General features: G+C 65.5%; 53 protein-coding genes and 1 tRNA gene. 28 read left to right on the top strand and 26 right to left on the bottom strand.

Going from position 1 to position 56,774, the window contains the following annotated elements:
- Window positions 1-36: 36 nt before the first annotated feature.
- Window positions 37-222, bottom strand: a complete 186-nt coding sequence (locus J7024_RS00270) for a helix-turn-helix transcriptional regulator (protein ID WP_089454832.1) — start codon at window positions 220-222, stop codon at window positions 37-39.
- A gap of 294 nt (window positions 223-516) precedes the next feature.
- Between J7024_RS00270 and J7024_RS00265 the strand changes: the two genes are divergently transcribed.
- Entirely contained in the window at window positions 517-1,371 is an 855-nt protein-coding gene (locus J7024_RS00265; protein WP_234744702.1) for a hypothetical protein, read from the top strand.
- Between the two features lie 242 nt (window positions 1,372-1,613).
- On the opposite strand, the gene J7024_RS00260 is transcribed toward J7024_RS00265, so the two are convergent.
- From J7024_RS00260 to J7024_RS00250, 3 genes are all read right to left on the bottom strand, one after another.
- Window positions 1,614-2,705, bottom strand: coding sequence for an IS5 family transposase (locus J7024_RS00260; RefSeq protein WP_108064617.1), 1,092 nt, complete (start codon window positions 2,703-2,705; stop codon window positions 1,614-1,616).
- A gap of 1,120 nt (window positions 2,706-3,825) precedes the next feature.
- A complete protein-coding gene (locus J7024_RS00255) occupies window positions 3,826-5,055 on the bottom strand; it encodes a tyrosine-type recombinase/integrase (protein ID WP_175751308.1) in 1,230 nt (409 codons plus the stop codon).
- Between the two features lie 182 nt (window positions 5,056-5,237).
- Window positions 5,238-5,324: transfer RNA gene (locus J7024_RS00250), tRNA-Leu, on the bottom strand.
- Window positions 5,325-5,573: 249 nt separating this feature from the next.
- On the opposite strand from J7024_RS00250, the gene hpnD reads away from it, so the two are divergent.
- The gene (gene hpnD / locus J7024_RS00245; RefSeq protein WP_124830085.1) at window positions 5,574-6,407 is read left to right on the top strand and encodes a presqualene diphosphate synthase HpnD; all 834 of its coding nucleotides are present in this window, start codon (window positions 5,574-5,576) and stop codon (window positions 6,405-6,407) included.
- Between the two features lie 30 nt (window positions 6,408-6,437).
- Here the strand turns inward: hpnD and J7024_RS00240 are convergent, their stop codons facing one another.
- From J7024_RS00240 to J7024_RS00230, 3 genes are all read right to left on the bottom strand, one after another.
- On the bottom strand, window positions 6,438-7,640 hold the full coding sequence (locus J7024_RS00240) for a DUF1501 domain-containing protein (RefSeq protein WP_175787640.1): 1,203 nt from the start codon (window positions 7,638-7,640) through the stop codon (window positions 6,438-6,440).
- Between the two features lie 67 nt (window positions 7,641-7,707).
- Window positions 7,708-9,207: a DUF1800 domain-containing protein gene (locus J7024_RS00235; protein ID WP_175751310.1), complete on the bottom strand. Its 1,500-nt coding sequence runs from the start codon at window positions 9,205-9,207 to the stop codon at window positions 7,708-7,710.
- 118 nt (window positions 9,208-9,325) lie between these two features.
- A complete protein-coding gene (locus tag J7024_RS00230) occupies window positions 9,326-9,604 on the bottom strand; it encodes a hypothetical protein (protein WP_124830088.1) in 279 nt (92 codons plus the stop codon).
- A 258-nt stretch (window positions 9,605-9,862) separates the two neighbouring features.
- Between J7024_RS00230 and ompR the strand changes: the two genes are divergently transcribed.
- The 4 genes from ompR to J7024_RS00210 all read left to right on the top strand — a co-directional run bounded on the left by ompR (window position 9,863) and on the right by J7024_RS00210 (window position 13,341).
- On the top strand, window positions 9,863-10,597 hold the full coding sequence (ompR, locus tag J7024_RS00225; protein WP_370542727.1) for an osmolarity response regulator transcription factor OmpR: 735 nt from the start codon (window positions 9,863-9,865) through the stop codon (window positions 10,595-10,597).
- 40 nt (window positions 10,598-10,637) lie between these two features.
- Window positions 10,638-11,999, top strand: coding sequence for an ATP-binding protein (locus J7024_RS00220; protein ID WP_124830089.1), 1,362 nt, complete (start codon window positions 10,638-10,640; stop codon window positions 11,997-11,999).
- Window positions 12,000-12,188: 189 nt separating this feature from the next.
- Window positions 12,189-12,737 (top strand): peroxiredoxin, encoded by a 549-nt coding sequence (locus J7024_RS00215; protein ID WP_031399305.1) that lies wholly within the window; start codon window positions 12,189-12,191, stop codon window positions 12,735-12,737.
- Between the two features lie 76 nt (window positions 12,738-12,813).
- Complete coding sequence (locus tag J7024_RS00210) at window positions 12,814-13,341, top strand: carboxymuconolactone decarboxylase family protein (RefSeq protein WP_044843722.1); 528 nt, start codon at window positions 12,814-12,816, stop codon at window positions 13,339-13,341.
- A gap of 129 nt (window positions 13,342-13,470) precedes the next feature.
- On the opposite strand, the gene ispF is transcribed toward J7024_RS00210, so the two are convergent.
- Both ispF and ispD read right to left on the bottom strand, forming a co-directional pair.
- On the bottom strand, window positions 13,471-13,956 hold the full coding sequence (gene ispF / locus J7024_RS00205; RefSeq protein ID WP_124830090.1) for a 2-C-methyl-D-erythritol 2,4-cyclodiphosphate synthase: 486 nt from the start codon (window positions 13,954-13,956) through the stop codon (window positions 13,471-13,473).
- 28 nt (window positions 13,957-13,984) lie between these two features.
- The gene (ispD, locus tag J7024_RS00200) at window positions 13,985-14,695 is read right to left on the bottom strand and encodes a 2-C-methyl-D-erythritol 4-phosphate cytidylyltransferase (protein ID WP_124830091.1); all 711 of its coding nucleotides are present in this window, start codon (window positions 14,693-14,695) and stop codon (window positions 13,985-13,987) included.
- Window positions 14,696-14,803: 108 nt separating this feature from the next.
- Here ispD and mfd point away from each other — a divergent pair, with 108 nt between their 5' ends.
- The 4 genes from mfd to J7024_RS00180 all read left to right on the top strand — a co-directional run bounded on the left by mfd (window position 14,804) and on the right by J7024_RS00180 (window position 21,276).
- Window positions 14,804-18,274: a transcription-repair coupling factor gene (mfd, locus tag J7024_RS00195; RefSeq protein WP_175796044.1), complete on the top strand. Its 3,471-nt coding sequence runs from the start codon at window positions 14,804-14,806 to the stop codon at window positions 18,272-18,274.
- A 95-nt stretch (window positions 18,275-18,369) separates the two neighbouring features.
- Entirely contained in the window at window positions 18,370-19,590 is a 1,221-nt protein-coding gene (gene argE, locus J7024_RS00190) for an acetylornithine deacetylase (RefSeq protein WP_175796045.1), read from the top strand.
- A 62-nt stretch (window positions 19,591-19,652) separates the two neighbouring features.
- A complete protein-coding gene (locus J7024_RS00185) occupies window positions 19,653-20,672 on the top strand; it encodes a threonine/serine dehydratase (protein WP_124830094.1) in 1,020 nt (339 codons plus the stop codon).
- A 76-nt stretch (window positions 20,673-20,748) separates the two neighbouring features.
- On the top strand, window positions 20,749-21,276 hold the full coding sequence (locus tag J7024_RS00180; protein WP_233409976.1) for a DUF3574 domain-containing protein: 528 nt from the start codon (window positions 20,749-20,751) through the stop codon (window positions 21,274-21,276).
- A gap of 89 nt (window positions 21,277-21,365) precedes the next feature.
- Here the strand turns inward: J7024_RS00180 and J7024_RS00175 are convergent, their stop codons facing one another.
- Window positions 21,366-23,879 carry a penicillin-binding protein 1A gene (locus J7024_RS00175; RefSeq protein ID WP_175751311.1) on the bottom strand — a complete coding sequence of 838 codons (2,514 nt, stop codon included), beginning with the start codon at window positions 23,877-23,879 and terminating at the stop codon, window positions 21,366-21,368.
- 440 nt (window positions 23,880-24,319) lie between these two features.
- Here J7024_RS00175 and J7024_RS00170 point away from each other — a divergent pair, with 440 nt between their 5' ends.
- From J7024_RS00170 to J7024_RS00155, 4 genes are all read left to right on the top strand, one after another.
- Window positions 24,320-25,000, top strand: a complete 681-nt coding sequence (locus tag J7024_RS00170; protein WP_124830097.1) for a PspA/IM30 family protein — start codon at window positions 24,320-24,322, stop codon at window positions 24,998-25,000.
- 79 nt (window positions 25,001-25,079) lie between these two features.
- On the top strand, window positions 25,080-26,234 hold the full coding sequence (locus J7024_RS00165; RefSeq protein ID WP_175751312.1) for a tetratricopeptide repeat protein: 1,155 nt from the start codon (window positions 25,080-25,082) through the stop codon (window positions 26,232-26,234).
- 237 nt (window positions 26,235-26,471) lie between these two features.
- Window positions 26,472-26,903, top strand: a complete 432-nt coding sequence (gene mscL, locus J7024_RS00160; protein WP_014896780.1) for a large conductance mechanosensitive channel protein MscL — start codon at window positions 26,472-26,474, stop codon at window positions 26,901-26,903.
- Between the two features lie 343 nt (window positions 26,904-27,246).
- Window positions 27,247-27,693 carry a hypothetical protein gene (locus tag J7024_RS00155; RefSeq protein ID WP_027784713.1) on the top strand — a complete coding sequence of 149 codons (447 nt, stop codon included), beginning with the start codon at window positions 27,247-27,249 and terminating at the stop codon, window positions 27,691-27,693.
- A gap of 66 nt (window positions 27,694-27,759) precedes the next feature.
- Here the strand turns inward: J7024_RS00155 and J7024_RS00150 are convergent, their stop codons facing one another.
- On the bottom strand, window positions 27,760-28,653 hold the full coding sequence (locus J7024_RS00150; protein ID WP_124830099.1) for an NAD(P)-dependent oxidoreductase: 894 nt from the start codon (window positions 28,651-28,653) through the stop codon (window positions 27,760-27,762).
- Between the two features lie 135 nt (window positions 28,654-28,788).
- On the opposite strand from J7024_RS00150, the gene J7024_RS00145 reads away from it, so the two are divergent.
- A complete protein-coding gene (locus tag J7024_RS00145) occupies window positions 28,789-28,998 on the top strand; it encodes a dodecin (protein WP_096503207.1) in 210 nt (69 codons plus the stop codon).
- A 223-nt stretch (window positions 28,999-29,221) separates the two neighbouring features.
- Window positions 29,222-30,151, top strand: coding sequence for a LysR substrate-binding domain-containing protein (locus J7024_RS00140; RefSeq protein WP_034188792.1), 930 nt, complete (start codon window positions 29,222-29,224; stop codon window positions 30,149-30,151).
- Window positions 30,152-30,270: 119 nt separating this feature from the next.
- Here J7024_RS00140 and J7024_RS00135 read toward each other — a convergent pair whose 3' ends face one another.
- Window positions 30,271-31,683 carry an 8-oxoguanine deaminase gene (locus J7024_RS00135; protein WP_124830100.1) on the bottom strand — a complete coding sequence of 471 codons (1,413 nt, stop codon included), beginning with the start codon at window positions 31,681-31,683 and terminating at the stop codon, window positions 30,271-30,273.
- 510 nt (window positions 31,684-32,193) lie between these two features.
- Between J7024_RS00135 and uraH the strand changes: the two genes are divergently transcribed.
- Complete coding sequence (gene uraH / locus J7024_RS00130) at window positions 32,194-32,547, top strand: hydroxyisourate hydrolase (RefSeq protein WP_012364099.1); 354 nt, start codon at window positions 32,194-32,196, stop codon at window positions 32,545-32,547.
- Window positions 32,548-32,601: 54 nt separating this feature from the next.
- Window positions 32,602-33,795, top strand: coding sequence for a urate hydroxylase PuuD (locus J7024_RS00125; RefSeq protein ID WP_124830101.1), 1,194 nt, complete (start codon window positions 32,602-32,604; stop codon window positions 33,793-33,795).
- A gap of 98 nt (window positions 33,796-33,893) precedes the next feature.
- Here the strand turns inward: J7024_RS00125 and J7024_RS00120 are convergent, their stop codons facing one another.
- The 12 genes from J7024_RS00120 to J7024_RS00065 form a co-directional block, all read right to left on the bottom strand.
- Window positions 33,894-34,304: an ACT domain-containing protein gene (locus tag J7024_RS00120; RefSeq protein ID WP_124830102.1), complete on the bottom strand. Its 411-nt coding sequence runs from the start codon at window positions 34,302-34,304 to the stop codon at window positions 33,894-33,896.
- A gap of 266 nt (window positions 34,305-34,570) precedes the next feature.
- Window positions 34,571-35,083, bottom strand: a complete 513-nt coding sequence (locus J7024_RS00115; protein ID WP_124830103.1) for an ureidoglycolate lyase — start codon at window positions 35,081-35,083, stop codon at window positions 34,571-34,573.
- Window positions 35,080-36,093, bottom strand: coding sequence for an allantoicase (gene alc, locus J7024_RS00110; protein WP_124830104.1), 1,014 nt, complete (start codon window positions 36,091-36,093; stop codon window positions 35,080-35,082). Before alc ends, J7024_RS00115 begins: the two co-directional genes overlap by 4 nt.
- 62 nt (window positions 36,094-36,155) lie before the next feature.
- Window positions 36,156-36,677, bottom strand: coding sequence for a 2-oxo-4-hydroxy-4-carboxy-5-ureidoimidazoline decarboxylase (gene uraD / locus J7024_RS00105; RefSeq protein WP_124830105.1), 522 nt, complete (start codon window positions 36,675-36,677; stop codon window positions 36,156-36,158).
- The gene (puuE, locus tag J7024_RS00100) at window positions 36,674-37,627 is read right to left on the bottom strand and encodes an allantoinase PuuE (protein WP_034181156.1); all 954 of its coding nucleotides are present in this window, start codon (window positions 37,625-37,627) and stop codon (window positions 36,674-36,676) included. Before puuE ends, uraD begins: the two co-directional genes overlap by 4 nt.
- A 149-nt stretch (window positions 37,628-37,776) precedes the next feature.
- Window positions 37,777-38,613, bottom strand: coding sequence for an aspartate/glutamate racemase family protein (locus J7024_RS00095; RefSeq protein ID WP_124830107.1), 837 nt, complete (start codon window positions 38,611-38,613; stop codon window positions 37,777-37,779).
- Window positions 38,614-38,623: 10 nt separating this feature from the next.
- Window positions 38,624-40,108, bottom strand: coding sequence for an NCS1 family nucleobase:cation symporter-1 (locus tag J7024_RS00090; protein ID WP_234744701.1), 1,485 nt, complete (start codon window positions 40,106-40,108; stop codon window positions 38,624-38,626).
- A 149-nt stretch (window positions 40,109-40,257) separates the two neighbouring features.
- Entirely contained in the window at window positions 40,258-40,962 is a 705-nt protein-coding gene (locus J7024_RS00085; RefSeq protein ID WP_124830109.1) for a GntR family transcriptional regulator, read from the bottom strand.
- Between the two features lie 321 nt (window positions 40,963-41,283).
- Entirely contained in the window at window positions 41,284-42,222 is a 939-nt protein-coding gene (gene ldcA, locus J7024_RS00080; RefSeq protein ID WP_234744727.1) for a muramoyltetrapeptide carboxypeptidase, read from the bottom strand.
- Between the two features lie 113 nt (window positions 42,223-42,335).
- Window positions 42,336-42,911: a tRNA adenosine(34) deaminase TadA gene (gene tadA / locus J7024_RS00075; protein WP_124830111.1), complete on the bottom strand. Its 576-nt coding sequence runs from the start codon at window positions 42,909-42,911 to the stop codon at window positions 42,336-42,338.
- A complete protein-coding gene (locus tag J7024_RS00070) occupies window positions 42,908-43,306 on the bottom strand; it encodes a DnaJ family domain-containing protein (RefSeq protein WP_175718023.1) in 399 nt (132 codons plus the stop codon). Before J7024_RS00070 ends, tadA begins: the two co-directional genes overlap by 4 nt.
- Window positions 43,307-43,580: 274 nt before the next feature.
- Window positions 43,581-44,792, bottom strand: coding sequence for an MFS transporter (locus tag J7024_RS00065; RefSeq protein WP_175751315.1), 1,212 nt, complete (start codon window positions 44,790-44,792; stop codon window positions 43,581-43,583).
- Between the two features lie 341 nt (window positions 44,793-45,133).
- Here J7024_RS00065 and J7024_RS00060 point away from each other — a divergent pair, with 341 nt between their 5' ends.
- The 10 genes from J7024_RS00060 to J7024_RS00015 all read left to right on the top strand — a co-directional run bounded on the left by J7024_RS00060 (window position 45,134) and on the right by J7024_RS00015 (window position 54,014).
- Window positions 45,134-45,904, top strand: coding sequence for a GntR family transcriptional regulator (locus tag J7024_RS00060; protein ID WP_124830113.1), 771 nt, complete (start codon window positions 45,134-45,136; stop codon window positions 45,902-45,904).
- Entirely contained in the window at window positions 45,901-47,640 is a 1,740-nt protein-coding gene (locus J7024_RS00055) for a fumarate reductase/succinate dehydrogenase flavoprotein subunit (protein WP_124830114.1), read from the top strand. Before J7024_RS00060 ends, J7024_RS00055 begins: the two co-directional genes overlap by 4 nt.
- A 17-nt stretch (window positions 47,641-47,657) precedes the next feature.
- Entirely contained in the window at window positions 47,658-47,903 is a 246-nt protein-coding gene (locus J7024_RS00050) for a 4Fe-4S dicluster domain-containing protein (protein ID WP_006755644.1), read from the top strand.
- Window positions 47,904-47,941: 38 nt separating this feature from the next.
- Window positions 47,942-49,366: an ABC transporter substrate-binding protein gene (locus J7024_RS00045; RefSeq protein WP_124830115.1), complete on the top strand. Its 1,425-nt coding sequence runs from the start codon at window positions 47,942-47,944 to the stop codon at window positions 49,364-49,366.
- Between the two features lie 37 nt (window positions 49,367-49,403).
- The gene (locus J7024_RS00040) at window positions 49,404-50,279 is read left to right on the top strand and encodes an ABC transporter permease (protein ID WP_175751317.1); all 876 of its coding nucleotides are present in this window, start codon (window positions 49,404-49,406) and stop codon (window positions 50,277-50,279) included.
- Window positions 50,276-51,064: an ABC transporter ATP-binding protein gene (locus J7024_RS00035; protein WP_124830117.1), complete on the top strand. Its 789-nt coding sequence runs from the start codon at window positions 50,276-50,278 to the stop codon at window positions 51,062-51,064. The genes J7024_RS00040 and J7024_RS00035 overlap by 4 nt, the downstream gene beginning before the upstream one ends.
- Before the next feature lie 32 nt (window positions 51,065-51,096).
- A complete protein-coding gene (locus J7024_RS00030) occupies window positions 51,097-52,092 on the top strand; it encodes a HEAT repeat domain-containing protein (RefSeq protein WP_124830118.1) in 996 nt (331 codons plus the stop codon).
- Window positions 52,089-52,415, top strand: a complete 327-nt coding sequence (locus J7024_RS00025; RefSeq protein ID WP_124830119.1) for a gamma-butyrobetaine hydroxylase-like domain-containing protein — start codon at window positions 52,089-52,091, stop codon at window positions 52,413-52,415. Before J7024_RS00030 ends, J7024_RS00025 begins: the two co-directional genes overlap by 4 nt.
- A 182-nt stretch (window positions 52,416-52,597) precedes the next feature.
- Window positions 52,598-53,482, top strand: a complete 885-nt coding sequence (locus J7024_RS00020; RefSeq protein WP_124830120.1) for an NAD(P)-dependent oxidoreductase — start codon at window positions 52,598-52,600, stop codon at window positions 53,480-53,482.
- A 49-nt stretch (window positions 53,483-53,531) separates the two neighbouring features.
- A complete protein-coding gene (locus J7024_RS00015; RefSeq protein ID WP_124830121.1) occupies window positions 53,532-54,014 on the top strand; it encodes an NUDIX hydrolase in 483 nt (160 codons plus the stop codon).
- A 10-nt stretch (window positions 54,015-54,024) separates the two neighbouring features.
- Here J7024_RS00015 and J7024_RS00010 read toward each other — a convergent pair whose 3' ends face one another.
- The gene (locus J7024_RS00010) at window positions 54,025-54,612 is read right to left on the bottom strand and encodes a 2'-5' RNA ligase family protein (protein ID WP_124830122.1); all 588 of its coding nucleotides are present in this window, start codon (window positions 54,610-54,612) and stop codon (window positions 54,025-54,027) included.
- A gap of 156 nt (window positions 54,613-54,768) precedes the next feature.
- The gene (gene guaA / locus J7024_RS00005) at window positions 54,769-56,388 is read right to left on the bottom strand and encodes a glutamine-hydrolyzing GMP synthase (protein ID WP_124830123.1); all 1,620 of its coding nucleotides are present in this window, start codon (window positions 56,386-56,388) and stop codon (window positions 54,769-54,771) included.
- Between the last annotated feature and the right edge of the window lie 386 nt (window positions 56,389-56,774).

The following is a 56,774-nucleotide window of genomic DNA, read 5'->3' as shown; positions in this document are numbered from 1 at the left end:
GGAAAGAACTCTTTCCAGTGGCATCCTCATCACCAACTACGCTGCATCACGCGCTTCGATCCGTTCAGTAATCCAATCCTGCACTTCCTGCTCAACCCAAGCCACTCGCCCACCGCCCAGCGGGACGGGTTTCGGGAAAGTGCCTTCGGCAATGTACTTGTAGATGGTCGACCGGCGCAGGCCCGTGGCTTGGCTAACGTCGGCGAGTCGGATGAGGCGCATGGTGTCACTCCAGTCTGGTTGGTCCAGATCATCCGGGGCCTCGATAATTTTTTAGGCTTGCCGCTTGACGAGCACAACAACAGGGAAGATGCTTCATACCTAGGCTTTCAAGGGCCTCCAGCCCAGAACCAGCATGAAAAAATCACTTCTATAGATAAGTATTTTCAATATATTTCCTACTGACATCCAACGCATTCCCAATGACGTTCTCAGGGTTTTCTAGTTATATTTCTAATCTAGAAGCAGATCAAAAATACACCAGAAACACTATCGAATACACATTCACCATAGACCATGACCATCCATCACGACGATCCTCTCCGGGCCATCTTTGGCAAGAATCCAAGTCGACGAGAAGTCTTCTGGCTGTGGCAGACACTTCGAGATGAGAGAGAGGTGCCCCCACCAGAACTGATTAACGGAAAGCACGCACAAGCCTGGATGGCGCAGTGCGTTTTGAATAGCGGCTTGCAGCCTGAACTAGACGAGCGTCGGAAATTGGCCATGCCTGACGAACGTGAACTGGCATGGATCGGCAATGATCAACGCCAGATCAATTGGCTGTCTCACCAAATAAATGATTATTACGGGCCACTCTCGCTCGACCTCCCAGCACAAACAGACCCAAGAGACTCATTTTTCTTGCACATTGACTTTTGGAACGAATCCATTGATCACAAAATTAAATACATAAGCAAGCTTAAAAACGACTGGGTACAACTACAAACTGAAGATAAATATTTCTCTTGGTTCAAGAAAGATAGAAAGGAAAAATTAAGGTGCAGCGTTGCATGGGACTGGTATCAAACAGAACACCCTGGAATTCTTTACGACGCACCTAGATTTAAGAATATCGATGAAATTTTTTTGTTCTTGGATATCTCCAAATTCAGATTAGACGAGAAACGCTATCACCTCGAGCAGATCAAGAAAGAACTAAAGCGACGAGAGTCACTAGACCGACTCAAAGACAAAGCTCAAACGAATTTCGCACTATCCAAAGACGTTCGTCGGCAACTGGATAATCTGGTGGAGGAGCAGCGACAAACAATGGTTGCCGTGATAGAACGATTAATCCGACATGCCTCTGAACACGGCATGCCGGACGAGTCGATTCGTGAGAGATTTACAGACTCGAACAAGCGATAGTCATCGCGGCGTTCTCTGAATATAGAAAACGACAGAGGTCAACACCTGCACATCCGACCATCTGCTTTAATCAACCTGAATAATCAAGAACCTAGCAGGCCGTTGAAATACCCATCGACCGGATTCAGACCACTCTCGCAAATGACATGAATTCGCTCAACGGCTCGGCAATTTTGTTGCGTCACGCCGGGTTCAGCGGTAGAGCCCGGCCGGCGAAGGTATTTCCCGCCAGATTTCCTGCATTACGCGCCCTGCGGACGCACGAATCCCAACGTTCTCAGCCGCGTCAGGTTGTAGGCCGCCATCGTCAGCGTGAGCAACTGATCAACTTTCTCCAAGCCTCTCACCATCACCTGCCGGATCGGCCCGATCCGTTTGCCCCAGCCGAAGCACTGTTCGATGCATTTCCGTTTGCGCTGGCTCAGTGCGTAACCGAGATGCCGCGTCGTCCGACCATCGATTGCACTTCCGCCGGTGCGCTTCGTGTTGCGTGCGACGTGCGGCGTCACGTTGTATTCGCGGCAGGCCTTCACAAATCCACGCGTGTCGTACGCCTTGTCTGCGCCCACCGTAATACGCACGTCCGAACCCGACACATCGCGCAGCATGTCCGTCGCCACTTTGCGTTCCGCTCGGCCATTCGCCTCGCTGGCCTGAACGTTCACGACCAGACCGTGCCGGTTATCCGTCAGCACATGGCCCAGGTAACTCGGCAAGGCTGGCGCGGCATTGCTCTTGCGATAGAGCCGGCTCTCACCGTCGCTCTTCGATTCGTGCGTTTCATTACTGCGCGATTCGCCATGCCAATTGTCAGGCGGACGATCATCGTCCCCGCCATCCTTGCGCCGGATGCTCTTGTGGCTGGCCCACGCATGGATCAAGGTGCCGTCCACACTGAAGTGCTCGCCCGACAGCAAGCCGCGTTTATGCGCCGTTTCCACCGTCGCGTTGAACAGGTCAGTCACTGCGTCGAACTCGATCAGTCGATCCCGGTTCTTGCTGAACACCGAGTGATTCCACACCGCGTCTTCGATCGACAGGCCGACGAACCAACGGAACAAAAGGTTGTACGAGATCTGCTCGACCAGTTGCCGCTCGCTGCGAATGCTGTATAGCACCTGAAGTAGCATCGCCCGCATCAGCTTCTCCGGCGCAATGCTCGGCCGACCGCCTTTGATGTCCGCTTCGTACATCGCCGAGAACTTGGCATCCATATTCGACAGCGCCTCGTTCATCCAAGTCCGGATCGGGCGCAGCGGATGCGTTTGCGGTACGAACTCCTCCAGTCTGACTGTACTGAACAGGGATTCGTTGTAGCTGTCGGTGCCTCGCATGCTGCCTTCGTGCCTTGGGATCGGGTTCGCTACATCGTGACGGATCGGCGGGGGGATTTCAACGGCCTGCTAGGTCAAGATGGGATACGAGATTGCCAACCGCTGCAGAAACCCTACAAGCCGCTCGCCCGACTTTGGCGTTCGTAGTATGTTGATCTACATGCAGACGATATCGCGATCGATAGACGAAAAGCTACGATCATGACTGAGCCCGCTCGCTCCGGCCGACTCACGAGCAGCGTATCGAACTCACCATGTTGCGTGACCTCGACGACAATTGCACCATCCAAGCCACCCAAACTAGAAGCCACATTCGTGTTCTACTCGACACACGGCGGTCATTGACAATCCCCCCCACGCACTCATGCGAAACTTCCTTTTGCTTTTAGTCTTGGCAGTACCATGCCTTGACGCAACCGCACAACGCACCTCCAATCCTTTCCTTTTCCATTCCAGTCTTGTCGAAAGGGACCCTAGGGGGTTCGCCATCCGAGGAGATGACCCAGTTGTTTCCCCGGACGCATCGCCCAAAGCCATACGCGAAGTTTGCATGCAAGTGGCGGTGTCGCAATTGATTGGGTTCGACGATCGTCTTGTCGACAAGACAGCGTCCATTCTTCCAGTGTCGCCGATTCCGGTACTGAGGTTGCAACACGTGCCTCCCACCCTTTCTCCCAAAAGTCAAAAACCAGTTTACGACCTGCGCAGGAACTCGTGTGTACGAGGATATAAATCCTATTACACCACCCCCTCTGTACTGCTCGCAGTGAAAGAAGTTCATTTTCGTGAAGTGGCGGTCGCCATGCCTTTGTTTGAACACCTCTATCGCGGCTTGACAACGTGCGAGCAAATATATGGCTCTGACGAAATTGACTACCATACGCAGTGCATCAGAACAATTGCAGAACACCTTGAACGATAGCCAAGCAGTCGACCGTATGTAGCAGCATGATCTCCGGGGCTCGAAGCGGAAGGTTTTCGTAGTGACCTGCCGTCTGCAATGGATTCAAGGTGCCCCCACAAGCACTTCGCCCTGAGTCGACGCCTACCATCGACTGAGGATCGCATTCGATCACCCAATATGGAATGACGTCGATATTCCACTGGAGCCGAATCCGAATTACTCGTCGAGTACGATTTTCTCTAAAGGCGAATAACCTCCAGCTTTGAGCTCGTCAAGCAAATCCGCCCATTGCTGCATCATTTTTGTGCGCTGACGAATGAACCTGGTTCGATTATAGGCACGCCCATTTGCGTCGGGTACAGCGTGAGCAAGCTGCTGCTCAATGTACTCGGGTTTCTCTTCTAGCTCCTCATGGATCAATGTGCGGGCCATCGCGCGAAATCCATGACCAGTGATTTCCTGCTGCGTGTCAAATCCTAAGCGCTTCAGCGCGGCATTGACTGCACCGTCGCTCATCGGACGAGCTTTCGTGCGAGCACTTGGAAAAACGTATTTACCGTCACCAGTCAAGGCGCGTAACTCACGAAGTATTACAAGAGCCTGGCGAGACAATGGGACGAGGTGTTCCGTCTTGGTCTTCGTAACCAAATACCGCCACTCAGCACGATCCAGGTCGAATTGCGCCCATTCCGCCTTCCGAATTTCGCCTGGCCTCTGGAACAACAGGGGAGATAAACGGAGAGCGCACTGCACAACGAAAGTGCCCTTGAATCCATCAAATGCTCGCAGCAACTCGCCAACCTGGCGCCAGTCCGTGATCGACGCAAAGTGCTTGGCTCGAGGCACCGGAACGGCTCCAACCAGATCCCTGGCCGGGTCGGCCTTGCAATAACCTTCTCTAATTCCATACCGAAAAACCATGCTCAGCTCGGAGCGCACACGGTCAGCCGTATATCGAGCCCCCCTCCCTGCAATCCGCTTCATCACAGATAGAATTTTAGGCGCATCGATTTGATCGATGGGGCGCTTCCCCAACCACGGGAACACATCGCTGACGAAACGAGCCAATGTTTTGTCGTATTGTTTCGGCTCGACTCGGGAGCGGCGCTCTTCCATCCACGCGCGCGCTACAGCCTCCAGACTGTTGGAAGCAGCAAGCACCGCCGCTTGCTTCGCTGCCTTTTTGGCTTCACTCGGGTCAACGCCCTCAGCTATCTGGGCGCGCGCTTCGTCGCGCTTCTTTCGAGCAGTTTGTAGTCCAACTGCCGGATAAGCGCCGATAGACAACGTTTTCTGTTTCTTGAACCCATCGCGGTACAAATACCGCCAGAGCTTGCTGCCAGTAGGCATCAGGAACAAGAAGAGGCTATCGCCGTCGGCAAGCTTGTTGCCCGGACCGCTGGGGTTGTACTTGGCGTTCTTGCACTGGAGGTCTGAGAGTGCCATCGGATATCCTGTTGGTATCGCCACGCGCCGCAAGCGTGCCGGCATTGCGATACCAACAAAAATACCATCAAACCAATCGGATCGTGTTGGATTCCGGCGAACGATGCCGGACTTTAGAATCAGCGAAACCCTTATCTGTAGCGGGTTTCACGGACATTCCCGGACTCCCCCGGAACATCAGTTGGTGCGTGAGGCCGGACTCGAACCGGCACACCCTTGCGGGCGTCAGGACCTAAACCTGGTGCGTCTACCAATTTCGCCACTCACGCGCATGTCCGTTGCCTGATCGCGCGGCACGCAAGATACGTCCTCCGCGCGCCCGAAATACCCGGGACACTTCGCGCCGACCCGAAAAGCCGGCACACCCGATCAGGCGAGCGCGAAATTCTACCCGATCTTCGCCGCATTGTCTCGCCCCGCCGGCGCCGCTCGAGGAGCGGTGCTAGAATGCCGCGCCCGACGTATCGGCCACGCGCCGGCACGCGTCCCCCGAACCCGCCTTCGCCACGATCCCGCCCGTGAACTTCGACGACTACTGTCAGCAAAAGGCTGCTCCCGCCGGTTCCAGCGTCTACTACGCGCTGCGCCAGGCACCGCTCGCCGCCGCGCCGCGCCTGACGGCCCTGTTCGCGCTGCGCCGCGAACTCGAGGAAACCGTCAAGGAAACCAGCGACCCGACCGTCGGACACACGAAGCTCGCGTGGTGGCACAAGGAACTCGCGGCGCTCGCCGCCGGCGAGCCGACGCACCCGGCCACGAAAGCACTGGCGCAACATCATCCGTCGATCGCGGCTGAGGCCGACGCGCTGCGCACGCTCGTCAACGGTTACGGGATGGATCTCGAACAGGCGCGCTACCTGGATTTCGCGAACCTGCAGCGTTACATCGCGCAGGTCGGCAGCACGTTCGCGTCGGTGGTCGCGCGCGCGAGCGCCGCGAATCCGGCCGACCCGCAGCCGTGGGCCGCGGACGTCGGCCGCGCGCTGATGCTCGCGCAGTTCGTGCAGGAACTCGGCAACGATGCGCGTCATGGCCGCATCTACCTGCCGATCGACGAACTGCAACGCTACAACGTGACCGCGGCCGATCTGCTGAACCGCCGCTACAGCCCGGCCTTCACCGAGTTGCTGCAGTTCCAGACGGCCCGCGCGCGCGAAGCGCTCGCCGCGGCCGACGCGGCGATCCCCGCATCCGAACGCCGTGCGCAGCGCACGCTGCGTGCGCAGATCGCGCTGGCCTGCGCGCTGCTCAACGAAATCGAGCGCGACGGCTTCCAGGTGCTGCACCAGCGTATCGCGCTGACGCCGATCCGCAAGCTGTGGATCGCGTGGCGCGCCGCACGCCGCCGCTGACCCATAGCGCAACGCGACGCACCCGCACCCTCACGCCTTGAGCAGCGGCAACGTATCGAAGCGCTGCTGCAGCACGCGCGTCGCATCGAGCCCCCACCACGGCCCGAGCACGGTCGCGTAGAGCTGGCGGAAATCGACCGCGACCGGCAGGTTGCCGTTGCCGTCGAGGTGCGCGAGCGCGGGCGGCGCACCATACAGGCCGCCCGCCACGCGGCCGCCCATCACGAAATGCGGGGCGGCCGTCCCGTGATCGGTGCCATTGCTCTGGTTCTCTCGCGCGCGCCGGCCGAATTCCGCATACGTCATCACGAGCGTCTGGTTCCAGCGCCCGAGCTCGATCAGCGCGCTGCGCATCGCGCTCATCGCTTCCGCGAACTGCTTGAGCAGCGCCGCCTGCTGTCCCGGCTGGTTCTGGTGCGTGTCGAACCCGTTGAGCGTGAGCCGCAGTACCGCGACGCCATCCTGCGCCCGCGGTCCCGACGCCTCGCATGCGGCGAGCACCTGCATCGCCGTCTTCACCGACGTTCCGAACGTCCCGGCCGGAAAGGCCGTCCTGAACGCGCGCATCCCGCCGCGCGGACGCAGTCGGTCGGCTGCCTTCACGATATCGTTCTCGACGTCGATGATGTGCGCGAGCGCCGGATTCCGTTCGCGCAGCGACGACGGCTCGGCAAGCCGGGCAGCACGGATGAACTGCGCGGGATTGACGAGCGCGATCGCACGCGCGCCATTCGCAAGCGGCCCCATCTCGGCGCTGCCGAGCACGACGCCGTCCGCCGCGAAACCGGGCGGCACGGGCGCCTGCGCAAACGTGCGCGTGAGCCAGCCTTCGTGCAGGTACTGATCGGAACGCGACGCGGTATCCCAGATCTCGATCGAGCGGAAATGCGACAGGTTCGGCTGCGGATAACCGACGCCCTGCACGATGGCGACCTGTCCGTCGCGCCACAACGGCATCAGCGGCACAAGCGACGGATGCAGCCCCGTATGCGCATCGAGCTGCAGCACCTGCTCGCGCTTGATGCCGATGCTGCGGCGGAACTGGTAGTACAACGGATCGGCATACGGCACCACCGTGTTGAGCCCGTCGTTGCCGCCTTTCAGCTCGACGAGGATCAGCACGTTCGCATAGCCGGCCGTCGTGCGTGCGGCTGGAGCGGCCAGCGCGGACGGTTGCCACGCCGACAAACCCGCCGCGGCGCCCGTCAGCGTCAGAAAGTCACGTCGATTCATCGCGCATCCTTCGGTTCGTCGCACTGCATGTTCGCCGCTGCGACGCGCCTCTCTATCGTGGTTTTCGTCATTTCAGTTGATAGGCCGGGTCCATCAGCAGCGCCTCGATATACGCGCTGCCGGTCGAGTCCGTATCGATCGCCGCAACGGGCGACACCGGCAGCACCGCATGCTGCAGTTGAAGCTCGATCGACAATCCCGCCGTCGCCTGCGGTCGCGCTCGATACTGCGCGAGCCAGCGCTCGAGGTCGAACCGCAGACCGCCGCGCACGGGTTTGGCCGGCCCGCCGCGCATGCCGGCCGCAGCCGCCGTGTCGACCACCGGCACCGCGTGCGCGCGGGTATTTGGCGGCGGTGCCATCGCAGGCGCCGGCGCGCGGATGCCGGCCGTCTCGGTCGCACGGAACAACTGCTCGACGAACTGCTTGCGCGCGAGCAGCGTGGTGCTGTTGATCCACATCGCACCGCCCGGCCAGCCCTTCACGTTCGGCGGATAGAACAGGTTCTGCCCGAGCGTGCGCACGGTGTTCGCGAGCATCTGCGGATCGCCGTACGCAACGTCGAAGAGCCGCACCGAGCCGACCACGAATTCGGCCGGCGACTTCACGAGCACGCCGCGGTTGCGCGGATCCCAGAATGCATCGGTCGACCATAGCGCGGCGAGCGCCGCGCGAATGTCGTAGCCGCTCGCGCGAAACCGCTCGGCAACGGCGTCGAGCGCAACGGTGTCGGGCGTATCGGAAACGAACTCGCGCCACAGCTTGCCTGCGATGAGGCGCGCGGTGTCGGGCCGCTTCAGCAGGATGTCGAGAAACCCGTCGCCGTCGAACGCGCCGGTCTCGCCGAGAATCGTCTTGTTGCCCGCATCGTGCCATTCGGCCCGCACCACGAAGCGCAACGTATCGGGATCGATGCTCCAGCCGGTCATCGCGCGCGCGGCTTCGGTCACGTCGTGCTGCGTGTAATGCCCTTCGCCGAGCGTGAACAGCTCCATCACCTCGCGCGCGAAATTCTCGTTCGGTCGCCCCTTGCGATTGCTCGCGCCGTCGAGATACTGAAGCATCGCCGGATCCTTCGCGACCGCATGCAGCAGCGTGCCGAAGTTGCCGAGCGCCTCGCGGCGAAACAGCGCGTTCTGCGCGGCCATCGTCTGCGGATACGGCACCTTGTCCTGCCCCGACGTGAAGTGCCCATGCCAGAACAGCGTCATGCGTTCGGTGAGCGGCGACGGCGTCACGATCATCTCGTTGACCCATGCGGCGCGTAACGCATCGTAACGGCGATTGCGTTCGCGCTGCTCGTCGCGGCGCATGTCGGGCCTCAGCGCCTGACGCTGCGCACGTGTCGGCGGCAACTCGGCGACCCAGTCGGGCCATGTCGTCACGGGTTCGCGGCGCACGTCGGCGAGCACATCGGCCACGGCCTGTGCGCGCGTCATGCCGACGACGCGGGCAACCTCGGCGGGGGCGGGAGAAAAGCCGGTACGGCTCAGGAAGAACGACGCATCGTCGGCGTCGAGCGGCGCCTGCATCGCGGGTGAAACCGATGCGGCAGCATTCGCTTTCATCGTCTGGAACTCCCGGAACGCACCGTCGGTGCGGATGCCGGTTCAACGGCGGGACGCGAGCGAAAGTTGACGGAAAAATTGCTACGGAATTTTTCGGGCGGCGGGAAGGATGCGCGGCTCAGCGCTTGTACAGCTCGCGAACGGCGTCCTCGATGTGCTGACGCAGCAGGTGGCGCTCTTCGGGCGTCATGTGCCCGTCGCGGCGGCGCTGTTCGAGATCGGGAGGCACGGCGGACCGAACCGCCGTGTCGGCGGCGCGGTCGGACTGCGACGCTTTGCCGCGCTGCATCTTGCGCGGCCATGCACCCTGTTCGGGGCGCTGCGCATACGCGAAGTTCGACGCATATGGACCGGCAAGTGCGATCGTCAGCATCAGTGCAATCCGGGCAGATCGCATGACCGTCCTCGCTTCTCTGGTCGATTTGTTCCCTTCGTCACGCGGCAACCGGTTACCTCTGGTACTTGAAAAACCCTGCGGAATTCGGGTGTGCAAAGATGAAAGATGGAGTGCAGGGGAGTATCTACCGAATTTCGGCTTCGAGTAAAGGAATCTCTATAGCCTGCCTTTACTCTCTACGACACTACGGGTAAATTTTGTAACTGACTGTAACGCCTGAAAATACGCGACCGTGCGTAATTTCCCATTCGCGATAAGATGCCGTTCATGGAAACGAAAAACCCCTCCAAGATTCTCGTCGTCGACGACGACCCGCGCCTGCGCGATCTGCTGCGCCGCTATCTCGGCGAGCAGGGTTTCAACGTATACGTCGCGGAGAACGCGACCGCGATGAACAAACTCTGGGTGCGCGAGCGCTTCGACCTGCTCGTGCTCGATCTGATGTTGCCCGGCGAAGACGGCCTGTCGATCTGCCGCCGTCTGCGCGGCAGCAACGACCGCACGCCGATCATCATGCTCACCGCGAAGGGTGAAGACGTCGATCGCATCGTCGGCCTCGAGATGGGCGCCGACGACTACCTGCCCAAGCCGTTCAACCCGCGCGAACTCGTCGCGCGCATTCACGCGGTGCTACGCCGCCAGGCGCCGGCTGAACTGCCGGGCGCACCGTCTGAAACCACCGAAGTGTTCGAGTTCGGCGAGTTCTCGCTGAACCTCGCGACACGCACCCTCACGAAGTCGGGCCAGGAAATTCCGCTGACGACCGGCGAATTCTCGGTGCTGAAGGTGTTCGCGCGTCATCCGCGCCAGCCGCTGTCGCGCGAGAAGCTGATGGAGCTCGCGCGCGGCCGTGAATACGAAGTGTTCGACCGCAGCCTCGACGTACAGATCTCGCGCCTGCGCAAGCTGATCGAACCGGATCCGGGCAGCCCGCGCTTCATCCAGACCGTCTGGGGCCTCGGCTACGTGTTCATTCCGGACGGCGCCGCCTGATCTTCTTTCTTTCCGGTTTCGCCTGTCCTCGGCCTGTCCCATGCGTATCGACCGGCGCCTCCTGCAGCTCGCGTTCGGCGGGCTGTTCTGGCGCACCTTCCTGCTGATCGCGCTGCTGATCTCGGTCAGTCTCGCCGCGTGGTTCCAGAGCTTTCGCGTGATCGAGCGGGAGCCGCGCGCGCAGCGCGTCGCGCTGCAACTCGTCGCGGTCGTGAAGCTCACGCGCACCGCCCTGCTCTATTCCGATCCCGATTTGCGGCGTGCGCTGCTGCAGGATCTGGAGAGCAACGAGGGCGTGCGGGTTTACCCGCGCGAAAAAACCGACAAGTTCAAGCTGCAGCCCGACGAATCGCTGAATCGTCTGATCGAACACGACATCCGCAGCCGTCTCGGCGACGACACCGTGATCGCCCAGTCGGTCAACGACATCCCGGGCGTCTGGATCAGCTTCAAGATCGACGACGACGACTACTGGGTCGCGCTCGACCGCGACCAGCTCGACAACGTCACGGGCCTGCAATGGGCCGGCTGGGGCCTGTTCGCGCTCGCGCTGTCGCTGTTCGGCTCCGCGTTCATCACGAGCCTCGTGAACCGGCCGTTCTCGCGGCTCGCGCTCGCCGCGCGCCAGGTCGGTTCGGGCCAGGCGCCAGATCCCCTGCCCGAGCGCGGGATGGGCGTCGCGGCCGACACCAATCGCAGCTTCAACCAGATGGTGCGCGACCTCGAACAGCTCGAGGCGGATCGCGCGCTCATGCTCGCGGGCATCTCGCACGACCTGCGCACGCCGCTCGCGCGGCTGCGGCTCGAAACCGAGATGAGTCCGTCCGACCAGGCGACCAAGGACGCGATGGTCGACGACATCGAGCAGATGGACCGCATCATCGCGGCGTTCATCGACTATGCGCGCCCGACGCAGCGCAAGCCGGAGCCCGTCGACCTGTCGTCGATCGCGCAGGAAGTCGCCGCACGCGTGTCGGGCGAGGACGGCGTCGAGATCCGCACGCGGCTCGCACCCACCGCCGTGATCGAAGCCGACGAGACGGATATGCGCCGCGTGATCGGCAATCTCGTCGAGAACGCACGCAAGTACGGGCAGAGCCGGCAGGACGGCGTGTCGCGCATCACGCTCGAGACGCGGGTGACGCACGCACGCGTCGAGCTGTCGGTGAGCGACGAGGGCCCCGGCATCCCCGAGGACCAGTTGCCGCTCGTGATGCGGCCGTTCTACCGCGTCGACACGGCCCGCACCAAGGCGGACGGCACGGGGCTCGGCATGGCGATCGTGCTGCGCCTCGTCGGCCGCTATCGCGGCGCGCTGCGCCTGCGCAACCGCAGCCCCGAAGCAGGCCTTGAAGTCACCCTCGAATTCCCCGGCGCCGGCAAGGCGCGTGCGACTGCATGACACGTTCGCGCACGGTTTTTGCGCGTCACACTATCGACGCGGTTGAAAAAAACTATGAGGATAGTTAGTTAAAATCTATTGAAGCACTTTACTAATAGTGTTATAGTTTTGCGCATGCTGTCACATCAACGTTGCAGCACCGAGGTAGCTTGACTCAGTCTTCTTCCCAACTCATACAGGAGTATCCGCATGAAAACCGTGGGCGATAAACTCGAAGCATTCACCGTCGTAGCCGCGAAGCCGGGCTTCAACAATCACGAGGAAAACGGCCAGTCGGCGTTCGAGACCGTCACCGAAGCGTCGTTCCCGGGCAAGTGGAAGATCATCTACTTCTATCCGAAGGATTTCACGTTTGTTTGCCCGACGGAAATCGTCGAATTCGCAAAGCTCACGAAGCAGTTCGAAGAGCGCGACGCCGTCCTGCTCGGCGGCAGCTCGGACAACGAATTCGTGAAGCTCGCATGGCGCCGTGAGCACAAGGACCTGAACAAGCTGAACCACTACTCGTTCGGCGACGTCAAGGGCGAGCTGATCGACCAGCTCGGCGTGCGCGACAAGGAAGCCGGCGTTGCGCTGCGCGCGACGTTCATCGTCGACCCGGACAACACGATCCAGCACGTTTCGGTGAACAACCTGAACGTCGGCCGTAGCCCGGAAGAAGTCCTGCGCATTCTGGACGGCCTGCAAACGGACGAACTGTGCCCGTGCAACCGCGCAGTCGGCGGCGCAACGCTGTAAGCGCATCAATGCACGAAGCCCGCGGCGCACGTCCTGCCTGCGGGCTTTTTTAACGGCCAACCCATAGGAGATATCAATGGAATTCATCGACTCGATTAAGGCACGTATCCCCGACTACGCGAAGGACATCCGCCTGAACCTCGACGGCACGATCTCGCGCTCGTCGCTCGAAGGCACCGATGCAGTCGGCGTTGCGCTGGCAGCGGCGGTCGCGGCGAAGAGCACCGTGCTCGTGAAGACGATCCGCGAAGCCGGCGTGCTGTCGCCCGAAGAGACGAATGCCGTGCTGACGGCAGCCGCGCTGATGGGGATGAACAACACCTGGTATCCGTATGTCGAGATGGCCGACGACGCCGACCTGAAGACCCAGCGCGCCGAGCTGCGGATGGGTGCGTATGCGTCGCACGGCGGCGTCGACAAGCGCAGGTTCGAGATGTACGCGCTCGCCGCGTCGATCGTCGGCAAGTGCCACTTCTGCGTGAAGTCGCACTACGCGCTGCTGAAGAACGAGCAAGGGATGACGACGACGCAGTTGCGCGACGTCGGCCGCATCGCGTCGGTGATCAACGCCGCCGCGCAGGTGATCGCCGCCGAAGGCGAGTAACCGGCCGCCGCGCGGCGGCATGGCGCGGCCCGTGGTTGCCATGCCGGCGCCGTCAAACGAAAATGCCACGCGAGCGCGTGGCATTTTTTCATTCCGGCGGCACAACTTGCACGCCGCTTCGCGACACCGTCAGGCGCCCTGCTTCACCAGCAATGCGGCGGCCTGCGCTTCGATGCCTTCGCCCCGGCCGAGATAGCCGAGCTTCTCGTTGGTCTTCGCCTTCACGTTCACGCGCTCGAGCGGCAACCCGAGATCGGCCGCGATGTTCGCGCGCATCCGGTCGATATGCGGCGCGAGCTTCGGCGCCTGCGCGATCACGGTGCTGTCGACGTTCTGGATCGTGAAGCCGGCCGCCTTCACGCGGGCGACGCATTCGCGCAGCAGCACGCGGCTGTCCGCGCCCTTGAACGCCGCATCGGTGTCGGAGAAATGGCGACCGATGTCACCCAGCGCCGCCGCGCCGAACAGCGCGTCGGTGATCGCGTGCAGCAGCACATCGGCGTCCGAGTGGCCGAGCAGGCCGCGCTCGTACGGAATCGTCACGCCGCCGATGATGAGGGGGCGCCCCGACACGAGCTGGTGCACGTCGTAGCCTTGTCCGATTCTGAAGTCCATGCGTATTCCGGTTGAGATGAGATGAAAGTCAGGAAGCGTTCGCGGAGCGCGCGAGAATCGCTTCCGCGAGCGCGAAATCTTCCGGGTACGTAACCTTGAAGTTGCGCAGGCTGCCCTGTACGACGCGCGGCGTATGGCCGGCCCATTCGATCGCGCTGGCCTCGTCGGTCAGGTCGTGCCCTTCGCGCTGCGCGCGCAGGATCGCGTCGCGCAGCATGCCGATGCGGAACATCTGGGGCGTCTGCGCCTGCCACAGCGCGTCGCGCGACTCGGTGCGCGCGATCGCGTCGCCGCCGGCCGGCACGCGCTTGAGCGTATCGGCCACCGGCAGCGCGACGATGCCGCCGACCGGATCGTCCTTCAGCGTCGCGACGAGCGTGCGGATCAGCGCCGGCGTGATGCCCGGGCGCGCGGCGTCGTGCACGAGCACCCAGTCCTGGTCGGTCGCGCCGAATTCGGCCAGCTCGAGCAGCCCGTTCAGCACCGATGCCTGACGCGAGCCGCCGCCGCAGCGGCGTACCGCGAAGCGCAAGCCCGCGAAGCGGCGCGCGTCGAAGTGCGTGTCGTCGGGCGCGAGGACGACGAGCGTCTGCGCGAACTCGCTGCACGCGTCGAACGCGGCGAGCGTGTAATGCAGCAGCGCGCGGCCGGCCAGCGTGCGGTATTGCTTCGGCACGGCCGAACCGGAACGGCTGCCCGTGCCGGCACAGGGAATCAGGGCGAAAAGTCGGGGAGTCACGAAAGGAAAACGCCGGAAAGGTGAAATCGAGAAGCGGATTTTATAATAGGTCTTTCGTCTCGACCGGCGCACCGCGATGCGCCCGTGCCCGCCACCCCTGCCGTCCCTATGCCAGACAACGCTTCCACCCCGTTCGCCTCGCCCGTCGCCCGCGTCAAACCGGGCCAGCGGTTCGCCTTCGACGGCGCGCACGGCTCTGCCGACGCACTCGCCATCGCCCGCTATCTCGCCGACAACCGCGACGCGGTCCCGCTCCTTGCGGTGATCTGCGCGAACGCGGTGGACGCGCAGCGGCTGTCGCAGGAACTCCGCTACTTCGCTCCGGCCGCGCGCGTGCGCCTGCTGCCGGACTGGGAGACGCTGCCGTACGACACCTTCTCGCCGCACCAGGATCTCGTCTCCGAGCGACTGGCGACGCTGCACGACCTCGGCGAGGGGCGCTGCGACATCCTGCTCGTGCCCGCGACCACCGCGCTGTACCGGATGCCGCCCGCGTCGTTCATGGCCGCCTACACGTTCGCGTTCGCGCAGGGCGAGCGGCTCGACGAGGCGAAGCTGAAGGCGCAGCTGACGCTGGCCGGCTACGAGCACGTGAGCCAGGTCGTGCGGCCCGGCGAATACTGCGTGCGCGGCTCGCTGATCGACCTGTACCCGATGGGCTCGCCGTTGCCGTACCGGATCGACCTGTTCGACGATCAGGTCGACTCGATCCGCGCGTTCGATCCCGATACGCAGCGCAGCCTCTACCCGGTGCGCGACGTGCGCCTGCTGCCCGGCCGCGAATTTCCGTTCGACGAAGCAGCGCGCACGGCCTTTCGCAGCCGCTGGCGCGAAACCTTCGAAGGCGACCCGAGCCGCGCGCCGATCTACAAGGATATCGGCAGCGGCGTGCCGTCGGCCGGCATCGAGTATTACCTGCCGCTGTTCTTCGACGAAACGGCCACGCTGTTCCACTACCTGCCGCAGGACGCGCATCTGGTGTTCGCCGGCGATCTCGAAACGTCGATCCGCCGCTTCACCGCCGACACGAAGCAGCGCCACGCATTCCTGGCGCACGATCGCGAGCGGCCGATTCTCGAGCCGCAGCGCCTGTTCCTGTCGGACGAGGATTTCTTCGCGTTCGCGAAGCCGTTCGCGCGCGTCGTGCTGCCCGCGCAGCCGGCCGGCGGCTGGGCGACCGCGCTGCCCGAGCTCACGGTCGATCGCCACGCCGACGATCCGCTCGCCGCGCTGCGCACGTTCGTCGAATCGTCCGGCAAGCGCGTGCTGCTGACCGTCGAATCGGCCGGCCGCCGCGAAACGATCCTGCAACTGCTTGCCGAACATCACCTGCGGCCGTCGTCGAACGACGACTTCGCGAGCTGGCTCGCGAGCGACGCGCGCTTCGCGCTCGGCATCGCGCCGCTCGCGAGCGGCTTCGCGGTGCCGGGCGAAGGCTATGCGCTCGTCACCGAAACCGAGCTGTACGGCGCGCTCGGCCGCCGCGCGGGGCGCCGCCGGCAGGAGCAGGCGAGCAACGTCGACGCGATGGTGCGCGACCTGTCGGAGCTGAAGGTCGGCGACCCGGTGGTCCACGCGCAGCACGGGATCGGCCGCTACATGGGCCTCGTGTCGATGGATCTCGGCGAAGGCGAAACCGAATTCCTGCACCTCGAATACGCGGGCGACAGCAAGCTCTACGTACCGGTCGCGCAACTGCACGTGATCTCGCGCTACAGCGGCGCCGATCCCGACAGCGCGCCGCTGCACGCGCTCGGCTCGGGCCAGTGGGAGCGCGCGAAGCGCAAGGCCGCGCAGCAGATCCGCGACACGGCCGCCGAGCTGCTGAACCTGTACGCGCGCCGCGCGGCTCGCGAAGGCCATGCGTTCGCGCTCGAGCCGCGCGACTACGTGAAGTTCGCGGAAAGCTTCGGCTTCGAGGAAACACCCGACCAGGCCGCGGCGATCGCGGCCGTGATCGGCGACATGACGAGCGGCAAGCCGATGGACCGCCTCGTGTGCGGCGACGTCGGCTTCGGCAAGACCGAAGTCGCGCTGCGCGCCGCGTTCATCGCGGTGATGGGCGGCAAGCAGGTCGCGCTGCTGTCACCGACCACGCTGCTCGCGGAGCAGCACACGCAGACCTTCGCCGACCGCTTCGCGGACTGGCCGGTGCGCATCGTCGAGCTGTCGCGTTTCAAGACCACGAAGGAAGTCAACGCGGCGATCGCGCAGATCAACGAAGGCAGCGTCGACATCGTGATCGGCACGCACAAGCTGCTGTCGTCGGACGTGCAGTTCAAGCGCCTCGGCCTCGTGATCATCGACGAGGAACACCGTTTCGGCGTACGCCAGAAGGAAGCGCTGAAGGCGCTGCGCGCGGAAGTCGACGTGCTGACGCTCACCGCGACGCCGATCCCGCGCACGCTCGGGATGGCGCTCGAGGGGCTGCGCGACTTCTCGGTGATCGCCACTGCGCCGCAGAAGCGGCTCGCGATCAAGACCTTCGTGCGCCGCGAGGAAGAAAGCGTGATCCGCGAGGCGATGCTGCGCGAACTGAAGCGCGGCGGCCAGGTGTACTTCCTGCACAACGAGGTCGAGACGATCGAGAATCGCAAGGCGATGCTCGAGGAACTGGTGCCCGAAGCACGCATCGCGATCGCGCACGGCCAGATGCACGAGCGCGAACTCGAACGCGTGATGCGCGATTTCGTCGCGCAGCGCACCAACGTGCTGCTGTGCACCACCATCATCGAGACCGGTATCGACGTGCCGAGCGCAAACACGATCATCATGCACCGCGCGGACAAGTTCGGCCTCGCGCAGCTCCACCAGTTGCGCGGCCGCGTCGGCCGTTCGCACCACCAGGCCTATGCGTATCTGCTGGTCCACGATCCGCAGGCGCTGACCAAGCAGGCGCAGCGCCGGCTCGAGGCGATCCAGCAGATGGAGGAACTCGGTTCGGGCTTCTATCTCGCGATGCACGACCTCGAGATCCGCGGCACCGGCGAGGTGCTCGGCGACAAGCAGTCGGGCGAGATCCACGAGATCGGCTTCCAGCTTTACACCGACATGCTCAACGACGCGGTGAAGGCGCTGAAGAACGGCAAGGAGCCCGACCTCACCGCCCCGCTCGCCGCGACGACGGAAATCAACCTGCATGCGCCCGCGATCCTGCCGGCCGACTACTGCGTGGACGTGCAGGAGCGGCTGTCGCTGTACAAGCGTCTCGCGAACTGCGAGCACGGCGACGCGATCGACGGCATCCAGGAAGAGCTGATCGACCGCTTCGGCAAGCTGCCGCCGCAGGCGCACGCGCTCGTCGAAACGCACCGGCTGCGGCTGGCCGCGAAGCCGCTCGGCATCGTCAAGATCGACGCAAGCGAGGTCGCGATCGGGCTGCAGTTCGAACCGAACCCGCCGATCGATCCGATGCGGATCATCGAGATGGTGCAGAAACACCGGCACATCAAGCTCGCGGGCCAGGACAAGCTGCGCATCGAGACGCGCTCGCCCGATCTCGCGATCCGCGTGTCGACGATCAAGGAAACGTTGCGCGCGCTCGCGCCGCGTCCGGGCGCGACCAGCGCGGCGCGCTGACGGCGCGCGGCGATGCTGCACCGCACTGCGCCGGGCGAAGGCGGGCCGGCGCGTTTTTGAGTATGATTTTCTCATTCCTCTGACGGAGTTTTGCCATGTCCACTCTCGACGCGACGGCCCCGCCCGCCGCCGACCAAGGCGACGCTTCGCTCGTCGGCCTGCCCTGGATCAAGCAGCTGGTGTCGATGGACACGACGAGCCGCGTGCCGAATCTCGGCCTGATCGAAACGGTGCGCGACGCACTGGCCGCGAAGGGTATCGTGTCGACGCTCACGCACGATCCGCGCGAAGGCTGGGCGAACCTGTTCGCGACGGTGCCCGCGCACGACGGCTCGACCGACGGCGGCATCGTGCTGTCGGGACACACCGACGTCGTACCCGTCGACGGCCAGCAGTGGGACAGCAACCCGTTCGCGCCGGAGCTGCGCGACGGCCGCCTGTACGGCCGCGGCACGTGCGACATGAAGGGTTTCATCGGCACGGCGCTCGCGCTGCTGCCCGAGATGCAGGCGACGAAGCTCGCGAAGCCGATCCATTTCGCGCTGTCCTACGACGAGGAAATCGGCTGCGCCGGCGCGCCGCTGCTGATCGCCGATCTCGTCAAGCGCGGCGTGAAGCCGTCCGGCTGCATCGTCGGCGAGCCGACCAGCATGCGCCCGATCATCGCGCACAAGGGCATCAACGCCTACCGCTGCTGCGTCCGCGGCCACGCGGCACACTCGTCGCTCACGCCGAAGGGGCTGAACGCGATCGAATATGCGGCACGCCTCATCTGCCACATCCGCGACATCGCCGACCGCTTCCGCGCGGAAGGCCCGTTCGACGATCTGTACGACGTACCGTTCACGACCGCGCAGACGAGCACGATCCAGGGTGGCAACGCGATCAACACGGTGCCGGCCGAATGCCGGTTCGACTTCGAATTCCGCAACCTGCCGACGCTCGATCCCGAGCAGATCTTCACGCGCATCGAAGCGTATGCGCGGGAAACGCTGCTGCCGCAGATGCAGCGCGAACATCCGAACGCCGCGATCGAGTTTTCGAAGATCGCCGCGGCGCCGGGGCTCGACGCAACCGAACAGGCCGCGATCACGCAGCTCGTACGTGCCCTGACGGCCGATCAGGACAAGCGCAAGGTCGCCTACGGCACCGAGGCCGGCCTGTTCGAGCGCGCGGGCATTCCGAGCATCGTCTGCGGGCCGGGCAACATCGAACAGGCACACAAGCCGAACGAGTATGTCGAGCTCGCGCAGCTCGCGGGCTGCGAGCAGTTCCTGCGCAAGTTCGTCCGCAGCATGTCGGTCGACGCACACTGACCGCCACCCGCCCACGCCGGCCCGCGTGAGCGGGCTGGCTCACTCGCGCCACACGCCACGTCATGTCGACTGAACAACAGGGCACGGCCCATACGACGATCGACGGCGAGCCGATTCCGACGCTCGACGAAATCGCCGCGCAGCATTTCGCATTGTCGCCGTGGCTCGCCCGCACGCCCGTGTTCGAGCGCGCCGACCTGCCGTCCCTCGAAGGCACGCACGTCAATTTCAAGTTCGAGCTGCTGCAGGCGAGCGGCAGCTTCAAGGCGCGCGGCGCGTTCACGCACCTGCTCGCGCTCGACGAAGCGCGCAAGAACGCCGGCGTCACCTGCGTGTCGGCCGGCAATCATGCGGCCGCCGTCGCGTATGCGGCGATGCGGCTCGGCAGCAGCGCGAAGGTCGTGATGTTTCACACGGCGAGCCCGACGCGCATCGCGCAGTGCAAGCAGTACCGCGCGGAAGTCGTGCTCGCCGGCAGCGCGTCGCAGGCATTCGACGTCGTGCGGCGGGTCGAGGCCGAGGAAGGCCGCTTCTTCATCCATCCGTTCAACGGCTATCACACGATTCTCGGCACGGCGACGCTCGGCTACGAATGGGCGACGCAGACACCCGATCTCGACGCCGTGATCGTGCCGATCGGCGGCGGCGGGCTCGCAGCCGGCATGGCGACCGCGCTGCGGCTCGCGAATCCGCGCGTGCACGTGTACGGCGTCGAACCGGAAGGCGCCGACGCAATGAGCCGCAGCTTCGCGGCCAATCACACGATCAAGATGAGCGCGATGCAGACCATCGCCGATTCGCTGATGGCGCCGCATACCGAGGAATACAGCTACCAGCTGTGTCGGCGCCATGTCGACCGCATCGTCACGGTGTCCGACGACGCGCTGCGCGCAGCAATGCTGTTCCTGTTCTCGCACCTCAAGCTGGCGGTCGAACCGGCGTGCGCGGCGGCGCTCGCGGCGCTGCTCGGCCCGCTGCGCGAAACGTTGCAGGGCAAGCGGGTCGGCGTGCTGCTGTCGGGCACCAACACCGACCCCGCAACGCTCGGCATGCATCTCGCGCACGCGAAACTGCAGCACTGACCTCGCGCCGGGCACTCAGGGTTATCCCCAGTTTATGTTGACAGCCCTGTTGATAACCCGCCGGACAACCACGCAAGTGGTTGAACGCGCAGTGTTTTGCGCGCGCGAAGGGCGCCGGACGCGAAATAGGCAGATTCCGCCACCGAACGCGTGTCCCGCCGCGTGGCGGCGTCGCTCGCGGCAGATCATCGGCGCTGCCGCGATCGTGCTGCTCGCCGGTTGCGCGGCCCCGCCCTCGCCCGTCGCCGACACCCCGCCCGTCTGCACGCAGCCCGACGCGCATCGCAGGCTGCAGGCCGACCTGCTGTTCGGGCGCGATATCGCCGGACGAGGCCCCGTCACCGACGAGGAACGCACAGCCTTCCTTGCCGACGTCGTCACGCCACGCTTTCCGGACGGCTTCACGTACTGGGACACCCGCGGCCAATGGCGCGATCGCGCCACCGGCCAGACCATCCGGGAAGCGGGCTTCGTGGTCCGTATCGTCGCCGACGATACGGCCGATACGCACGCGCGGCTCGCGGCGATCCGGCACGCGTACGTCGAGCGCTTCCGGCAGCAGTCGGTCGGCATCGCCATCGTGCCGGCCTGCGCATCGTTCTGAGTCGCGCTGCGCGGCTTTCGCCCGACGATTCCGCATAAAAAAACGGGCGCCCGAAGGCGCCCGTCGCATGCGAAACATCCGAGTACCGCTTATTTGCTCTCGAACATGTCCATGATCTGCTGCTTCTCCTGCGGCGTGACGGGCGGCGGTGCGAGGCCCGCCGCGCCGGCCGAACCGAGCGCATCGTTCGCGCTGATCGCGTTCGCGGCCGGGTTGATGTCGACGCTCGCGACGAAGCCGTTGCCCGGCGTGCGATCCGCGTAGTACAGCTCGCCGTCGATCGTCGTCAGGCCGTCCGGCATAGGCATCTCCTGCTCCGGTACGCCGTTCAGCGCGGTGCGCATGTAGTTGACCCAGATCGGCAGCGCCAGCTGCGCGCCGAATTCGCGGCTACCCAGGCTCTTCGGCTGATCGAAGCCCATCCACGCGACCGCGACGAGCGACTGCTGGTAGCCGGCGAACCAGCCGTCCTTCGCATCGTTGGTCGTACCCGTCTTGCCCTGCAGATCGCTGCGGCCGAGCACGTTGGTGCCCGCGCCCGTGCCGGCCGTCGCGACGGTATGCAGCAAGCTGTTCATCACGTACGCGTTGCGGCCTTCGATCGTGCGCGGCGCCGTGCCGCCCGCGACCACCGGCTGCGACTTCTGCAGCGGCTGTCCGCGCGCGTCGTCGACTTCGGCGATCAGGTACGGATCGACCTTGTAGCCGCCGTTCGCGAATACCGCATAACCGGTCGCGAGCTGCAGCGGCGTCACGAGACCCGCGCCGAGCGCCATCGGCAGGTATGGCGGCGTCTTCGCGGGATCGAAGCCGAAGCGCTGCGTGACGTACTGCTGCGCATACTGCGTGCCGATCGACGCGAGGATCCGGATCGACACGAGGTTCTTCGAACGCTGAAGGCCGGCGCGCATCGTCATCGGGCCGTCCGGCTGGTCGTCGTCCTTCGGCTCCCACGCGGTGCCGCCCGGCACGCTCGGCGGGAAATACAGCGGCGCATCGTTGATGATCGTCGCCGGCCCCATGCCCTTGTCGAGCGACGCCGAATAAATGAACGGCTTGAACGACGAACCCGGCTGGCGCCACGCCTGCGTCACGTGGTTGAACTTGCTCTTGTTGAAGTCGAAGCCGCCGACGAGCGAGCGGATTGCACCGTCCTGCGGCGCGAGCGCGACGAGCGCGCCTTCGACCTGCGGCAGTTGCACGACCTGCCAGCCCGTCTTGCCATCTTTCATCACACGCACGATCGAGCCCGGCTTGATCCGCAGCGTCGCGTTCGCACGCGGGCTCAGCGCGGCCGACACGAAACGCAGCCCGGCCGCGCCGATCGTCGTCGTCGCGCCGCCGACGAACTGCACGTCGACCGCATTCGGCGACGCCGACAGCACAACTGCCGACTGCAGGTCGCCGTTGTCCGGGTGATCGGCGAGCGCGTCGTCGATCGCCTCGTCGCGGTCGTCGCCGGCCGCCGGCAGGTTGATCGAACCTTCCGGCCCGCGATAGCCGTGGCGGCGCTCGTAGTCGAGAATGCCGCGACGCACGGCCTGGTACGCCGCTTCCTGGTCGGCCGAGTTGATCGTCGTCGTGACGGTCAGCCCGCGCGTATAGGTTTCGTCCTTGTACTGCTGGTACATCATCTGCCGCACCATCTCGGCGACGTACTCGCCGTGCACCGCGTACTGGTTGCCGGGCGTGCGCACGTGGATCTCTTCCTTCACCGCCTCGTCATATTGCGGCTGCGTGATGTAGCCGATCTCGAGCATGCGCTTCAGGATGTATTCCTGACGCACCTTCGCGCGTTTCGGATTGACGACCGGGTTATACGCGGACGGCGCCTTCGGCAGCCCCGCGAGCATCGCCGCTTCCGCGAGCGTGATGTCCTTCAGGTCCTTGCCGAAATACACGCGCGCGGCGGCCGCGAAACCGTACGAGCGCTGCCCCAGATAAATCTGGTTCATGTACAGCTCGAGGATCTGGTCCTTCGTCAGGGCCTTCTCGATCTTGTACGCGAGCAGCATCTCGTAGATCTTCCGGGTGTAGGTCTTTTCGCTCGACAGGAAGAAGTTGCGCGCGACCTGCATCGTGATCGTGCTCGCGCCCTGGCGCGCGCCGCCGTGCAGCAGGTCGGCCACGCCCGCGCGCAGGATGCCGACGAAGTCGACGCCGCCGTGTTCGTAGAAGCGGTAGTCCTCGATCGCGAGCACCGCCTTCTTCATCACGTCGGGAATGTCCTGGAACCGCACGAGGCTGCGACGCTCCTCGCCGAACTCGCCGATCAGCACGTGATCCGCGGTAAACACACGCAGCGGCACCTTCGGCTGATAGTTGGTCAGCGCATCGAGCGACGGCAGTTGCGGCGCCATCACGACGAGCGCGTAGCCGACGATCAGCGCACCGACGACGGCGAGTGTCGCGAACAGGCCCACGAACCACAACATGACACGCGAGCCGAACGAGCGGCGGCCCCCGCCCCCGCTGCGCGGCGTGCGACGGTCGTTGTCGCCGTTGTCATCATCGGGGTAATAGGCTCCCGACGGCGAACGGCGCAACGTGTAGTGAGGTTCTTTCCGGTCGGAAGAAGAAGACGGTCGTTTGATGATTGGCATGTCGGAATGGCGGGCGTACATGGCGCCCTCGGATGCATGCGGAAATGCAAGCGGATGAATCAGAGTGGGTGCATCGCGGCAACTGTCACGTCGACAGACCCCGCCGCGCGGCGATCCGTTCCCGCGACGTGACAGCGCATTTTAATGAAATCGACCGATCGGCTTCGCGATTTTTTGTAAAAATTCCCGCACGATCGCGAATTGCGGAACGTAGTGGCGGCATCCTCGGCCTATCATGGACACGCACGCCATGCGTACCGGCGGCACTCCTTTCAAATTCGAAAGGTCGTCATTCCGCGCACGCACGCCGCTTGAACTTCGGCGCTTAAGCCGTATTTAAGGGGCCGGCGGTGTAATATCCGCCGGCTCTCACGGACCGCAACCGGCCCGCGACGCGCACTGCCGCGCTCACGCGGCGTTTTTCAACCACGGAGGATTTCATGTCGCTTTTCGACTCTGTTTCGCGCACGATCAAAGGCCTGCTGAACGATGCGGCCGACTCGGTACAGGATCCGTCGCGCGACGCACGGCAGATCGTGCGGGAGCTCGACGACAGCATCGGCCGTGCCGAGAATTCGCTGATCGAAATCGAAGCACAAGTCGCGACCCAGCGCAGCAAGCGCGATGCGGCCGACGACAAGGTGAGGAAGTACGAAGACGGCGCAAAGCGCGCACTGCAGTCGGGCGACGAAGCGCTCGCACGCGAGGCGCTGGCCGCGCAGTCGAATGCGGAAGCCGAACGCGATGCGCTCGCGGCCGAGCTGGCCACGCTCGAACCGTCGGTCGACAAGCTGAAGGGGCAGATCGCCGACATGCGTCAGCGCCGCAATGATCTGAACGCACGCTCGAACATCCTGCAGGCCAAGCAGGAAATCGCGCAGGCGAAGGACGTCGCAGCCAGCGCGCTGGGCGGCATCGGCGGCAAGAACCTGTCCGAAGACTTCCAGAAGCTGGAAGACAAGGTCGCGCTGCAGAACGCGCGCTCGGACGCCCGCCTGAATTCGGCCGACACGTCGAGCGGCAAGGCGCTCGACGACAAGCTCGCCGCGCTGAACAAGGGCCCGTCGGTCGAGGATCGTCTCGCCGCGCTGAAGAAGCAGCTCGACACGCCCGCGCAGTAACGGCAATCGCGCCGCGGCCCGATCGGGTTCGCGGCGCGCACCGATCGTCAGGAGACGGGCGCGCGCGCCCGGTTCGACCATGAAGAAATCTCTCGCCGCACTCGGCTTCTCGCTGATGTTGCTGTCGTCCGCCGCATTTGCGGTACCGTCGCTGCAGCAAGTCGAGCAGTCGATCGCACAACGTGACTGGCAGAACGCCGACACGCAGCTCTCGCAAGTCATCGACGCCCATCCGAACAACGCGCATGCGCGCTACCTGTACGCGCAGGTGCTGGACCGCGAAGGCCGCGCGTCCGACGCGCTGACGCAACTGCAACGCGCGAAATCGCTCGATCCCCAGTTGCGCTTCACCGACGCGTCACACTTCGCCCAAACGGAATCGCGCATCCGCGCGGACGCTGCACGTACGGGCAGCAACGCTCCGTCGGTCACGCAGTCCGGCTCGCTGCAATCGTCGCTCGCGCCGGTCGCAAAGCACGGCCTGTCGACCGGCATGTGGATCGGCCTCGCGCTGCTCATCGCGATCATCGCGCTGGTGCTGCGCTGGACGTTGCGCCGCGCGCGCTCGGCCGACGACAGCCGTGCGGACGACGAGCGCCGCTCGCAACTCAAGCGCGCCACCGACGTGCTCAACGATATCCGCCCGCTCAAGCTCGACGCGCGGTTGTCGACCGCGGCCGGCGCCGCCGCGCTCACGGGCGAGCTCGAAGGTATCGAGTCCGATGCGCGCGGGCTCGTCGAAGCGCTGGCGAACGGCAAGAATCCGGTGCCGCCGTATCGCATCGACGAACTCGAACAGCGCCACGCGAGCGTGAAGGCGCGCGTCGAAGGACGCCCCGACCCGAGCGCGCAGCCCGCGCAGCAGAACGGCAGCGGCTCGGTGTACGCGCAGGAAGCCGATCGCGTCACCGGCATGCAAGGCCAGCCGTATCAGCAGCAACCGTACCCGCCGCAACAGCAACCGACGGTCGTGGTTCAGCAAGGCGGCGGCTTCGGCGGCGGCATGGGCGGGCTGCTGACCGGCGTGCTGCTCGGCGAAGCGATGTCGGGCGGCCGCGAACGCGTGGTCGAGCGCGACGTGATCGTCGACGACCCGCGCCGGCGGCAGGACAACGGCCAGGGCTTCGACCTCGGCCGCGGCGACGACGCCAACTGGAGCGACGGCAGCGGCAACGGCGGCGGCGGTGTCGATGTCGGCAGCAACGACGACGGCTGGACCGACGACAACAGTTAAGCATCGCGAACGCGGGCGTCGGCGCATTGCGCGACGCCCGCGACATACACCGCGCTTCCTTTCATTTTCACTCGCGCCGGCCCGCCGAATTTGTCAATCATTTCAAGATGGGCTACCGGCAATGGGGTACGTTCGCTATCATGCGACCATATCGGCGTGCCCCCGATCCCATCCGACGTCTCGCAGCCCTGCGCGTCGCGGCACGCCTCCCCTCGCCCAACCAGGAGAAAGCCGCTCATGAGCATAATCAAGGAATTCAAGGAGTTTGCCGTCAAGGGCAATGTGATGGATCTCGCCGTCGGCGTGATCATCGGCGGCGCATTCTCGAAGATCGTCGACTCGGTCGTGAAAGACCTCATCATGCCGGTCATCGGCGTGCTGACCGGCGGCCTGGATTTCTCGAACAAGTTCGTTCTGCTCGGCACCATTCCCCCGACGTTCAAGGGTAACCCCGATTCGTTCAAGGACCTGCAGGCCGCGGGTATCGCCGCATTCGGCTACGGCTCGTTCATCACGGTGGCCATCAACTTCATCATTCTCGCGTTCATCATTTTCCTGATGGTGAAATTCATCAACAAGCTGCGCAAGCCGGCAGAAGCCGCGCCGGCCGCGACGCCGGAAGACACCGTGCTGCTGCGCGAGATCCGCGATTCGCTCAAGCAACGCTGAGCACCGCGCCACGCCGCATCCGCCAGGCCCGCCACGTGCGGGCCTTTTTCATGGACGCGTGCCGTGCATCGCCGCGCGCGGCGTATCTCACTTTTTTGTGACGAGCGAATGCACGCGCGGGAAAAGCAGGTCTATGATGGAGACTAAACGACAGTACGGGCGCCAAGACGCTGGCTGTGTCGATCATCGTGGCAAGCGGGTCGACGGGAGACATTGATCGTCGTGCCGCACACGAGTGCAGCATTTTCGTGTGCTATAAAGGATCGACATGCGGCGTACATAGCCGGGAGTGGGTCGCATGAAAGTGCCGCATTTCTTGCAATTGTTTTTGAGGCGAGTGTTTATGTCCTTCCCGAAAAAACGTCGACGCGCGCAACAGGATGGCCAGGAGTCGTTCCTCGCGGTATTGCGCCACTCCAAACCGTTCGCACAGCTCGACACCAAGATTGCCCGCGCCCGTGCGCAGGACGAGCCCGTCCTCTACGCGCACGTGCTGCCCGGACTCGACGTGCTCCTGTGCAGCGTACGCGGCGCGCAGCCGCCCTATCCGGCCATCGCCGAACTGCGCAAGCGTTGCATCGAATCGATCGCCAACGCGCTCGAGCAGCCGCTCGACGGTCTCGAGAACGGCGGGTACTGGTACGAGGCGAACGGCTTCGGCTTCCTTGTCTTCGCGAGCCGCGCCCGCGCGCGCATCCTGCCCGAATTTGGTGCAGGCACGAAGGCGAGCCTGCGCGGCGGGCTCGGACGCCAGAACGCCGGCGACACGACACCGCGCTCCCTCGGCTGAACCGACACCGATACGATGGGCCGCCTGCGAGCGGCCCATCGGCCATTCAGGCTTCCCGCTTCGCCGTCACTGCACCGTCGTGCGCCCGTTGCCGGGCCGCACGATGTCGATGAACGCGGCGAAATCGGCACCCGCCAGCCCTTGCGCAGCGCCCAGCCGCAGCACCTGCTGCACCGTGGCCGACACCGGCATCACCGCACCCGTTTCGCGCGCCGCGTCGGCGATCGCGTCGACATCCTTCTGGAACGTGGCGAGCGCACCGATCGGCGCGTGACCGCCCGACGTCATGCGCGGCACGAACGTCTGCAGCAGCACCGAATCCGCCCATCCGCCGGCCAGCGCTTCGGCCAGCCGCGCGGCGTCGATCCCGCTCGCCTGTGCGAGGCCGACCGCCTCGGCAATCGCGGTCACCGTCGCGGTGACGATCGCCTGGTTGCACAGCTTCGCGGTCTGGCCCGCCCCCGCGTCGCCCATGTGCGTGATGCGCGACGCATAGGTTTCGATCAGCAGCCTGACCGTGTCGAGGTCGGCCGCACCGCCGCCGGCCATCACCGCGAGCGTGCCGGCCTGTGCGCCGGGCACGCCGCCCGACACGGGCGCATCGATCCAGCCCGCACCGAGCGCGGCCGCGCGCGCAGCATAGTCGCGCGTCGCGGCGGGCGGAATGCTCGAATGATCGACGATGCGCCGCAAGCGGCGCGAGGCCGCGTCGCCGGCGAAGAGCCCGTTCTCGCCGAACGCGACGTCGCCGACCGCACGCGCGTCGAGCACGCATACGAAGACGGTCTCAACGCGCTCGGCCAGTTCGCGCGGCGTGTCGACCACCTGCGCGCCGTCCTTCGCGAGCGCCTCGGCCTTTTCTCGCGTGCGGTTCCATACGCTGACCCGATGGCCTGCCGACAGCAAATGCCGAATCATCGGCGCGCCCATCAATCCCGGTCCGCAAAATCCGACTTCCACGATGTTCCTCGTCTCCAATTGGGGTTGCACTTGCCGCCCATCATACCTATCACTCAAGAAGCCGGACACGCGCTGCGCCGCTTCAGGCCCGCGGCTTGCGCCGGCAGCAAATACCGACACCCCAGGGAGCGCATCATGAGCGACCACGTCTACAAGCTGATCGAACTGACCGGCTCGTCGAAGCAATCGTGCGACGACGCCATCCGCAACGCGATTTCGAAGGCCGGCAAGACGCTGCACAACCTGCACTGGTTCGAGGTGACCGAAACGCGTGGCCACATCGAAGGCGACCAGGTCATCCACTGGCAGGTCACGCTGAAAGTCGGCATGCGCATCGACGACTGACGCGCAGCGCGCGCCACACGCGGCGCCACGACCGCCGGATGCGTGCAACGCGCATCCGCGCGGTGCCGCGCCCACCTGCATTTCGCCCCGCTCCGGCCCTCGTCGAGGCCCGACCGGCGGGGGTCTGCGGGTATCCATCCCTTGACGCTGGCTCCGGTTCATATTAAAAACGATATACCCCACCTGCCCCTCGATCAGCCCGGACATATAAAACGGAGATATCATGAGTCAGCAACGCGAGGCGATCGACACGTACCTCTTGCGCGTCTTGCACACCTTGTTGATGGAGCGCAGCGTCACGCGCGCGGCCGTCAAACTGAATCAGTCGCAACCGGCGATCAGCGCCGCGCTGCGGCGCCTGCGCGACATCACCGGCGACCCGCTGCTCGTGCGCGGCAAGTCCGGCATGGTCCCGACCGAATACGGGCTGCGCCTGCTCGAGCCGGTACAGAACGCGCTGCGCGAAATCGAGCGCATCAAGTTCCAGCAGCACAATTTCGACCCGGCCACGTCGATCCGCTGCTACCGGATCGGCTGCCCCGACTACCTGAACGTGCTGTTCGTGCCGACCGTCGTCGAGCGCTTCCGCCTGGCGGCACCGAATGCGACGCTCGAATTCCATTCGCTCGGCCCCGCCTTCGACTACGAGCTCGCGCTGGAAGACGGCAAGCTCGACATCGTCGTCGGCAACTGGCCCGAGCCGCCGGAGCAACTGCACCTGTCGAACCTGTTCGTCGATGAAATCGTCTGCCTGATGAGCAACACGCACCCGTTCGCGAAGCGCGGCGGGCTGACGCTCGACCAGTACCTGAACGCGCCGCACCTCGCGCCGACGCCGTACTCGGTCGGCCAGCGCGGCGCAATCGACGTGCATCTCGCGCGCGAACGGCTCAAGCGTCACGTGGTCGTGACGCTGCCGTACTTCAACCTCGCGCCGTACGTGCTCGTGAAGTCGGACCTGATCTTCACGACGACGCGCCTGTTCGCCGACCACTACGCGAAGTTCCTGCCGCTGTCGGTCGTGCCGGCGCCGCTCGACTTCCCGCCGATGCAGTACTACCAGCTGTGGCACGAACGCTGCCACTACTCCGACGAAGTACGCTGGCTGCGCGGCCTCGTCGCCGAAGCCACCCGCACGCTGATCGAGCCGTAATCACGCGCGCCGGCCACGCCGTTACGGTGTGGCGCGACATCGCGTGACGCGGTGCAGCGTCCGCCAGCGACGGCCGCGAGCCCGGTTCGGCAGCGCGCGGCGCGCTCCGCCCCGGCGCGTCAGCGCGACGCCTCCACGAGCGCGTGCGCAAGCGCGTTGTGGCGCTCGATGACGGGCGGCAGATCGAGCGTCGCGAGCCGCCCTTCCCGCACCACCACCTTCCCGTTCACCACCGTGTACGCCGTCTGCGACGGCGCGCAGAACACGAGCGCCGCCACCGGATCGTGCAGCGCGCCCGCGAACAACGGCTGGCGCAGGTCGAACGCGGCGAAGTCGGCAGCCATGCCGGGCTTCAGCGCACCGATGTCGTCGCGGTTCAGCACCTTCGCGCCGCCGAGCGTCGCGATCTCCAGCGCCTCGCGCGCAGTCATCGCATCCGGCCCGAAGCCGACCCGCTGCAACAACAGCGCCTGACGCACTTCCGCGACCATCTGCGCGCCGTCGTTCGATGCGGAGCCGTCGACGCCGAGACCGACCGGCACGCCTGCCAGACGCATCTTCTTCACCGGCGCGATGCCGGACGCGAGCCGCATGTTCGAGCACGGACAGTGCGCGACGCCGGTGCCGGTGCGCGCGAACAGGCCGATGCCCGCGTCGTCGAGCTGCACGCAGTGCGCGTGCCACACGTCATGGCCGACCCAGCCGAGGTCTTCCGCGTATTCGGCCGGCGTCATCCCGAATTTCTCGCGGCTGTACGCGATGTCGTTCACGTTCTCCGCCAGGTGCGTGTGCAACGACACGCCGTATTCGCGCGCGAGCACGGCTGCGTCGCGCATCAGCTCGCGGCTCACCGAGAATGGCGAGCACGGCGCGACGACCACGCGCAGCATCGCGTAACGGCCCTCGTCGTGATAGGTCTCGATCAGGCGCTGAGCGTCGCGCAGGATGTCGGGTTCTCGCTCGACGACCGAATCGGGCGGCAGGCCGCCGTCGCGCTGGCCGACGCTCATCGCGCCGCGGCTCGCGTGAAAGCGCATGCCGATCCGCTGCGCGGCGCCGATGCTGTCGTCGAGCCGGCTGCCGTTCGGATAGATGTACAGATGATCGCTCGACGTCGTGCAGCCCGACTGCAGCAGCTCGGCCATCGCGGTGAGCGTCGACACCTCGATCATCTCGGGCGTCAGGTGCGCCCAGATCCGGTACAGGTTCGTGAGCCAGCCGAACAGTTCGGCGTTCTGCGCGGCCGGCACCGCGCGCGTGAGGCTCTGGTACATGTGATGGTGCGTATTCACAAGCCCGGGAATCACGAGGTGGCCGCGCAGGTCGAGCACTTCGTCGGCGGTGTCGGGCAGCTCGGCGCTCGGGCCGACCGCGACGATCCGGTTGTCTTCGATGTAGAGCCCCGCGTCGCGCAGTTCGCGGCGCGTGTCGTCCATGGTCACGAGCACGTCGGCGTGCTTGACCAGCAGGGTTTTCGGGCGGGATGAGGATGGGTGAGGCGCGCGTGCGCCGGCGTGCTGCTCGAGGTTCATGCGTTCTCCGCGTCGTTCTGCCCCCGGGAGCCGCTCCCGGGGACCATCACAAAGCCGTTCGAACGCTGATTCGCGGCACGCCCCGGTGCCTGCGTCCGTTCGAACGCGCTGGCCCGGTTACCCGGCGTGCTCGCCGTCTTCGGGGTACGCACCGGGCACTGCCCGACGCGCACGGCGGCAGGATCGCCCAAGCGCGCGCCGCACACAATGCGCGATCCGCAATACCGCGCTTCACGGTTTCGATATGGTACGCCGCGCGACGGTCCGCCGGCCGCGCGAAGCGCGGGTCGCCGGCCGCTTCCAGCACACCGTCGACAGCCGTTCATGCGCGGCGCATTATCTTTGATATCGCGCCCGTATTTACGCGGGGAACCTTTTTACAATGCCTGCACGGCGCTCGCTTCAATTTCGCCGACGGGTATGTAGCCACGTGACGTGGAGCCTCGATCCGCCGCACAGTCATGGATCGAGTCGCCGCCGAACCTCGCATTCACACAAGGACAATTGCGAATGGGAAAGCTCACTACCCACGTACTCGATACGGCACACGGTCGTCCCGGCGCTGCCATCAAGGTGGACCTCTACGCGCTGGACGGCGAATCGCGCCGCGCGATCAAGACCGTACTGACCAATAGCGACGGCCGCTGCGACGCACCCCTGCTCGAAGGCGCCGCGCTCGCCGCCGGCGAATACGAACTCGTGTTCCATGCCGGCGACTACTTCGCGTCGCTCGGCGTGAAGGTGCCCGAACCCCGTTTCGTCGACCGCGTCGTGCTGCGCTTCGGCATCGCCGACACCGCATCGCACTATCACGTGCCGCTGCTCGTGTCGCCGTGGTCGTACAGCACCTATCGCGGCAGCTGACATACGCATCGGCTGCCCGCATCAAAGACAACGATCTGAGTCTGGAGGAGTTTCATGGAAGGCTTCATCACCGACTGGCTGAACCTCGCGCTGCGATGGCTGCACGTCATCGTCGCCATTGCGTGGATCGGCGAGTCCTTCTATTTCGTCGCGCTCGACAACAGCCTGAAACCGCCTACCGATCCGAACCAGCGCAAGCGCGGCGTGTTCGGCGAACTGTGGCACGTCCACGGTGGCGGTTTCTACAACATGCAGAAGTACACGGTCGCCCCGCCGGAAATGCCCGATGACCTGCACTGGTCGAAGTGGCCGTCGTACACGACCTGGCTGTCGGGCTTCTCGCTGTTCTTCGTGCTGTACCTGCTCGCGCCGAACACCTACCTGATCGACAAGAGCGTGCTCGACATGGGTCCGGTGGTCGCCGTCGCAGCCGCACTCGGCTTCCTCGCGGCCGGCTGGATCGTCTACGACTCGCTGTGCCGCATCCTCGGCACCAACGATCGCGTGCTCGGCATCTGCGTGGGCATCTACGTCGTCGTCGCCGCGTATCTCGCCTGCCACATCTTCTCGGGCCGTGCGGCGTACCTGATCGTCGGCGCAATGCTCGCGACGATCATGTCGGCGAACGTGTTCTTCGTGATCATCCCCGGCCAGCGCAAGATGGTCGACAAGATGCTCAAGGGTGAAGAGCCGAACCCGATCTACGGCAAGCGCGGCAAGCAACGCTCGGTGCACAACACGTATTTCACGCTGCCCGTCGTGTTCGCGATGCTGTCGAACCACTATGCGATGACCTACACGAACAAGCTCAACTGGGTCGTGCTCGTGATGATCATGCTGGCCGGCGCGCTGATCCGTCAGTTCTTCGTGATGCGTCACCGCGGCAAGCAGCTGTGGTACCTGCCGATCGGCGGCGTCGCACTGCTGTCCGGCGCACTGGTATGGACGATGCCGAAGCCGGTCGCACCGGAAGCGCAAGCCGCCAACGCGCCGAAGGTCGTGATCGCCGACATCATGCCGGTCCTGCAGCAGCGCTGCGTCGAGTGCCACTCGGCCAAGCCGACGCTGATGGGCAGCGCGCCTGCCGGCGTGATGTTCGATACGCCGGACGAAGTGTCGAAGAACGCGCAGCGCATCTATGAACAGGCCGTGCGCCTGAAGGCGATGCCGATCGGCAACGTCACGCACATGACCGACGACGAGCGCATGAAGCTCGCCGCCTGGTTCGAGGGTGGCGCGAACAAGTAAGTCGCCGTGCGCCGGATGTCGTTTGCCGGCGCCATCCTTTCCGTTCGCGGGCCCGCAAACGGGCCCGTTTTTTTTGCCTGCCTCGAATGCGCCGTACGCTAGCCGCGCAACGCGTCGCGCTGCAGCGCGACGAGCGCATCGAACGCGCGCGGGCCGTCGTCGAACGGCACGAAGATGTGATCGTGATACGCGGCGGCCATCACGTTGCAGCTGATGCCGGCTTCGCCGAGCGCCCGTGCGAATGCCGCCGTCAGGCCGACCGCCTCGAGGTCCGAGTGCACGGTCAACGTGATCCACGCGGCACGAAACAGCACCGGCCAGCCGCGCCGCCCGGCCGTCTCCTCATCGACCACGACCGTCATGCCCTCCGCTTCGCGGAACGTCGCAATCGCTTCGGATAACGATATGCTGGCATCGGACGGCAGCGCGACGAAGACAAACGCGCCGCGATGCAGTTCGGGTTGCATCATGCGCAGCAGGACTACGAGGTTGTTTTCAGGCTGGCTCATCGGAAAACGCGTCCGGAACCGGACGTCGGGCGGTGACGATGCGGGCACGATAGCACGCGGCCGGGCGAAGGCTCGATCAGGAATCCGGCGCTCCGGGACGACGACGCGGCCGCATGGCCGGTGGCCGGTGGGCTCGGTGGTGTGAAGATGCGCATCGTGCGTATGAACGGGAACCGTTCGCCACGCCGCGATGCGCGCGCGGCGGGCATAAAAAAACCCGCGCGAATCGCGCGGGCTTCATCGTCAGGCTGCTACGGACGTACAACTCAGGCCGTCACCGCATCCAGAGCGTCCTCGGTGAGCCACAGCGATTCCTGCAGGTCCTGTTCGTTCAGGTTCAGCCCTTCACCGCCGCGATCGACGACGATGAAGTCGCTGACACCGCCCAGCGCGATCAGCGGGTGATGCCACACGCCCTTCGCATAGTTCACGCCCTGCCACCCGCTCGTCACGAACGCGCGGATCTTCGACGGGTCGAGATCGCCCGCCGGCGCGACGACGACGAGATACGGCTGGTCGTTCAGCGGCACGAACGCCTGGCTGCCGAGCGGATGACGCTCGAGCATCTTCACCTCGAACGGCAGCGTGCGCGGCTGGCCACGGAACAGGTTGACGAGCGTGCGGCCGTCTTCGTCGGTCACGTCGACTTTCGCGAGATCGTGAAAGCGGATCGTCGTGCCGAGGTTGATCGGAATCTGCTTCGCGCCTTCAGTTTCGATCACGTCGCCGAACGGCGCGAACGCTTCCCTGGTCAGCGGTTCGATTGCAAGCGTCTTCATTTGTCGAGCGTCCCCCACAGACGCAGGCGCGATACGCCGCCGTCCGGAATGATGTTCAGGCGCACGTGGGTCACCGGACCCAGCGACGCGATTTCCTGTTCGAAGTAGTGCTGCTTGTCCATCTGCAGCTTCTGCTCGCCGAGCAGCACCGGCCAGAACATCGACTGCGTGATCAGCGAGCTGTCGGTGCCGCCCGACACGTACGCGGCCTGGATCGAGCAGCGGTCCGGGTAGTTGCCCTTGAAAAACGCCGTATCGACTTCGATCTTGCGGATCACGCCCGGCTGCGCGAGCGCGATGATCGCCCAGTCGTTGCCAGGTTCGCGGCGGCGGCGGGTTTCCCAGCCGTCGCCCATGTTCACGCCGCGGCCCGGCAGCAGCAGGTTCGACGCGACGCCGAAGTGCTGGTTGTTCGCCGCGACCACGTAGCCGCCGTTCTCCATCGCCGCGAGATCGAACTGCTCGGTCGCGCTCGCGGCGGCCCAGTCGAGCTGCGGCTGGCCGTATACGCGCAGGCGCGCAATGCCGCCGTCCGGATAGATATTCACGCGCAGGTGCGTGAACGCACGGGCGTCACTCGCCGCAACGTAGTGATGGCTGTTGCCCTGCAGCGTCGTCGACGGCACGATCTCGACCCATTCGGTCGTGTGCGTCGGCGCGCCGTCGGCCACGTACGCGGCCTCGATCGACGCGGCCGGCGGGAAATTTCCGGTGAAATGGCTCGTGTCGATGTCGAAACCCTTGATCACGCCCGGGCGCGCGAGCTTGACGATGCACCAGTCGTAGCCCGTCGTGCGCTTGCGGCGCGTCTCCCAGCCGTCCATCCACTTGCCGTGGTCGTCGTACTTGCCGGGAATGAACACGGCCGGCTCGGGGTTCAGCATTCGGTCCTTCGGCGCGAAGAAGTCGTCGCTGGCCTCGAGCGCCTGCGCACCGAGACGCGGGTCGGCGAGGTTCACGTAGCGCCGCGTGAAATCGGGCGCGTCGGGATCGAGAAGCGCAACAGCCATGATGTTTCCTTGTTTCAGTGATGCGATCAGGCCGCTGCCACGCAGCAGGCCGTATTGCGGTGTTAGGCGTCGATCAGGTCGTCGAGGCGAAAGCGCGCGATCCGGTAGATCTGGTCGAGACTCGCACGCAGCTCCTCGGCACGCGAATGATTCACGCGCGCCTCGAAGTTCGCGATGATGCCGTGCCGGTCATAGCCGCGCACCGCGAGGATGAACGGGAAGCCGAACTTCTCGCGATACGTGCGGTTCAGCGTCAGCAGCTTGTCGAACTCTTCCTGCGTGCACTGGTCGAGGCCCGCGCCGCTCTGCTCGCGCGTCGACTCGGCCGTCAGCTCGCCGCGCACGGCGGCCTTGCCGGCCAGCTCCGGGTGAGCGTTGATCAGCGCCAGCTGGCGCACTTCGCCGCTCGTCTCCACCGCACCCGACATCGTCTTGTGCAGCGCGTCGATGCTCGCGAACGGCCGCTCGCCCGCGGCGATCTCGGCCACCCACGGCGAATGTTCGAAGATCCCCGACAGCGCCGCGACGAATGCGCTCGGCGCCATCGTGTTCAGTTGATCCAACGTGTAACGCATCGCCTTCATGCTTTCCCTTCGTTTCGATGATTGGGCTGATACGGATGATGTTCACGCCAATGACGCGCGATATCGACACGGCGCGTCACCCATACGCGATCGTGCTTTTCGATGTGATCGAGGAAACGCTGCAGCCCGCGGAAACGGCCCGGCCGGCCCAGCAGTCGGCAGTGCATGCCGATCGACAGCATCTTCGGCGCTTCGTCGCCTTCCGCGTAAAGCACGTCGAATGCGTCGCGCAGGTAGTCGAAGAAGTGGTCGCCGGTGTTGAAGCCCTGCGGCGTCGCGAAGCGCATGTCGTTCGTGTCGAGCGTGTACGGCACGATCAGCTGCGGCGACGTGCCGCCGCCCGATACGGCAACATCCATCCAGAACGGCAGGTCGTCGCCGTAGTTGTCGGAGTCGTACAGGAAGCCGCCGTATTCCGCGACGAGACGGTGCGTGTTGGGGCTGTCGCGGCCGGTGTACCAGCCGAGCGGACGCTCGCCCGTCACGCGTTCGATCGCCTCCATCCCGAGACGCATGTGCTCGGCTTCGAGCTCGGGCGTCATGCTCTGATAGTGGATCCAGCGCCAGCCGTGACATGCGATTTCGTGGCCGAGCTCGACGAATGCCCGTGCGAGTTCCGGATGGCGTTCGATCGCCATGCCAACCCCGAATACCGTCAACGGCAGCCCGCGCTTCTCGAATTCGCGCAGGATGCGCCACACGCCGGCCCGCGAACCGTATTCGTAGATCGATTCCATGCTCATGTGACGGTCCGGATACGCGGCCGCGCCGACGATTTCGGACAGGAACTGCTCGGAGCCCGGATCGCCGTGCAGCACGCAGTTCTCGCCGCCCTCCTCGTAGTTGAGGACGAATTGCACGGCGACGCGGGCGCGCCCCGGCCAGTTCGCCTGCACGGGATGGCGGCCGTAGCCGATCAGGTCGCGAGGATAGTTGGGATCGAGTGACATGGTTCGAAGTGCGACGAAAGCTTGCTGAAATAATGGGTTCGCATCGGCCCGCGCGGGTGCCGGAGGCCGCCGTGCGGGGCCGATGCGATGACGGCCCAGTGTAGCGAAAAGGTTCATACGCGCCCATACAGCGGCGCAGATAGTGCGTGTCAGACGGCGTGTATGTGCGGTTGCGGCAAATTCGGGACCGGTTCCGAAGCGGCAATCCCGCTTCGGGCCGCGGCGGCGGCCGGCGCAGCCGCCGGCGGCCCGTCCGGCGGGCTGAAACGCGCGAATTCGCCGTCATAGCGCTTCGGCAGCGGCTGCGCGTAGTCGCCGCGTTTCGCGGTCGCGAGCCGCAGCGACACGAGCGCCTCGGCCCACTTGACGGCCGCCGTGACGCCCTCGACCACCGGTGCGCCGATCTGCTGCTCGATCTCGTGCGCGAACTCGGCCATCCCGGCACAGCCGAGCACGATCGCGTCGGCGCCGTCCTCGTCGAGCGCGCGCCGGCATTCGTCGACGATGATGCGCCGCGCGGCCGAGCCGGGCCGGTCCAGCTCGAGCACCGCGACGTCGGTCGCGCGCACGTTGCGGCAGAACCGCTTCATCCCGTAGCGCTCGGCAAGATGCCAGGCCATCCCGCACGTGCGCGCCAGCGTCGTGACGACCGAGAAGCCCGGCGCGAGCACGCTGGCCGCGTGCATCGCCGCCTCGGCGATCCCGATCACCGGCCCGCGCGCGACCTCGCGCGCCGCATACAGGCCGGGGTCGCCGAAACACGCGATCACGTAGGCATCGACACCGTCGCGCTCGCCGTGCACGATCTCGGCCAGGAGCCCCGGCGTCGCGAGCGCCTCGTCGTAATACCCTTCGATCGACGGCGGCCCCATCGGCGGGCTCACCGCGACGACTTCCGTGCCTGCGGCCGCGACTTCGCGCGCGCAGCGCCCCATCGCGTCGGTCATCCGCTGCGTCGTATTCGGATTGATCAGCTTGATCTTCATCGCGTACTCCTCAGGCCTTCGTGTTCACGAGCAGCCGGTAGAACAGAAAGCCGAGCCCCGCGCCGATGAACCACGAGAAGTTCGCGGCGGCCTGCCAGCCCGGCACCATCACGCAGACGATCGCGATCACTGCGGCCGGCAGCAGCGCGGCGAGCGCGCGGCGGTTCACGCCGCCCGTGTACCAGTACGCGCCGCGCTCCGACATCGTGTAGAGATCGTCGCGCACGAGCCTGCCGCGCTTGACGAGGTAGAAGTCGGCGACCAACACGCCGTACAGCGGACCGATGAACGCACCGAGCACGTCGAGCGTGTAGTGGATCACCGCCGGGTTGTTGAACAGGTTCCACGGCGTGATGAAGATCGATGCGACGGCCGCAAGCATCCCGCCCGCGCGCCAGCTGATCAGCCTCGGCGCGACGTTCGAGAAGTCGAACGCCGGCGACACGAAGTTCGCGACGATGTTGATGCCGATCGTCGCGATCGTGAAAGTCAGCGCGCCGAGGATCACGGCGGTCGGATGGTCGATGCGGCCGACCGTCTCGACCGGGTCGGTGATGAGTTCGCCGAACACCGGCAGCGTCGCGGCCGTCGTGATCACCGTGACGAGCGAGAACGCGAGGAAGTTGACGGGCAAACCCCAAAAGTTGCCGCGCTTTACGTCGCCGAACGAGCGGCAGTAGCGCGAGAAATCGCCGAAATTCAGCATCGGCCCGGAGAAGTACGATACGACGAGCGACACGGCCGTGATCATCACCGGTATCACTTCCGCGCCGTGATACTTCACGCCGCCGAGGTTGATGCCGATGTTGCGCCAGCCCGCGCGCCACACCATGTAGCCAGCCAGGATGAACATCACGACGTAGACGGCCGGGCCCGCGAAGTCGATGAACTTCTTGATCGTCTCCATCCCGTTCCAGAACACGAGCGCCTGCAGCACCCACAGCAGCATGAAGCCGGCCCAGCCGATCGCCGACAGCCCAAGAAAGCCGTAGCGATGGACATCGGCGTACGGCATCCATTGCGGAAAGAACTTCAGCACGACGATCACGAGCGCGCTGGACGCGAGATAGGTCTGGATGCCGTACCACGCGATCGCGATCAGCCCGCGGAGCACGGCCGGCACGTTCGCGCCGAGCACGCCGAACGTCGCGCGGCAGGCGACCGGATACGGCACGCCGATCTGCTGGCTCGGCCGCGCGATCAGGTTGCACAGCCGGTTCACGATCGTGATGCCGACGATCAGCGCGATCAGCACCTGCCAGCTCGTCAGCCCGAGTGCGAACAGGCTGCCCGCGAACACGTAGCCGCCGACGCTGTGCACGTCCGACATCCAGAACGCGAAGATGTTGTACGAACCCCATGTCTGATTTTTTAGGGGTGCCAAATCTTCGTTGTACAAACGTCGGCTGTAACCGTCCGGCAACGTGGGATCGCTGCCCTCGCCGCCTTGTTCCGCCGGATACGCGCTGTCGTGCGCGACACTGAACTGAGCCATGACTTCTCCTTGACGCGGCCGGACAGCCGCTCCACCGTCATCGATATCGCTCCGGATCGTCGCCCGGAGTCGGACTGGCAGCCGGCGGCATATACCGCCGGCCTGCATTGCTCTCGTTCTGTGGCGCGCGGCCGGGTTCGCGTCGCCGCTCAGGCGCCGCCGAACACTTCGCGCAAATCGACCTGCCCTTGCGCGGGCCGGTCCAGCATCTTCAGTTCGACATGCTGCAGGTGGTGCGCCATCAGCGTCACCGCCCGCTTCGAATCGCCCGCTTCCAGCGCGGTCAGGATCTCGTCGTGGTCGTCGCACGAGCACGGGCTGCGCCCGTGCGATTCGTACAGCGCCGACATCAGCGTCGAGCGTGCGACGAGCCCGTCGAGACACTCGCAGAGCGTCGCATTGCCCGTCAGCGCCGCAAGCGCCGTATGGAATTCGCCCGACAGGCGGATCCATGCCGCGAAGTCGTGCCGCTCGAACGCACGGCGCTCCTTGTCGATCAGCGCGGCGACGCCCTTCAGCCGCTTCGCGCCCGGGCCGGTCGCGAGCCGCTCGACGACGGCCAGCTCGACGATCCGGCGCATTTCGAACACCTCGTGCACGTCCTGCAGCGTCGGGCTCGCGACGAACGCACCGCGGTTCGGCTCGAGATCGACCAGCTTGTCGGCCGCGAGCTGCGCGAGCGCCTGCCGGATCGGCCCGCGCTTCACGCCGAACACGTCGCAAAGCTGCGCTTCCGTCAGCTTCGCGCCGGGCGCGAGCCGATGCTCGAGGATCGCGGTACGGATCCGCTCGGCGATCGCTTCGGGACCGGCTGCGCCGGACGGGTGGGAATCGGGCTCGTTCATGATTTGCATCGCGTGATGGTCCTCATCCTAGAACGGACATAAAGATTGTCAACAATTCTTTTCTCGATATGCGCACAATCGGCGTGCGTCTCGATGTGCCGAATCGGTGCGCACCGCCTCGAATCCATGTACATCAAGCCTCTCAGGCTGGCCAACAGCCGATCACGGCGTATACCCTCGCGGCCATTTTGTTGACAAAAATGGTGCGTAATACAGTGCCGACGCGATCGGTGTCGACGCAAAATAAGGACCGTTAGTTGCACATTTACTTAAAGAAAAAGGCGGGAAATCCCGCCTTTCGATCCTACCTGACCGTCGCACCCGGCCGACTCAGCCGAGATGCGGATAGTCCGACAGCGTCAGCCGGAAGCCGTGCGCATTCGCGACGAGTTGCGCCTTCGCGCCGAACGGCAGCGTCAGCAGGTCGGGCACGTGACCGAACTGCAGCCCCGTGACGACCGGAATTCCGACCACCGAGCGCACCTGGTCGATCATCGCCTGCATGTCGTAGCCGTTGTCGTATTCGAACGGCCGCGCACCGGTGAACTGGCCGAGCACGAGCGCCTGCTGGCGCGCGAGCAGCCCCGACAGGTGCAGCTGATAGATCATCCGCTCGATCCGGAACGGCTGTTCGTTGACGTCCTCGATGAACAGGATGCCGCCTTCGATATCGGGCATGTACGGCGTGCCGACGAGCGACGTGAGAATCGCGAGGTTGCCGCCCCACAGCGTGCCGGTCACGTTCACGGTCTGCACCTGCGGCGCTTCGGCGACGATCGTCGTGGCCGGCTGCGACAGCGTCTGCCAGAAGTGCTGCATCGTGAAGTCGCTCGGCGTTTCGGCGCCGAAGTCGGCCGACAGCATCGGGCCGCCGAAGGTCTTGATGCGCGCCTTCGCATACAGCGCGAGCTGGATCGCGGTGAAGTCGCTGTGGCCGACGAGCGCGATCGGCCGGTCGCGCAGGCGCCGCTCGAGCCCGAGATAGTCGAGCCCGTGCAGGATGCGCGCCGCGCCGTAGCCGCCGCGCACCGCGAGCGCGATGTCCGGCAGCGGCCGCTCGGGATCCGCCAGGCGGTTCAGGTCCCCCGCCCGCTCGCCGTCGGTGCCGCCGAAACGCTGAAAGCGGCGCTGCGTCGCCTCGATGTTCTCGATGCGATGCTGCGCGCCGCTCGAGCGGTCGGGCGCGGGGTTGATGGCATCGGGCGCGTGCGGATAACCGGACGGGGCCAGCAGGGGGGGGGGGTAGGACGCGGCGGGCTGGAAGGACAGGGCGAAAGGAATCGGGTCGTCAAACCTGCTTAGAGGGTCCGAACCGTCTCCGGTTCACGGGCCGGGATCGCAGCGACGCTCACGGGAGCCGGCCGCTGCGCGAGACGATGCGCCTATGACGCGCCGGCCGCCGCGTCGCGGGCCAGCCGCGCTTCGCGCAGCGCTCGGCGGCGCTCCGCGAAGAACGACTTCAGCGCAGCGCCGCACTCGTCGGCAAGCACGCCGCCGGTCACGTCGGTATGGTGGTTGAGCTGCGGATTGGCGAACGCGTCGATCACGCTCCCGCACGCACCCGTCTTGGGATCGGCGGCGCCGTACACCACGCGGGCGATACGCGCATGCATGATCGCACCCGCGCACATCAGGCATGGCTCAAGCGTCACGTACAGCTCGCAGCCGGGCATCCGGTAATTCTGCAGATGCTGCGCGGCCATGCGCAGCGCGGCCATTTCCGCATGAGCCGACGGGTCGTGGCCGCCAATCGGATGGTTGAAGCCGCGCGCGATCACTTCGTCACCGCGCACGAGCACCGCGCCGACCGGCACTTCGCCGGCCGCGCGCGCCTCTTCGGCGGCAGCCTGCGCGAGACGCATGAAATGCAGGTCGCGCGCCGACACGGGCGAGGCTTCGGAAACAGGAGAAGGCGCGACGGATTCGGTTGCCGCGGGGTGCAGCGCGTCGGCGCTCACATCGGCCCCGCTTCGGCCGACACTTCGTCGAGCCCGCGTTCGCACAGACGTTCCGCGATGCGCCGGCAATAGTCGCGCGGCATCACCATCGGGCCGCCGCGCAGCGATTCGAGCGCCATGTCGAGCGCGAGAATCTTCGCCTGCAGCCGGCAACGCGCGGCCCGGTCGCTGACCGCCTGCAGTTCGTCCTGCAGATTGCGCAGCGCGCGCAGTTGCTCGACGGCCGGCGGCACGAAACCCGCGTTCTTCAGGATACGGTTAGCCACCCGCACCTCCTCGGGTACGAGCAGGTCGTCGTCCAGCGCCTGCGGCGCGCCGGCACCCGGCAAGTCGTCGAACTCGCCCCGCGCGGCGGCGGCGATACGTTGTTCGACCAGTGCGTCAAGCAATCTCATCAGTCAATCGGAACAATGCGGCAGCCGAATTCTAGCAGGGTGACGCGCGGATGACAGGCTCTTCGAAGGTATGCTCGATATGGTGTTTTTTAGGGGCCAAATCGCCGCGCATGCGTGCCGATCGGCGCGATTTGCCGCTCTGCTGCGCCGCAGCAGGCTCCGCGCGGGTTTAAGGCTGTCTGGCTCGCGCGCCGTCCGCCCCCGTTTTTTATTTTGTCTCCTTGCGAATCGACGTTCGTTTTGCTGCCGAAACCGCCCTTGCGCTACTGCCCGGTCACACGGCAACCGTTTGCGACGGCGCCTTCGGAAACGGCCTGAACATCAACGCGACGGCGAACGCGGCGATGCCGATCACGAACGATCCGATGTACAGCCAGCCGTAGCTGCCGAGCGCATCGACGATCAGGCCGCCCGCGACGGGCCCCGCCGCCATCCCGAGGCTGCCGGCCATCGCGCTGCCGCCGATCACGGTGCCCATCATCCGCAGCGGGAAATTCTCGCGAGCGAGCACCGAATACAGCGGCATCACGCCCGCATAGATGAAACCGAACAGCATCGCGACCGCGTAGAACCCGTCGAGCGTGCGCACGAAGTAGTAGCCGAGCGCGCCCAGCGCCTGCGCGAGCAGCCCGGCCGCCAGCATGCGCTTCGCGCCGAAACGGTCGCCGAGCAGCCCGAATGCGATCCGCCCGCCCATTCCCGCGAGCCCTTCGACGCTGTAGATCGACACTGCGGCGATCAGCGGAATCCCGCAGGTCACCGCGTAGCTGACCGTATGGAAGATCGGCCCGGAGTGCGTCGCACAGCAGAAGAAATTGGTCAGCAAAAGGACGATGAACTGCGGCGAGCGCAGCGCGTTACCGACCGACAGCGGCACCGGCGCACCGGCCGCCACCGGTTCGGCCGGCGGGCGGTCGAGCGCCGGCGGGCGGCGCACGAACAACGACGCCGGGATCATCACGGCGGCCGCCAGCACGGCGATCGTCAGCATCGACGCGCGCCAGTCGTGGCGTGACACGAGCCACGCGGCGAGTGGCGACATCGTCATCGGCGCCATCCCCATGCCGGCCGACACCAGCGACACCGCGAGGCTGCGGTGCGTGTCGAACCAGCCCGTCACGCACGCCATCATCGGCGCGAACACCGCGGCGGCGGCACTGCCGACACCCAGCCCGAAAATCAGCTGGAACGCGAGCAGCGACGGCGCGCGGCTCGCGAGCGCGAGACTCGCGGCCAGCAGCACCGCGCCCGTCGCGACCACCGCGCGCGTGCCGATCCGGTCGGACAGGCTACCCCACGCGATGCTCGCGAACGCCATCGCGATGAAACCGAGCGTCATCGCGGCCGAAATGCCGGTCATCGACCACCCCGTGTCGCGCGCGACGGCGCGCAGGAACACCGGCAGCGAAAACATCGCGCCGATCCCGATGCAGCTCAGCAGGCCGCCCGCGGCGACGATCACCCAACGGTATCGGGAATCCGGCATCTGGTAGCTCCTTTCTCTGTCTTGCAGGCATCGACGGGGAACCGGGCAGCGTTCGCGCATGGGCGCGGCGACGCCATCCGGTCGACATCGATACGACGAACGACACATCGGGAAATCGACAAGCGCGGCACGCCGGGTGCGAATTTTCGATTGTCGGCCGATTTGCGCCGGTGGCCAGGGGCCAGGGGGACCGATCGAAGTGCCGCCCGCCATCGGCTCCTTCATTCGTCCACGGAGTCCTCCGCTTTTCCGGAATCGGAAAGTCGAAATCAGAAATAGTTGGTTTGGGCGCGCGGGCCCGCTCACTACACTCCAGTCTTCTTGTCATAACAAGTGGACCGATGACCCCACCCAACGTCGTGCCGCTGTCGACGGCCCCGCTTTACGTGCAGATCAAGGACACGCTGCGCACGCGCATCCTCGACGGCACCTATGCGCCGCACAGCCGGATGCCGTCCGAGCACGAACTCTGCGCGATGTTCGACGTGAGCCGCATCACGGTGCGCCAGGCGCTCGGCGACCTGCAGAAGGAAGGCCTGCTGTTCAAGCTGCACGGCAAGGGCACGTTCGTGTCGAAGCCGAAGGCTTTCCAGAACGTGACGTCGCTGCAGGGTTTTGCCGAAGCGATGTCGTCGATGGGCTACGAGATCGTCAACCAGTTGCGCAGCTTTCGCACCGTCAAGGCCGATCGCCATCTCGCGACGAAACTGAATGTGCCGGAAGGTGCCCCGCTCGTCGAGATCCACCGCGTGCGGCTCTTGAACCGCGAGCCCGTGTCGCTCGAACAGACGTGGGTGCCCGAAGCGCTCGGCAAGCGGCTCGCGGGCGCCGATCTCGCGACCCGCGACATCTTCCTGATCCTCGAGAACGACTGCGGCGTGCCGCTCGGTCACGCCGACGTGTCGATCGACGCGATTCTCGCCGACGACGAAATCGTCGAGGCGCTGCGCGTCGAGGAAAGCAGCCCGGTGCTGCGCATCGAGCGGCTCACGCACGACGCGTCGGGTACGCCGATCGACTACGAATACCTCTACTTCCGCGGCGACGCCTTCCAGTACCGGTTGCGCATCGACCGGCAGAAGACTCGCCAACCTGCAAGGAATCCGCGATGAATACCCATGTACTCGAATACGACATCGTCGTGGTCGGCGGCGGCACGGCCGGCCCGATGGCGGCGATCAAGGCAAAGGAGCGCGACCCGTCGCTGCGCGTGCTGTTGCTGGAGAAGGCGAACGTGAAGCGCAGCGGCGCGATCTCGATGGGGATGGACGGACTGAACAACGCGGTGATCCCCGGCCATGCGACGCCCGAACAGTACACGCGCGAGATCACGATCGCCAACGACGGGATCGTCGATCAGGAAGCCGTGCATGCATACGCCACGCACAGCTTCGCGACGATCGAACAGCTCGACCGCTGGGGCGTGAAGTTCGAAAAGGACGGCACCGGGGACTACGCGGTGAAAAAAGTCCATCACATGGGCTCGTACGTGCTGCCGATGCCGGAAGGACACGATATCAAGAAGGTGCTGTACCGGCAGTTGAAGCGCGCGCGCATCGCGATCACGAACCGGATCGTCGCGACGCGCGTGCTGACCGACGCGCAGGGCCGCGCGAGCGGCGTGCTCGGCTTCGACTGCCGCACGGCGGATTTTCACGTGATCCGCGCGAAGGCCGTGATTCTGTGCTGCGGCGCGGCCGGCCGCCTCGGACTGCCGGCGTCCGGCTACCTGATGGGCACGTACGAAAACCCGACCAATGCGGGCGACGGCTACGCTATGGCCTACCATGCAGGCGCCGCGCTCGCGAACCTCGAGTGCTTCCAGATCAATCCGCTGATCAAGGACTACAACGGCCCCGCCTGCGCTTACGTGACAGGCCCGCTCGGCGGCTTCACCGCGAACGGCAAGGGCGAACGCTTCATCGAGTGCGACTACTGGAGCGGCCAGATGATGTGGGAGTTCTACCAGGAACTGCAAAGCGGCAACGGCCCGGTGTTCCTGAAGCTCGACCACCTCGCGGAAGAAACGATCCAGACCATCGAGCAGATCCTGCACACGAACGAGCGGCCGAGCCGCGGCCGCTTCCATGCGGGGCGCGGCACCGACTACCGGCAGCAGATGGTCGAGATGCACATCTCCGAGATCGGTTTCTGCAGCGGGCACAGTGCGTCCGGCGTGTACGTGAACGCCCGTGCGGAAACGACCGTGCCGGGGCTCTACGCAGCCGGCGACATGGCGGCCGTGCCGCACAACTACATGCTCGGCGCGTTCACGTACGGCTGGTTCGCCGGGCAGAACGCAGCCGACTACGTGGCCGGCCGCGATCACGCGCCGGTGGACGACGCGCAGGTCGCGGCCGAGCGCACCCGCGTGCTCGCGCCGCTTGCGCGCGAACGCGGCCTCGCGCCCGCGCAGGTCGAATACAAGCTGCGCCGCATGGTGAACGATTACCTGCAACCGCCGAAGGTGACACGCAAGATGGAAATCGGCCTGCAACGTTTTGACGGAATTATTGAGGATATCGAAGAAATCAAGGCAAACCATCCACACGAGCTGATGCGTGCTGCCGAAGTGCGGGCGATCCGCGACTGCGCCGAAATGGCTGCGCGTGCGTCGCTGTTCCGTACCGAGAGCCGCTGGGGACTGTACCACCATCGCGTCGATTTCCCGCATCGCAACGACGCGGAATGGTTCTGCCACACGTGGCTACGCAAGGGCGCCGACGGTGCGATGCGCAGCGAGAAGCGTCCGGTCGAACCCTACATCGTGCCGCTCGCCGACGACGAACGCAGCGCCTACGCGCACCTGCGCATCCGCGAACCGGCCGCACTCGCGGCCGCCCTGTGACTCCGAGGAGCCTTACCGTGCCCCATACCCCGCACGACATCTTCCTGCGCAGCAGCGCACCCGTGACGATCGACGAGGACCGCTGCATCGCCGACAAGGGCTGCACCGTCTGCGTCGACGTGTGCCCGCTCGACCTGCTCGCGATCGACGTGACCAAGGGCAAAGCCTACATGCAGTTCGACGAATGCTGGTACTGCATGCCGTGCGAACGCGACTGCCCGACCGGCGCGGTCAAGGTCGACATCCCGTATCTGCTGCGCTGACCCGGCGCGCCGCTTCCCCACCATCGGACCTACGACACATGAACCCTACGCTACGGAAGTTCCGCCTGCTCGCCGCATCGCTCGCGCTGTCGGCCGCCGGCCTCGCGCACGCCGAAACGATCCGCGTCGCGATCGGCACGCAGGACACGACGATCAACTGCGCGACCGGCGGCCTGCTGATTCGCGAGCTGCATCTGCTCGACAAATATCTGCCGCACACCGGCAAGTACCAGGACGTGGAGTACGACGTGCAGTGGAAGGACTTCACGTCCGGCGCGCCGCTGACCAACGAGATGGTTGCCGGCAAGCTCGACTTCGGTGCGATGGCCGATTTCCCCGGTGCGCTGAACGGTGCGGCGTTCCGCAAGGCCGGCCGCAAGAGCGTGTTCATCACCGTGCTGGACGGCAGCATCGAGGGCAGCGGCAACGGGATCGTCGTGCCGACCGGTTCGCCGGTGCGCTCGCTCGCGGACCTCAAGGGCAAGACGATCTCGGTGCCGTTCGCATCGACCTCGCACGGGATGCTGCTGCGCGCGATCAAGGCACAGGGCTGGAACCCCGATACCGACGTGAACATCGTCACGCAGGCGCCCGAAGTCGCCGGCAGCGCATTGAAGGCCGGCAAGATCGACGCGCATGCGGACTTCGTGCCGTTTGCCGATCTGTTCCCGTATCGCGGCATCGCGCGCAAGATCTACGACGGTGCGCAAACCCACGCACCGACTTTCCACGGCGCGCTCGTCGACGCGGACTACGCGCAGCGCTATCCGGAGGTGGTCGTCGCGTACCTGCGCGCCGCGATCGAAGCGAACCGCCTGCTTGCGCAGAATCCCGAGAAATACAGCCTGTTGATCGAAAAGGTCACCGGCATCGAGGCGCCGGTCGACTATCTGTATCACGGGCCGCTCGGCATCCAGACCCGCGACCTCACGTGGAAGCCCGAATACCGGCAGGCCGTCGCGACCGCCATCGACACGCTCAAGCTGCTGAAGAAGACCGACACCGCGCCCGATCCGGCGACCTTCATCGACGACCGCTATATCCGCGCCGCCTTCAAGGCGTCGGGACTCGACTACGATGCCGCGCTGAAGCTCTACGGCAGGCAGCCGCTCGTCGCGAACGACGCGACGACGGGCAAGCCGATCCGCGACTTCAACGACGTCGCGCAAGTCTGGCTCGTCGGCGACGAACCCGTGCGTCACTACGCGAGCCCTGCGGCCGCATTCGCCGCGCTCGGCAAGCTCGGCCCGGCCGCGAAGGTGCGCGCGGTCTTCGTGCACGACCATGCGAGCGGGCTGAAGCTGTTCGCGGACCAGGCGTGGTACGTGAAAGACGCGCACGGCGTGTTGAGCGCATTCCTGCTGAAGACGAGCGCCGCTGCGTACGCACAGCGGATATCCGGTTCGGTTGTCGACTACGCGGCCGCGAAGACCGGCGCCGTGCAGGCGCTTGCATCGCGCTGAACCTTCCCCTTCCTCTTCACCGACACCGGATATCCGCATGGCCGCCACCTTCGAGTTTGCCAAACGCCGCCTCTCCGAATCGCCGCGCGCCGGCGACACCCGCACCGCGCATGCCGCCGCGCGTGCGCGCCCGACCTCGTTGCGCCGCCGCACATGGCGAATCGCGTCGCTCGTCGCGTGCATCGCGCTGTGGCAGGCGGCCGTCCAGTGGCGGCTGTCGCTCGGGATCGTCACGTTCGCGAACGTGCCGGCACCGGCCGACGTCGGACCTGCGCTATGGTCGCTGCTGCATTCGCCGAAGCTGCCGATGCACCTGTTCGCGAGCATCACGCGCGTGCTCGCCGGCTTCGTCGCGGCGGCATTCGCCGGCGTCGGTCTCGGACTCGCGATCGGCCGCTATCGCGCGCTCGAAGACACGCTGCTGCCGCCGCTCGAAGTGCTGCGGCCGATTCCGGCCGTCGCGTGGATTCCGCTCGCGATCCTGATGTTTCCGTCGTCCGAACTCAGCATGATGTTCATCACGTTCGTCGGCGCGCTGTTCCCGATCCTGCTGAATACCGTGCACGGCGCCGAAGCCGTCGACCCGCGGCTCGTCGCGACCGCACGCAGCCTCGGCACGCGCGGCGTCGCGCTCTACGCGGAAGTGATCCTGCCTGGCGCGGCGCCGGCGATCTTCACGGGGCTGTCGATCGGGATGGGCACGGCCTGGTTCTGCCTCGTCACGGCCGAGATGATCGCCGGCCAGTATGGAATCGGTTACTTCACATGGGAGTCCTATACGTTACAGAATTACCCGGACATCGTCGTCGGGATGGCGCTGATCGGCCTGCTCGGGATGGGCAGCAGCCTGCTCGTCAAGCGAATCGGCACGGCGCTCACGCCGTGGTACGCACCGCGTGGAGGCCGGCAATGACCACCACCGCTCTTGCCATTGCCGCACCGGGCCGCGTCGGCGTACGTGCGCTGACGATCGAACTCGGGCCGCCGCATGCGCGCTTCGCGGCGCTCGATGCGCTCGACGTCGATATCGCCCCCGGCGAGTTCGTCTGCGTGCTCGGGCCGTCAGGGTGCGGAAAGTCGACGCTGCTCGGCGCGCTCGCCGGACACGTCGCGGCCACGCACGGCGAGATCGTCGTCGACGGCGAACCGGTCGACCGCCCGCATCCCGATCGCGGGCTCGTGTTCCAGCAGCACACGCTGTTTCCATGGAAGCGCGTGATCGACAACGTCGCATTCGGCCTGAAGATGAAAGGCGTGCCCGCGCGAGAGCGCCGCCGCGAAGCCGCCGCGCTGCTCGAACTCGTCGGGCTCGGCGACTACGGCGCGCACTACCCCGCGCAGTTGTCCGGCGGCATGCAGCAGCGCGTCGAGATTGCCCGCGTGCTGATCAACCGGCCGCGCATCCTGCTGATGGACGAACCGTTCGGCGCGCTCGACGCGCAGACGCGCCGCATGATGCAGACGCTGCTGCTCGACATCTGGTCGCGCATCGGTACGACCGTGTTGTTCGTCACGCACGATATCGAGGAAGCGCTGTTTCTCGGCGATCGCATCCTGATGCTGTCGCCGCGACCCGCGCGCATCGTCGCCGACATACCGGTGCCGCTCGCACGACCACGCACCGACGACAGCACCACCGAGTCCGCATTCGTCGACATCAAGCGCCGCTGCCTCTCGCTGTTGCGCCACGCTGTTTGATCGCACGCCCCTCACCGCTCAGCACCTTGCCCATGACCGATTCTTCTCCTGCTTTCCCGCTGCCCGGCGCGCTCGATCCAGACCTTGCCGGCCTCGTCGCGCGCGTCGCTTCGCCCGACGCACCGGTGCGCCGCCTTGCACTCCTTGAACTCGCCGACCTCGAGGATCCCGATCTAGTGCCGGCGTTCATTGCGGCACTGCGCGACGATCCGTCGGCCGACGTACGCGGTGAAGCCGCGCGCGTGCTCGGCGCGTGGGAACAGCCCGACGTCGTCGACGCGCTGTGTCACGCGCTGCTCGACCCGGACGACGGTGTACGCGCGACCGCTGCTCAAAGCCTGTCCGAGCTGAAGGACGTTGCCTCCGGTGCCGTGCTGTGCCGCTGGGCCGGACGGCCGGAGCCGTTCGTGCGCGGCGCCGTGCTGCGCGGGCTGCGCGAACTGCGCGACCCCGACGCGTTCGCGCCGGCACTGCGCGCGCTGGACGCGGACGCGGCGGCCGTGCGGGCGGAAGGCGTCGCCGTGCTCGGGTGGCTCAAGGACGCTCGCGGACTCGTGCCGCTTGCCCGCGTGGCGACGGCCGACGCTCATGCCGACGTGCGACGCATTGCGGTTGGCGCGGTCGGGTTTGCGGCATCGAGCGACACGGCCGTCGTGACCGCCTTGCTTGCGGCGTTGCGCGACGCCGAATGGCAGGTCCGCGAGGAAGCGGCCGCGACGCTCGGCAAGCTGCGCATCGCGACTGCGCGCGCGCCGCTCGTCGCCGCGCTCGACGACGATTACTGGCAGGTGCGATTGCGTGCGGTGCGCGCGCTCGGACAGTTGCGCGATGCTGCAGCAGCATCGGCCGTCGCCGCGCAGCTCGCCCATGCGATCAGCAACTTGCGCAAGGAGGCCGCGCTCGCGCTCGGCGAACTGCGCGATCCTGCGACGTTGCGCGCATTGCATGACGCGCTGGAGGATCGCGATCCCGAAGTCCGCAAGGCCGTGCGGATCGCCATCGCGCAGATCGAAGGGGGCGCACGATGATCGCGCCGACCGAGATCCTGCTCGACCATGCGGCCCGCGCATTGACGCTGCGCTGGCCGGATGGCGATACGCAACGCATCGACTATGCGCGGTTGCGCAGTGATTGCCCGTGCGCCGCGTGCAGGAAAATCCGGTTCGACGGCGGCAGCGTTCGCGCGCAACCGGGCCTGACGCTGGACAGTGTCGAAGCGGCAGGCTACGGCATCCGGCTACTGTTCGGCGACGGTCACGCGCGGGGTATCTATCCGTGGCCGTATCTCGCCGGACTCGGCAAAGATCAACCGGATACCGGCCGCGCTTCTCGCGGCGAGGCTGTGGGCTGAACGTCGAACGACCGGACTTCGATCTGCCGTTTCACCGTCGTAGCGGGTCGCGATCCGCTCGGCTTCAGCGCATCCTACCGACACGCGCCGCTGCGCCTGCCAGCATGCCCCCGCACGAGTCCGAAAACGCTGCGATACTGACGCCTGCGCGCTGCACTCCCCTTTCCCGAAGGAGCACGGACATGCAAACGGCAGTCGGATTCATCGGCCTCGGCGTGATGGGAACGCCGATGGCACTTAACCTCGCGCGGGCCGGCACGCCGCTCATCGTGTGGAGCCGGTCGCACGGCAGCGACGATGCACTACACGATGCCGGCGCGCAAGTCGTCGAACAAGTCGACGACGTGTTCGGCGCGTGCAGCACCGTGTTGCTGATGCTCGCGAACGACGCAGCGATCGATACCGTCCTCGCACGCGGCACGCCCGATTTCGCCGCGCGCGTCGGCGGACACACGATCGTGAACATGGGCACGAACTCGCCCGAATACTCGCGCGCGCTCGCCGACGAAATCGCTGCCGCATCCGGCCGCTACGTCGAATCGCCGGTGTCGGGTTCGCGCAAGCCGGCTGAAGCCGGACAGCTCGTCGTGATGCTGGCCGGCGCGCCGGAAGACGTCGACGCGATCCGCCCGCTCGTGAAGCCGCTGTGCCGCGACAGCTTCGTGTGCGGCGACGTGCCGGCCGCGCTGACGATGAAACTCGCCGTGAACCTGTTCCTGATCACGATGGTAACGGGCCTGACCGAGGCGACGCATTTCGCGCAACGTCACGGCATCGATCTCGCGCGCTTCGCCGACGTGCTAAACGCCGGCCCGATGGCCAGCGACGTGTCGCGCGTGAAGCTCGGCAAACTTGTCGCGTCGGACTTCGACGTGCAGGCGGCAATCACCGACGTGCTGAAGAACGCACGGCTCGTCGCCGAATCCGCGCGCAGCATCGGAATCGCGTCGCCGCTACTGGACATCTGCCATGCGCTCTATGGCGAAACCGAACAGGCCGGATACGGTTCGTCCGACATGGTCGCCGTGATTCATGCGATCGAGCAGCGCAGCGACGACGTGCGATGAATCTCAGGTACCCCAACCCGTTCGCGTCCGCCGACGCATAGGCCCGATCATGTCCGAACCCTCACGCTCCCCGACCGCCAATGCATCGCCGCTGCGTGCCGTTCCTGCCGTGATCGGCGTCGTGCTGCGCGAACGCGACGTGCTGCTCGTGCGGCGCGCGAATCCGCCGGACGCAGACCGCTGGGGATTCCCCGGCGGCAAGATCGAACCGGGTGAGCCGATCGCGGACGCGATCGTTCGCGAGCTTGCCGAAGAGACGACGCTCGACGTCGAAGCGCTCGACGTATTCACCGCGCTCGATTCATTCGATCACGATGCCGCCGGCCGCGTGCGTCAGCATTTCGTGATGGTCGCGGTGCTGTGCAAATGGCTGCGCGGTACGCCCGCTGCCGGGGACGATGCGCTGGAGGCGCGCTGGTTCGATCTCGGTGAACTCGAACGCGACGATCTGCCGATGAGCGCGGGCGTGCGCGACGTTGCGCTGCGTGCTGTCGCACGGGCCGCGGACATCGACAGATCGAACCGTCCGTGAGCGGCGCCCCTTAACGCTGGCAATCGTCGCTCAACGGCCAGCACCCTTTTATTTCGTGATGTGTCTTGCCGAACAAGCTGTCGATCAGAACGAATTCGCGCACGCGCCACGTAATCGGCGCAATCTCGCGCGGCCGGAACCGGTTTTCGCTGTACAGCAACGTGATATGAGGCGTGAAATGCCTGCTTGACGCGCGAACCCCGGCCCAGTTGAGCGCGTCGACCAGTTTCTGATGGAACTCAGTCAATGCACCCGGCACGACATCCGGGGTCAGTACCCACGGGAAATTCCCCGGCCGGCCTTTGAAACTGAGGATCCGGTCGAACGTCACGTCGAACGGCGCAGCGTGAATACGTTGCGCCGCCATGCACGCACGTGTGGCGACGCCCGACGGCACCCGCATGAACGGCCCGAGCGACTGTAACGTGATGTGGAAACGGTTGGTGTCCTGCAACCGGCCTTCGATGGACACCTCGGCCAGCAGTCGACCGGCCTGGTCCGCGATGCGCGCAGCGGTATCCGGATCGGGCTTCACCGCGAAGAACAGATGATGCTCCAGCCGGCCCGCTTCAATTCCGGGTAGCGTCAGTTGAGTCATGGCAGCATGGGCGATACGCCGAAGATGACGCTTCCATTATGGTCAATCGGACGACCATGTGCCGGCGGCATGAAAAGCGCCCGGCAGGTTTCCCTGCCGGGCGCTTCGCATCGTTCGATGCCGTCATCCGCTACCGGGGTATGCCCCAGCGCAGCATTACTCCCACTCGATCGTCGCCGGCGGCTTGCCCGAGATGTCGTACACCACACGGTTGATCCCGCGCACCTCGTTGATGATCCGGTTCGACGCGCGGCCGAGCAGCGCGTACGGCAAGTGCGCCCAATGCGCGGTCATGAAGTCGGTGGTCTGCACCGCGCGCAGCGACGTCACGTAGTCGTACGTACGGCCATCGCCCATCACGCCGACCGACTTCACCGGCAGGAACACCGCAAACGCCTGGCTCGTCAGGTCGTACCAGGTCTTGCCGACGTCGGCTTCGCCGCACAGGCCCGCTGCCGCATCCTGTGCGGTGGCGGTCGTGCCGCGCAGTTCCTCGATGAAGATCGCGTCGGCACGGCGCAGCAGATCCGCGTATTCGCGCTTCACTTCCCCGAGAATCCGCACGCCGAGGCCCGGGCCCGGGAACGGATGGCGGTACACCATCTCCGGCGGCAGGCCGAGCGCAACACCGAGTTCGCGCACTTCGTCCTTGAACAGGTCACGCAGCGGCTCGAGCAGCTTCAGGCCGAGCGTTTCCGGCAGACCGCCGACGTTGTGGTGGCTCTTGATCGTCGTCGCCTTCTTCGTCTTCGTGCCGCCCGATTCGACGACATCCGGATAGATCGTGCCCTGTGCGAGCCACTTCGCCTTCGACAGCTTCTGCGCCTCGGCCTGGAACACCTCGACGAATTCGCGGCCGATGATCTTGCGCTTCGCTTCCGGATCGGTCACGCCGGCCAGGTGGCCGAGGAATTGCTCGGATGCGTCGACGTGCACGACCTTCGCATGCAGGCGGCCCTCGAACATGTCTAGCACCATCTTGCCTTCGTTCAGGCGCAGCAGGCCGTGGTCGACGAACACACAGGTCAGCTGGTCGCCGATCGCGCGGTGGATCAGCGCGGCGGCCACGCTCGAGTCGACACCGCCGGACAGGCCGAGAATCACTTCCTCGTCACCGACCTGCTCGCGAATCTTCGCGACGGCTTCCTCGATGTGGTTCTTCATGATCCAGTCGGGCTTCGCGCCGGCGATCTTCAGCACGAAGCGCTCGATGATCTGGCGGCCCTTCACCGTGTGCGTGACTTCCGGGTGGAACTGCACCGCGTAGTAGCCGCGCGCCTCGTCGGCCATGCCGGCGATCGGGCAGCTCGGCGTCGATGCCATCAGCGCGAAGCCCGGCGGCAGTTCGGCAACCTTGTCGCCGTGGCTCATCCAGACCTTCAGCATGCCGTGGCCTTCGGCCGTCGTGAAATCCTCGATGCCGTCGAGCAGGCGCGTATGGCCGTGCGCGCGCATTTCCGCGTAGCCGAACTCGCGATGGTCGCTCCACTCGACCTTGCCGCCGAGCTGCACGGCCATCGTCTGCATGCCGTAGCAAATGCCGAGCACCGGCACGCCGAGATCCCACACGGCCTGCGGCGCGCGCAGTTGATGGTCTTCGTACGTGCTCGCGTGGCTGCCCGACAGGATCACCGCCTTCGGCGCGAACTCGCGGACGAAGTCGTCGGACACGTCGTTCGGGTGGATTTCGCAGTAGACGTGCGCTTCGCGCACGCGACGTGCGATCAGTTGGGTGACTTGCGAACCGAAGTCGAGAATCAGGATTTTGTCGTGCATGGCTGCGGACGGGATGAAGAGAATAAGAAAAGCAGCGCATGAAGCGCTGCGTCAAAAGCATGGACAGCGGCGTCGGGCGGCAGGCGGCTCGCGCGACGCATCGCCGGTCAATCCTGTGACGGCGGGCGCGCGTCGAAAGCAACGCTGCCTGATGCGCGATCGGATGCCGCCGACGTGCCTGCCGCGGCCGGCGCCGAAGGCGCCGCCGGGCGGCTGACGACCGGCTCGACACGCTGCGGCACGGGCGGCGGCACCGGTTCGACCGGACCCTTCGCGGCCCGCCCTTCGACCGCCTGCGCCTTCCCGCCCCGGCCCCCGGCCGATCCCAGCCCCCCCCCCCCCACCCCCACCCCGCTCCCCGCACACCCCGCCCCCCCCCACCCCTC

The sequence above is a fragment of the Burkholderia sp. WTPI3 genome (assembly GCF_021483755.1).
GTDB lineage: Bacteria > Pseudomonadota > Gammaproteobacteria > Burkholderiales > Burkholderiaceae > Burkholderia.
The sequence above is the reverse complement of the archived record's forward strand: the minus strand, read 5'-3'. Positions and strand labels throughout refer to the sequence as shown.

What these genes read in the sequence shown, in the direction of transcription:
- J7024_RS00270 (WP_089454832.1), bottom strand. Translation starts at nt 222, where the DNA reads ATGCGCCTCATCCGACTCGCCGACGTTAGCCAAGCCACGGGCCTGCGC.
- J7024_RS00265 (WP_234744702.1), top strand. Translation starts at nt 517, where the DNA reads ATGACCATCCATCACGACGATCCTCTCCGGGCCATCTTTGGCAAGAAT.
- J7024_RS00260 (WP_108064617.1), bottom strand. Translation starts at nt 2,705, where the DNA reads ATGCGAGGCACCGACAGCTACAACGAATCCCTGTTCAGTACAGTCAGA.
- J7024_RS00255 (WP_175751308.1), bottom strand. Translation starts at nt 5,055, where the DNA reads ATGGCACTCTCAGACCTCCAGTGCAAGAACGCCAAGTACAACCCCAGC.
- J7024_RS00240 (WP_175787640.1), bottom strand. Translation starts at nt 7,640, where the DNA reads ATGAATCGACGTGACTTTCTGACGCTGACGGGCGCCGCGGCGGGTTTG.
- J7024_RS00235 (WP_175751310.1), bottom strand. Translation starts at nt 9,207, where the DNA reads ATGAAAGCGAATGCTGCCGCATCGGTTTCACCCGCGATGCAGGCGCCG.
- J7024_RS00230 (WP_124830088.1), bottom strand. Translation starts at nt 9,604, where the DNA reads ATGCGATCTGCCCGGATTGCACTGATGCTGACGATCGCACTTGCCGGT.
- ompR (WP_370542727.1), top strand. Translation starts at nt 9,863, where the DNA reads ATGCCGTTCATGGAAACGAAAAACCCCTCCAAGATTCTCGTCGTCGAC.
- J7024_RS00220 (WP_124830089.1), top strand. Translation starts at nt 10,638, where the DNA reads ATGCGTATCGACCGGCGCCTCCTGCAGCTCGCGTTCGGCGGGCTGTTC.
- J7024_RS00215 (WP_031399305.1), top strand. Translation starts at nt 12,189, where the DNA reads ATGAAAACCGTGGGCGATAAACTCGAAGCATTCACCGTCGTAGCCGCG.
- J7024_RS00210 (WP_044843722.1), top strand. Translation starts at nt 12,814, where the DNA reads ATGGAATTCATCGACTCGATTAAGGCACGTATCCCCGACTACGCGAAG.
- ispF (WP_124830090.1), bottom strand. Translation starts at nt 13,956, where the DNA reads ATGGACTTCAGAATCGGACAAGGCTACGACGTGCACCAGCTCGTGTCG.
- mfd (WP_175796044.1), top strand. Translation starts at nt 14,804, where the DNA reads ATGCCAGACAACGCTTCCACCCCGTTCGCCTCGCCCGTCGCCCGCGTC.
- argE (WP_175796045.1), top strand. Translation starts at nt 18,370, where the DNA reads ATGTCCACTCTCGACGCGACGGCCCCGCCCGCCGCCGACCAAGGCGAC.
- J7024_RS00185 (WP_124830094.1), top strand. Translation starts at nt 19,653, where the DNA reads ATGTCGACTGAACAACAGGGCACGGCCCATACGACGATCGACGGCGAG.
- J7024_RS00175 (WP_175751311.1), bottom strand. Translation starts at nt 23,879, where the DNA reads ATGCCAATCATCAAACGACCGTCTTCTTCTTCCGACCGGAAAGAACCT.
- J7024_RS00170 (WP_124830097.1), top strand. Translation starts at nt 24,320, where the DNA reads ATGTCGCTTTTCGACTCTGTTTCGCGCACGATCAAAGGCCTGCTGAAC.
- J7024_RS00165 (WP_175751312.1), top strand. Translation starts at nt 25,080, where the DNA reads ATGAAGAAATCTCTCGCCGCACTCGGCTTCTCGCTGATGTTGCTGTCG.
- mscL (WP_014896780.1), top strand. Translation starts at nt 26,472, where the DNA reads ATGAGCATAATCAAGGAATTCAAGGAGTTTGCCGTCAAGGGCAATGTG.
- J7024_RS00155 (WP_027784713.1), top strand. Translation starts at nt 27,247, where the DNA reads ATGTCCTTCCCGAAAAAACGTCGACGCGCGCAACAGGATGGCCAGGAG.
- J7024_RS00145 (WP_096503207.1), top strand. Translation starts at nt 28,789, where the DNA reads ATGAGCGACCACGTCTACAAGCTGATCGAACTGACCGGCTCGTCGAAG.
- J7024_RS00140 (WP_034188792.1), top strand. Translation starts at nt 29,222, where the DNA reads ATGAGTCAGCAACGCGAGGCGATCGACACGTACCTCTTGCGCGTCTTG.
- J7024_RS00135 (WP_124830100.1), bottom strand. Translation starts at nt 31,683, where the DNA reads ATGAACCTCGAGCAGCACGCCGGCGCACGCGCGCCTCACCCATCCTCA.
- uraH (WP_012364099.1), top strand. Translation starts at nt 32,194, where the DNA reads ATGGGAAAGCTCACTACCCACGTACTCGATACGGCACACGGTCGTCCC.
- J7024_RS00125 (WP_124830101.1), top strand. Translation starts at nt 32,602, where the DNA reads ATGGAAGGCTTCATCACCGACTGGCTGAACCTCGCGCTGCGATGGCTG.
- J7024_RS00120 (WP_124830102.1), bottom strand. Translation starts at nt 34,304, where the DNA reads ATGAGCCAGCCTGAAAACAACCTCGTAGTCCTGCTGCGCATGATGCAA.
- J7024_RS00115 (WP_124830103.1), bottom strand. Translation starts at nt 35,083, where the DNA reads ATGAAGACGCTTGCAATCGAACCGCTGACCAGGGAAGCGTTCGCGCCG.
- alc (WP_124830104.1), bottom strand. Translation starts at nt 36,093, where the DNA reads ATGGCTGTTGCGCTTCTCGATCCCGACGCGCCCGATTTCACGCGGCGC.
- uraD (WP_124830105.1), bottom strand. Translation starts at nt 36,677, where the DNA reads ATGAAGGCGATGCGTTACACGTTGGATCAACTGAACACGATGGCGCCG.
- puuE (WP_034181156.1), bottom strand. Translation starts at nt 37,627, where the DNA reads ATGTCACTCGATCCCAACTATCCTCGCGACCTGATCGGCTACGGCCGC.
- J7024_RS00095 (WP_124830107.1), bottom strand. Translation starts at nt 38,613, where the DNA reads ATGAAGATCAAGCTGATCAATCCGAATACGACGCAGCGGATGACCGAC.
- J7024_RS00090 (WP_234744701.1), bottom strand. Translation starts at nt 40,108, where the DNA reads ATGGCTCAGTTCAGTGTCGCGCACGACAGCGCGTATCCGGCGGAACAA.
- J7024_RS00085 (WP_124830109.1), bottom strand. Translation starts at nt 40,962, where the DNA reads ATGCAAATCATGAACGAGCCCGATTCCCACCCGTCCGGCGCAGCCGGT.
- J7024_RS00070 (WP_175718023.1), bottom strand. Translation starts at nt 43,306, where the DNA reads ATGAGATTGCTTGACGCACTGGTCGAACAACGTATCGCCGCCGCCGCG.
- J7024_RS00065 (WP_175751315.1), bottom strand. Translation starts at nt 44,792, where the DNA reads ATGCCGGATTCCCGATACCGTTGGGTGATCGTCGCCGCGGGCGGCCTG.
- J7024_RS00060 (WP_124830113.1), top strand. Translation starts at nt 45,134, where the DNA reads ATGACCCCACCCAACGTCGTGCCGCTGTCGACGGCCCCGCTTTACGTG.
- J7024_RS00055 (WP_124830114.1), top strand. Translation starts at nt 45,901, where the DNA reads ATGAATACCCATGTACTCGAATACGACATCGTCGTGGTCGGCGGCGGC.
- J7024_RS00045 (WP_124830115.1), top strand. Translation starts at nt 47,942, where the DNA reads ATGAACCCTACGCTACGGAAGTTCCGCCTGCTCGCCGCATCGCTCGCG.
- J7024_RS00040 (WP_175751317.1), top strand. Translation starts at nt 49,404, where the DNA reads ATGGCCGCCACCTTCGAGTTTGCCAAACGCCGCCTCTCCGAATCGCCG.
- J7024_RS00035 (WP_124830117.1), top strand. Translation starts at nt 50,276, where the DNA reads ATGACCACCACCGCTCTTGCCATTGCCGCACCGGGCCGCGTCGGCGTA.
- J7024_RS00030 (WP_124830118.1), top strand. Translation starts at nt 51,097, where the DNA reads ATGACCGATTCTTCTCCTGCTTTCCCGCTGCCCGGCGCGCTCGATCCA.
- J7024_RS00025 (WP_124830119.1), top strand. Translation starts at nt 52,089, where the DNA reads ATGATCGCGCCGACCGAGATCCTGCTCGACCATGCGGCCCGCGCATTG.
- J7024_RS00020 (WP_124830120.1), top strand. Translation starts at nt 52,598, where the DNA reads ATGCAAACGGCAGTCGGATTCATCGGCCTCGGCGTGATGGGAACGCCG.
- J7024_RS00015 (WP_124830121.1), top strand. Translation starts at nt 53,532, where the DNA reads ATGTCCGAACCCTCACGCTCCCCGACCGCCAATGCATCGCCGCTGCGT.
- J7024_RS00010 (WP_124830122.1), bottom strand. Translation starts at nt 54,612, where the DNA reads ATGACTCAACTGACGCTACCCGGAATTGAAGCGGGCCGGCTGGAGCAT.
- guaA (WP_124830123.1), bottom strand. Translation starts at nt 56,388, where the DNA reads ATGCACGACAAAATCCTGATTCTCGACTTCGGTTCGCAAGTCACCCAA.